Source organism: Paenibacillus sp. J2R1T-4 (genome assembly GCF_059692235.1).
In genome coordinates, this window is sequence record NZ_JCAUBA010000005.1 from 1 (window position 1) to 57671 (window position 57671).

The 57671-nt window shown below is 46.7% G+C and carries 33 protein-coding genes and 1 rRNA gene; 3 read left to right on the forward strand and 31 right to left on the reverse strand.

The genetic code is table 11. From position 1 onward, the window contains the following. From AC58QD_RS10680 to AC58QD_RS10700, 5 genes are all read right to left on the reverse strand, one after another. Positions 1-115 (reverse strand): 16S ribosomal RNA (locus tag AC58QD_RS10680); the annotation flags it as partial. A gap of 342 nt (positions 116-457) precedes the next feature. Further along, the gene (locus AC58QD_RS10685) at positions 458-1786 is read right to left on the reverse strand and encodes a GH39 family glycosyl hydrolase (RefSeq protein ID WP_497332906.1); all 1329 of its coding nucleotides are present in this window, start codon (positions 1784-1786) and stop codon (positions 458-460) included. A gap of 30 nt (positions 1787-1816) precedes the next feature. Continuing rightward, positions 1817-3442, reverse strand: coding sequence for a response regulator (locus tag AC58QD_RS10690; RefSeq protein ID WP_497332908.1), 1626 nt, complete (start codon positions 3440-3442; stop codon positions 1817-1819). Further along, the gene (locus AC58QD_RS10695; RefSeq protein WP_497332910.1) at positions 3417-5192 is read right to left on the reverse strand and encodes a sensor histidine kinase; all 1776 of its coding nucleotides are present in this window, start codon (positions 5190-5192) and stop codon (positions 3417-3419) included. Before AC58QD_RS10695 ends, AC58QD_RS10690 begins: the two co-directional genes overlap by 26 nt. A 143-nt stretch (positions 5193-5335) precedes the next feature. Next, positions 5336-7003 carry a type 2 periplasmic-binding domain-containing protein gene (locus AC58QD_RS10700; RefSeq protein ID WP_497332912.1) on the reverse strand — a complete coding sequence of 556 codons (1668 nt, stop codon included), beginning with the start codon at positions 7001-7003 and terminating at the stop codon, positions 5336-5338. A 234-nt stretch (positions 7004-7237) separates the two neighbouring features. Between AC58QD_RS10700 and AC58QD_RS10705 the strand changes: the two genes are divergently transcribed. Further along, positions 7238-8191 (forward strand): ABC transporter permease, encoded by a 954-nt coding sequence (locus AC58QD_RS10705; protein ID WP_497332914.1) that lies wholly within the window; start codon positions 7238-7240, stop codon positions 8189-8191. Between the two features lie 17 nt (positions 8192-8208). Beyond that, positions 8209-9087 (forward strand): carbohydrate ABC transporter permease, encoded by an 879-nt coding sequence (locus AC58QD_RS10710; RefSeq protein ID WP_497332916.1) that lies wholly within the window; start codon positions 8209-8211, stop codon positions 9085-9087. A 52-nt stretch (positions 9088-9139) separates the two neighbouring features. On the opposite strand, the gene AC58QD_RS10715 is transcribed toward AC58QD_RS10710, so the two are convergent. The 7 genes from AC58QD_RS10715 to AC58QD_RS10745 form a co-directional block, all read right to left on the reverse strand. Then, on the reverse strand, positions 9140-11329 hold the full coding sequence (locus AC58QD_RS10715) for a transglycosylase domain-containing protein (protein WP_497332918.1): 2190 nt from the start codon (positions 11327-11329) through the stop codon (positions 9140-9142). A 189-nt stretch (positions 11330-11518) separates the two neighbouring features. Next, positions 11519-12817, reverse strand: a complete 1299-nt coding sequence (locus tag AC58QD_RS10720) for a neutral/alkaline non-lysosomal ceramidase N-terminal domain-containing protein (protein ID WP_497332920.1) — start codon at positions 12815-12817, stop codon at positions 11519-11521. Positions 12818-12964: 147 nt separating this feature from the next. Further along, positions 12965-13843, reverse strand: coding sequence for a carbohydrate ABC transporter permease (locus AC58QD_RS10725; protein ID WP_497332922.1), 879 nt, complete (start codon positions 13841-13843; stop codon positions 12965-12967). Between the two features lie 16 nt (positions 13844-13859). Next, positions 13860-14789, reverse strand: coding sequence for an ABC transporter permease (locus AC58QD_RS10730; RefSeq protein WP_497332924.1), 930 nt, complete (start codon positions 14787-14789; stop codon positions 13860-13862). Positions 14790-14800: 11 nt separating this feature from the next. Beyond that, positions 14801-16450 (reverse strand): type 2 periplasmic-binding domain-containing protein, encoded by a 1650-nt coding sequence (locus AC58QD_RS10735; RefSeq protein ID WP_497332926.1) that lies wholly within the window; start codon positions 16448-16450, stop codon positions 14801-14803. Positions 16451-16617: 167 nt separating this feature from the next. Next, positions 16618-18897: a helix-turn-helix domain-containing protein gene (locus tag AC58QD_RS10740; protein WP_497332928.1), complete on the reverse strand. Its 2280-nt coding sequence runs from the start codon at positions 18895-18897 to the stop codon at positions 16618-16620. Continuing rightward, the gene (locus AC58QD_RS10745) at positions 18894-19883 is read right to left on the reverse strand and encodes an aldo/keto reductase (RefSeq protein WP_497332930.1); all 990 of its coding nucleotides are present in this window, start codon (positions 19881-19883) and stop codon (positions 18894-18896) included. The genes AC58QD_RS10740 and AC58QD_RS10745 overlap by 4 nt, the downstream gene beginning before the upstream one ends. 336 nt (positions 19884-20219) lie before the next feature. Here AC58QD_RS10745 and AC58QD_RS10750 point away from each other — a divergent pair, with 336 nt between their 5' ends. Then, positions 20220-25598, forward strand: coding sequence for a hypothetical protein (locus AC58QD_RS10750; protein WP_497332932.1), 5379 nt, complete (start codon positions 20220-20222; stop codon positions 25596-25598). Between the two features lie 105 nt (positions 25599-25703). Here the strand turns inward: AC58QD_RS10750 and AC58QD_RS10755 are convergent, their stop codons facing one another. From AC58QD_RS10755 to AC58QD_RS10845, 19 genes are all read right to left on the reverse strand, one after another. Then, positions 25704-26567, reverse strand: a complete 864-nt coding sequence (locus tag AC58QD_RS10755; RefSeq protein WP_497332934.1) for a sugar phosphate isomerase/epimerase family protein — start codon at positions 26565-26567, stop codon at positions 25704-25706. Positions 26568-26793: 226 nt separating this feature from the next. After that, positions 26794-33330 carry an Ig-like domain-containing protein gene (locus tag AC58QD_RS10760; RefSeq protein ID WP_497332936.1) on the reverse strand — a complete coding sequence of 2179 codons (6537 nt, stop codon included), beginning with the start codon at positions 33328-33330 and terminating at the stop codon, positions 26794-26796. A 38-nt stretch (positions 33331-33368) separates the two neighbouring features. Then, a complete protein-coding gene (locus AC58QD_RS10765; protein WP_497332938.1) occupies positions 33369-34376 on the reverse strand; it encodes a Gfo/Idh/MocA family protein in 1008 nt (335 codons plus the stop codon). Positions 34377-34387: 11 nt separating this feature from the next. Next, the gene (locus tag AC58QD_RS10770) at positions 34388-35383 is read right to left on the reverse strand and encodes a Gfo/Idh/MocA family protein (RefSeq protein ID WP_497332940.1); all 996 of its coding nucleotides are present in this window, start codon (positions 35381-35383) and stop codon (positions 34388-34390) included. 145 nt (positions 35384-35528) lie between these two features. Further along, complete coding sequence (locus AC58QD_RS10775; protein ID WP_497332942.1) at positions 35529-37202, reverse strand: extracellular solute-binding protein; 1674 nt, start codon at positions 37200-37202, stop codon at positions 35529-35531. Between the two features lie 118 nt (positions 37203-37320). Further along, positions 37321-38196 carry a carbohydrate ABC transporter permease gene (locus tag AC58QD_RS10780; RefSeq protein WP_497332944.1) on the reverse strand — a complete coding sequence of 292 codons (876 nt, stop codon included), beginning with the start codon at positions 38194-38196 and terminating at the stop codon, positions 37321-37323. Between the two features lie 27 nt (positions 38197-38223). Then, positions 38224-39117 (reverse strand): ABC transporter permease, encoded by an 894-nt coding sequence (locus tag AC58QD_RS10785; protein WP_497332945.1) that lies wholly within the window; start codon positions 39115-39117, stop codon positions 38224-38226. Between the two features lie 275 nt (positions 39118-39392). After that, on the reverse strand, positions 39393-41618 hold the full coding sequence (locus tag AC58QD_RS10790) for a helix-turn-helix domain-containing protein (RefSeq protein WP_497332946.1): 2226 nt from the start codon (positions 41616-41618) through the stop codon (positions 39393-39395). A 273-nt stretch (positions 41619-41891) separates the two neighbouring features. Next, positions 41892-42566, reverse strand: a complete 675-nt coding sequence (locus AC58QD_RS10795; RefSeq protein WP_497332948.1) for a FadR/GntR family transcriptional regulator — start codon at positions 42564-42566, stop codon at positions 41892-41894. 79 nt (positions 42567-42645) lie between these two features. After that, on the reverse strand, positions 42646-43380 hold the full coding sequence (locus AC58QD_RS10800) for an MBL fold metallo-hydrolase (RefSeq protein ID WP_497332950.1): 735 nt from the start codon (positions 43378-43380) through the stop codon (positions 42646-42648). After that, on the reverse strand, positions 43377-44381 hold the full coding sequence (locus AC58QD_RS10805) for a Gfo/Idh/MocA family protein (protein WP_497332952.1): 1005 nt from the start codon (positions 44379-44381) through the stop codon (positions 43377-43379). The genes AC58QD_RS10800 and AC58QD_RS10805 overlap by 4 nt, the downstream gene beginning before the upstream one ends. A 35-nt stretch (positions 44382-44416) precedes the next feature. Beyond that, positions 44417-45499: a pyridoxal-phosphate dependent enzyme gene (locus tag AC58QD_RS10810; protein WP_497332954.1), complete on the reverse strand. Its 1083-nt coding sequence runs from the start codon at positions 45497-45499 to the stop codon at positions 44417-44419. Positions 45500-45529: 30 nt separating this feature from the next. Next, positions 45530-46423 (reverse strand): dihydrodipicolinate synthase family protein, encoded by an 894-nt coding sequence (locus AC58QD_RS10815; RefSeq protein ID WP_497332956.1) that lies wholly within the window; start codon positions 46421-46423, stop codon positions 45530-45532. A gap of 27 nt (positions 46424-46450) precedes the next feature. After that, positions 46451-47455, reverse strand: a complete 1005-nt coding sequence (locus AC58QD_RS10820) for a succinylglutamate desuccinylase/aspartoacylase family protein (RefSeq protein WP_497332958.1) — start codon at positions 47453-47455, stop codon at positions 46451-46453. Between the two features lie 100 nt (positions 47456-47555). Then, entirely contained in the window at positions 47556-48293 is a 738-nt protein-coding gene (locus AC58QD_RS10825) for a FadR/GntR family transcriptional regulator (protein ID WP_497332960.1), read from the reverse strand. 222 nt (positions 48294-48515) lie between these two features. Continuing rightward, positions 48516-54218, reverse strand: coding sequence for a HAMP domain-containing protein (locus AC58QD_RS10830; RefSeq protein ID WP_497332962.1), 5703 nt, complete (start codon positions 54216-54218; stop codon positions 48516-48518). Between the two features lie 23 nt (positions 54219-54241). Next, positions 54242-55426 carry an ATP-binding response regulator gene (locus tag AC58QD_RS10835; protein ID WP_497332964.1) on the reverse strand — a complete coding sequence of 395 codons (1185 nt, stop codon included), beginning with the start codon at positions 55424-55426 and terminating at the stop codon, positions 54242-54244. 92 nt (positions 55427-55518) lie between these two features. Then, positions 55519-56052, reverse strand: a complete 534-nt coding sequence (locus AC58QD_RS10840) for a DUF2238 domain-containing protein (protein ID WP_497332966.1) — start codon at positions 56050-56052, stop codon at positions 55519-55521. 384 nt (positions 56053-56436) lie between these two features. Beyond that, positions 56437-57663 (reverse strand): hypothetical protein, encoded by a 1227-nt coding sequence (locus AC58QD_RS10845; protein ID WP_497332968.1) that lies wholly within the window; start codon positions 57661-57663, stop codon positions 56437-56439. Between the last annotated feature and the right edge of the window lie 8 nt (positions 57664-57671).

Consider the following 57671-nt stretch of genomic DNA (forward strand, 5'->3'; position numbering starts at 1 on the left):
ACGTGTTACTCACCCGTCCGCCGCTAACCATTCCCGAAGGAATGATCCGCTCGACTTGCATGTATTAGGCACGCCGCCAGCGTTCGTCCTGAGCCAGGATCAAACTCTCCATAAAGGTAGAAATTTGACTTGCTCTTAAAACGAGTCTAGCTTGTTTTTGGCCATATGGCCGTTAAAACTTGCACGTTCGTTGTTCAGTTTTCAAGGAACAATCTCGTTCCCGGCGTGTATCTCTCTCGGCCGGAATACAAATGTAACACGGACAACCTATGGTTTGCAAGTGGAAAAATATTACTATGAAAGTAGAGTCATATACTTAATAGAAAAACCCTGCGCAGTTCCTTGTCAAAGCAACCATTCAGAGCCCTATCAATCAAATCTATTCAAATTACTATGCTCAAACACATAAGGAGCAGATGCATACGACTATGCTCTGCTCCTTCGCTCTTACTTGATCCTACTCTTTCACTTCCGACCACTCGAGCAGAGTCACACTGTGGGAGGGTAGAAAATAGCTTGTATCCTGCCCCACTGCAACTATGCGCTTCTCCCGCAGATCAAGACGGTGATCATCATCTACCGTGTAGATGCGAAGCTCGATAGAGGTTTCCTGTCCATCGAAGGCAATCGAGTGCAGACGCGCATTGCCGCCGTAGCTGCTGATCAGCGCAGCACCGCCGCCGGCATCGTTCAAGCCGGCCAGGCACGTAACCTTGGACGCTTTCTCGTCCACGATCGTTTTTACTCGCGACGCATGCTTCGTCATCCGTTGGAATGCTTTGAAGGTGTAGTACGTCTTCTGCGGAACACCATGATAATCGAAGAGACCGCAGAACAAGGCAGTTGGCTGCCCGTCGTAATAGTTGGCCGCGTCGACCGGACAATCCTGAAGCAAGGTCAGCACGGTAGCGGTGTACGCCGCACCGACTGCATTCTTTTGCCGATCGAAGTTGCTCTTGCGTACATATTCATTGCCTCTCGCCCATATCTTCGTGAAATCAGACTCGAGGTAATTCCACTCGTTCAGATGGCTCTCGGTAGCCGTATAACCGTGTCGATCTAGCTCAGATCTGACGTGGTGCGCATGCTCGACAATTTTATACGGATCGGCTGTATATGTGTGCCAGGTGAAGAAATCAATCGGCAAGCTTCTCTCTTGGCAATAATCCAGAAAGCCAGTCAAGAAGGGCAGCTTTGGCCTCGCCGCCGCATAGCCGCCTACTTTGAGATTTGAATTGTATGCTTTGATGGCAGTAACCGTTGCTTCATACAATTCGTAGAGCTGTAATGGAGTACCCGACCACATCCGCTCATCCAGATCCGGTTCATTCCACACTTCCCAATAGTCAATATTATAGTTGAAGCCGTCCGCCCAGCCATCATTATAATGACGTATAATATTCACGCAAATTTGCGTCCATTTCTCATAGTCCTCAGGAGGGTGCACATAATATTTCTTCTTCGTATGTTCAATGCTTTCGCCGAGACGGTATACGATCTTCGCGCCAGTTTCCAATATAGTCTGGAGATACTCATCGGTTCGCGAGAAATCATAGTTGGCCGGATCCGCCGCATCCTTACTGAAATCCGGAAATATGGTGTGGATGTCTACCTCCCAAGCATGAGGCCAATTCGGATCATGAATACGAACGAGTGGAATTTCCGCTTCACGGAAGTAATCCGACACATCGATAAGGGAACCGTAACAGACCGGCCCGTTGTTCACGCCGTGAAGTGCTTTTATAGTTCCAGCGGGTTCACCAAGCTTTATTTGTATATCAACCATTAACATTGCCTCCTGTTCTTTTGAAAAAAATTATCCTTTATGAGCAGCTTGATTGTCGCGGAATTCCTGTGGTGTCATGGTAAATTCCTTCTTGAACACCTTAATGAAATAAGGAGTGTTCAGATAGCCGACCTCTGTTGTGATTTCATAAATTCTAAGCTCGCTGTTCTTGAGCAAATGAACGGCTTTCTCCATCCTTACTCGGTGCAAATAATCCTTAATCCCTTCCTTGGTCTCCAGCTTGAATACTTTGGACAAATAAACGGGATGAAGATTCACTTGATCGGCAAGAATATGAAGGGATACGTCTTCCGATAGATGATCGTGAATATAATCTTTGACCTGATTCACCACGAATGTCCTGGAATGGCGAATTTCCTCTGTGTTCCCGCTAGCAAGCTTCACGCATAAACCAACTGCCCATTCCTTCATCCGCTTGACAGAAAGCAGCGTACCGAGCTCCGGAATCCCGTCTTTCTCTCCAATTCGTTCAAACAACTGGGCCAGTGTCTCTCCATTAACATGTGCGTACCGATAGCAGGCAGATGCGAGCGTGTGGTACATCTCCGCTAACAGCTCCGGGGAATCATTCCATGCGTGATCGAGCTCATCCGACACGGAGGCAAGCTTCAGACCTGCTTCCTCCCATCGACCCGCTTCAAACAAATGAATAATCGATGGGGGCTCGTGCAGCGTCTTTAAAGTTGGGATATATTGCTCCTCAACGGGATCATTCACGTTCATGAGCAGACCGACATCTTTGCCGATTCGGCGGCGCATCGTTTTGACGGTGGATTGATAACCCGCTGATAACTCATCAGGGAAGGCAAGTCTATTCCCAATAACAATGGAGATGTCCCCCTGCAAGTACCGCAGAACATTATATTGAAGCTGGCTGCATAACCGGGGCAGCAGCTCATTGCCATCCTCTGCCGCTTCACTTTCCTTCAACATCAATGCCAGAAACAAATAATCATATCGATCCCTGCAGGACCAAAGCTCAAAGTACAGACCAAGTGTTTCTTCAGCCATATTCAGAATCGAATATTCCATAAGCAGACGATCACGGTGATTGTATTGGGAGAAATGACCTTCCAACCGAATCAGTACAGGAACGACCGGATCTCCAATTGTGAAAGGGGCATCGATAAGCGGTAAACTATCTTTGGCATCCAACCTGCCCCCTTCCAGAAGATTAGCCAGGTATTCTGCTTTCAGTGCAGGCTGATGCTCCTTCAACAGCTGAGTTGTTCTTTGAAAGGAGGCTGCTTCCTCCCATTCCACTTTCAGCTTCCGAATCACCTTTGCGATGGATTCGGTCAAGCTCTCATCGCTTACCGGCTTCAATAAATAGTCAGATGCGTTCAGTTGGAGCGCACGTTTGGCATAGTCGAACTCTGCATAACCTGTCAACAGGATAATCTCTGTCTGCCTTGAGAATTTACGAATTTGTTCGATCAATTGAATCCCATCCATACCAGGCATTCGGATATCGGTAATCACAATGTCGATTACATGTCGTTTGACTAACTCCAGCGCTTCCCGCCCCGAATAGGCGCATAATACCTCTTCGATGTCATAGTCAGACCAAGGGAAAGTATGTGCAAGGGCATCTACAACAGAAGGCTCATCATCCACGATTAACAGTTGAAACATTGGACTTCTCCTCCTCTCCGGTACGCATTACGATCATTGCCCGAACGCCGCCTTCCTTCCCATGTGAGAAGAAAAGACCCGTCCCATTTCCAAAAGTCAATTTAATTCGTTGGTTCACATTCCACAGTCCGAATCCGAAACCGCCTTCCCCCTCGTTCTCATTCCGGTTTACTGCAAGCTGTACCGAAGCGAGTCTCTCAGGATCCATACCTAAACCATTATCCTCAACATAGAGACGGTACTCTCCGTTCTCGATTTCCCCATAAATCCGTACATGGCCCTTCCCGTCTTTAGGCTCAATTCCATGCAAGATAGCATTCTCTACCAGCGGCTGCAATAACAGACGGGGGATACTAATCCTTTTCATCTCTTCAGGAACATCAATATCATAGGTGATTCTGCGCATGCGCAAGTTCTGAATTTCAAGATAATTGACGATGACCGAGAGCTCTTCGGCCAGGGTTGCGGTCTGATTCCCCAGCCTGGTCGTATAGCGGAAATACTCACCCAAATTCAGAGACATCGCAACAACGGCTTCTTCGTCTCCCATACGGGCCATATTTTTAATAAAGAACAGACAATTGTACAGAAAATGGGGATTGATCTGCGATTGCAGCTGTTTCAATACTGCCTCTCGGGAGCGTAGCTGTTCCACCATCACTTTTCCAAGCAAATCTTGAATTTCCTCTGTCATCTCGTTAAACCGATCGAAGAGATAAGCAAATTCTGTTCCTCCGTTCAGCTTAACTCTGGAAGCATAATCACCCCGCTTAATCCTCTGCACATGCCGGATCAAAGCAAGAATAGGCACCTGCACATTGCGATACAGCATATACGACGCCAATACGCTAAGAAGCAGCAAAAGAATCGTTGAGCCATAGAACAGATTGCGGGTTTTCGTTACAGGGGACAAAATTTCTTCCATCGGCACCGAGTCTACCAAATACCAACCGAGACTTTCCATTTGAATGTAGCTCGCTAACGATTGCCTGCCATTCATCTCTACTTCAAAATGGGTTCGGGATGACTCCATCTTCTGGTTGTTCAACTGTCTGATGAGGTCCTCTGAGCTTGTACGGTTCAATGACCGATTGGCGATAATGCCGTACTGAGGATGATAAATGAAAGGATCCCCTTGTCCATCCACTTTGTATTGATCTAACATATTTTGTAAGTAATAGGGCAGAAACGTAGTTTTAATAATCAACTTAGCGGCTGACGGATTCTCAAAGGCTGTTATCGGATGCACCGAATACCACACGAACTCCGGGTTCTTGGCCCTCCCATTCACTTGGTCGGAATAATGCCACCCCTTGGTGATCTCACTAACAAGATTCCCATCATTGAAATCGAAGGTAGAATTGGAAGTGGAGATGACTTCCTTAGTTAATCTCGAGTAGACCGTAATGTCCGTCATCCAACCATTAATGCCAGATTGCAGGGTGATATTGTCCAGAATCATCCGCATCAGCCGCTGACGATCGAAGTTCAAGCCGGATTGATACTGGAACTCCAGCTCTCGTACCGCTGCGTCATTCGACATAGCGATCGAGTTAATCGAGATTTGCTCGATCTTCTCCTCCATCTGTTGATGAAGAAACCGCAGCTGATTCACGTTGTTTTTCTTCATTTCTTCTTCAATGACCACGACCGCAGTCTGATTCGATATAGCGAAAATTAAGACGACAGGCACAAGCACGCCCATAATCATAATGACGATTTTGGTAAAGATCGTAACCTTCTTGTCCATACGCTCTCACCTTTCCTCACGATGTTCTACAACTGGATGCCCATATAGCCTTCTTCGTGAGGGGGCAGATTCCTGCCGTGACAAGAATAAAAGGCTGAACAAAGGGGGCTTCTCGTCTTGACGAAGTCCCCTTTGCCGTTATGCTATTTTTTGGTAACGCTCTTGTACCACTCGTTCACTTCCTTGGTGATGGCATCGCCGCCTTGCGCTTTCCAATCTGTTATGAACTTATCGTAAGCCTCAATCGGCTCATTCCCGAAAACAATTTTACTGAACACTTCCATCTCCAGCTTGTTCAAGTAGTCGCCTTTGTCCATCATCGTCGTTGTAGACCCGCCTGTGAAAGCATTCATGACCCGGTTCTGACGTTGGTTCCATACATTGCTCGAGGACTTGATCTCAATCGGTGGAGCCAGCTGCGACCAATATTGCTCATAAGGCGTCTGAGGCTTGCCATTCTTCGCCAGGTTAACGAGCGCCTGGATGTTCTGTGATGGAATCCTTGGTCCTTGACCCATCAGTAAGCTGTAGAAGAACACCCGAACGCCGCCGCCCGGAATTTTTTTGAGGTCTGTGGTCACCTTCCCGTCCACAATGTCCCAATCGTATCCTTTGGACCAACCGTTCTCATATTCGCTGCCTGCTTTGGGATCCGCAATGTTGTCGAACAGGAAATTTCCATATTTGAAGAAAACTTCCGGGTTCTTCATTTCTTTATTGATGAAGATGGCTCCAGCATAAGGATGTGTTGCAAAATGCATACTCTTGCCATTAGCCCCTACAGGCAGCTGGTACGTCGCAAGCTCTGCACTCGGATTGTTCTTGGTTAAGTCACCCATCGGCCAAGCCTCAGACCAATATGGACCTGTGAAACTTCCCGCTCTTCCAGCGGATACATAGGAACCTGCCTTAGCTTCATCCCAGACCGGCGCTTCCATCGGAATATAGCCTTTTGCTACCCAGCTCTTAAGCTTGGCTAACCCTTCCTTGACACCAGGCTGCACAGAACCGTAGACAAGACTTCCATCGGCGCCCTTCAACCAAGCTCCTGGTATGGAACCGTATGCTCCGAAGAGCCAGCTTACTCCAAAGTGATTGCCATACGACTTCTTAAAGCCGACTGATAGGCCAAAGGTGTTCTTCTGCCCATCTCCATCCGGATCCTGATTCGTGAACGCATCGAGTACTTTCTCGTACTCGTCGATCGTCTTCGGCTGCTGCAAGTTCAGCTTCTTCATCCAGTCATCTCGAACCCACATGACCGGATCATTGTTATAGTCATAGTCGAGAGCAGGAATACCGTAGCGTTTCCCATCCCTGGAGAACTCATACCATACCGTCGGGTCCTCATTCATAGCTTTTTTCCACGTGTCACTGGCGTACTTGTCGAACAAAGGCCCTGCTTCCTGGAAGCGGCCTGACTCGATCAAGAGCCTTGCCATTTCCCCTGTAGCATGTACGATATCGGGCATAGGCTCATTGGCAGAAAGAGCAAGCTTCAGCTTCGTGTCGTAAGCGCTGTTCGTATTGACGACTGACCATAAGCTCTTGATCTCAATCCCGAGTGTTTCTTTCGCCCACCGAGTGTGTACGTTGTCCTCGATTGTCTCACCGTTCTTGAATGTAGCTGCACTCGGCACTCCTCTTACGGTTGTAATCGTTACGGGCGGGTCGAATTTTCCGTTCACCACATTTGGAGTTGGTGATGCCTCAGTCTTCCCGTTGCCGCTGTCTGACGAGCAGCCGATCGATGTCCCTGCCAAAGCAACGGTTAGGGTTGCCACAATTAATCTCTTCGTTTTTAAACGCACGTGCTCTCCCCCTGAACTTGTATTGTTGACTTACACTCAAATCGTAAAGGATTCATCAGACCAGGGAAATAACACATTGTTAACTCTCCATGTTGCATTATTAACATTCCATACTGTTCTTCACATCGTCTTTATAAAACATCATCCCGTGTTAAGAAAACGGTATATTTCCGCACCTCTCGCTATGCTAGAATGTTGTCGTCAGCCAATGCGTCCTAGAGAGAGGTGTACCAAATGAAGTCTACAACACATACGGGGACAGCGCTCGAACCAAGAGTGAAAAAGAAGCTGCTATACAGATTGCACCGAACATGGCCCTTCCATCTGATGCTTCTGCCCGCCGTTATTCTTGCCTTATTATTCCATTATTTGCCGATGTTCGGGGTCGTCATTGCATTCCAGGATTACAAGCCTTATCTGGGAATCAGCGGATCGGATTGGGTAGGACTGAAGCATTTTCGATTGATGTTCGATCGGGCGGACAGCCTGCAAGTGATCTGGAACACTCTTCTGATTGCGTCCATGAAAATCATCTTAATGATTATCGTTCCAGTTGTCTTCGCTCTAATGCTAAATGAAGTACGTAAAATGGCATTCAAACGACTAGTGCAAACCCTTGTTTATTTGCCCCACTTTTTGTCCTGGGTTATTCTTGGAGCCATTCTGGTAGATCTGTTATCCCCTCAGGGCGGACTGGTCAATCGGGTGTTGGTGGACTGGTTCGGCATTTCTCCCGTCTTCTTCCTCGGTAACGGTGACTGGTTCCGATTCACGGTCGTCACAAGTGAGGTGTGGAAAGAATTCGGATTCAGCACGATTATTTATTTGGCTTCCCTGGCAGGTATCAATCCGGAGTTATATGAAGCTGCTGAAGTTGATGGCGCTACCCGTTGGAAACAAACGATGCATATTACGCTTCCCGGGCTCGTCCCCATCATGACTGTATGCGCCACTTTATCGCTTAGCAGCATTCTTAGTGCCGGCTTCGATCAAATCTATAATTTGTATAATCCGCTTGTCTACGATAAGGGAGACATTATAGACACATATGTGTACCGTGTAGGGATTCTCGGACAAAAGCTTAGCTTCGCTACTGCAATAGGTTTATTCAAATCAGTCGTAAGCTGTATTCTGATTCTCTCCGTGTATCGAGTCGCTCTCAAGACAGCTAATTATCGGATTTTCTAGATTAAGGAGGCGCACCTTTGTACCACAAAACGTTATCATATCGAATATTCACTTATTTCAACTATGTTGTGCTCGCGCTTATCGCCTTCCTGTGCGTGCTGCCGCTTATTCACACTTTGGCAGTCTCCTTCAGCGGGCGAGCGCCAGCCAATGCCAATCTGGTTGGACTTATTCCCATTGACTTTACTTTGGATGCTTATAAGAAAACGTTGTCCAATCAAAATTTCCTTAACTCCTTGTGGATTTCCGTACAACGGACCGTTCTTGGCACCGCCGTCGCTATGATCGTAATTTTTCTCGCGGCTTATCCGCTGTCGAAGGATTCTGGCATATTTCGCAGCCGTACATGGTACTCCTGGTTTTTCGTAGTCACACTATTGATCAGCGGCGGACTCGTCCCAACCTATATTGTAATTCAGAAGCTCGGTCTTATGAACTCCATGTGGGCTCTAATTTTGCCGGGGACAATCGATGTTTGGTTGCTGGTCCTGTTGCTGAATTTCTTCCGTAGTATACCACATGCCTTGGAAGAAGCGGCTCTGATCGATGGAGCGGGGCAACTGAAAATTCTCACTCTCATCTATCTTCCGCTATCGTTGCCTGCTATCGCTACCCTTGCTTTATTCAAAATGGTCGGGCATTGGAATTCCTGGTTCGATGGGTTGATCTATCTGAACAACATTGAGAAATATCCGCTGGCCACGTTTCTGCAGACCATTCTGATACAGCTTGATTCTACACAGTTGTCTTCCTTGGGGCGCGAGCTGGAGAACATCTCCAACAATACCGTAAAAGCCGCACAAATCTTCATCGGAGCCTTGCCGATCTTGATCGTGTACCCATTCCTGCAGAAGTATTTCGTCAAAGGCTTAGTGGTTGGGTCAGTTAAGGAGTAGTAAAAACCTCTGGAATCTTCATCTTCCAGAGGTTTCTTTTTAAGTTATAGAGTTAATCATCGTCTTTTCTCTTGCGATCGTCTTTTTTTCTTCGTTCCTCTTGCTTCTTAAGCTCTTCAATCCGCTTACGGGCTTCTTCCTTCATACGCTCTTCCAGCCTTTTACGCTCTTCGTTAAGCTCTTCGAATCTCTTTTTATCTTCCTTCTTCTGATTCTCTTCCTTCTTCTTGTTCTCTCCCTGTTTCTTACGCTCTTCCTGCTGCGCTGCATGGAGGGCTGCTTGCTGAGCCAGCATTATGCTTTCGGGAACAGTAAACGCTGATGCGGGAACATCCTTTAAGGCCAAGCTCATCATTTCTTTGAAAATGTAGGCCGGAGCTTGCCCGCCTGAAGTCGATAAATAATGCTGACTGTCTGTCTGGTCATAACCGAGCCACACCGCACCGACCAATTCCGGCGTATAACCTACAAACCACGCATCCTTGGATCCATCAATTCCTTTGAATTGCGGATCATCAGGAAGCTGCGTTGTCCCTGTCTTACCCGCCAACGGTCGGTCCATAGCTGCTCTGGTCCCGGTTCCCTCAGCGACTACCGCAGTCAGCATCTCGGTCATCTTATAAGCGTTCTCCTCAGACATAACCTTTTGAGGCTGATGCTTGGCTTCAGCTAACACCTTACCGTCCGATGTCGTAATCTTCACTATTGTGTGGGCAGGTATGACAGTTCCCCGATTCGGAAATACACTGTAGGCCTGGGCCATCTGAAGCGGCGATACGCCTTTTGACAAGCCCCCCAAGGCCATACCCAGATTGTGATCTTCTTTTTCAAGCGGGATCCCGAGTTTCTTCACAAAGGTTTTCCCCGTATTTAAGCCAATCTCATTCAATAACCACACGGGAGGAATATTCCAGGATTTAATAATGGCGTCGCGGAGCGATACCTGTCCCCGGTTCCGATGATCCCAGTTCTGAGGCTTATAGCCGTTAATGTCCAATGGACCATCGTAAAGCATCGTTTCAGGAGTGTACCCCTTTTCCAATGCAGGCGCATAGACCATGATCGGTTTAAAGGTTGACCCAGGCTGCCGCTCCAGATGGGTAGCGTAACTGAAGCCGCGAAAAACATGTTCCCCTCTTTGTCCTACAACACCGCGGATGCCGCCAGTTCTAGGATCGATCAGAACGGCTCCGCTCTGAATCAATTGATCTTGTGCGCTTGGCGGGAACAGACTTTCGTTCTTATACGCTGTCTCCATAGCCTGTTGCACTACAGGATCCAATTCCGTATAGATGCGAAGATTGCCTGCCAGCAGTTGACGCTCGGTGAAACCATACAATTTAATCGCTTCGTCTACAACGGCATCATTATAGGAAGCAAATTTACCAAGCAAGCTATTATCATCTTGCGGTTTCTCGACCAGCACCTGAATCGGTTCCATCTTGGCTTGGTTGTAATCCATTTCTGAGATGAAGTTTTCCTCACGCATAACCCCCAGCACCAGATTCCGGCGCTCCAATGCCAACTCTTTGTTCCGTAGCGGGGAGTATCGGGTGGGAGCTTTGGGCAGCGCTGCGAGTAACGCACTCTCTGCTAGTGTCAAGTCCTTCGTGTCTTTGCCAAAATAACGCCTCGATGCCTTCTGAATCCCCCATTGTCCTTCTCCGAAATAGATTTGGTTCAAGTACATTTCAAGAATCTGATCTTTATCGTACGACGACTCGATCTTGAACGCATAACCCGCTTCCGTAAGTTTTCTTGAAAAGGTCTTATCTGCCGTCAGAAACACATTCTTCGCCAGTTGTTGGGTGATCGTGCTCCCGCCCTGCGCTGTGCTGCCTTCACGGACATTGCGAACAGCGGCCCGAACAATTCCGAACGCGTCCACCCCGCTATGGTCATAGAATCGTTTGTCTTCTACTGCAACAATCGCCTGACGCATATGCAATGGAATCTGGTCAATCGTCACCCGTTCAACCTTAACGGAGGAAAGCTCAGATGATGCTTGACCGTGCAGATCCATTAATTGAGTAGGCGCTAATACCGGTACCGAGAGCTTGTTAATATCAAGGGACCGCACCCAGGAAACTCCGGCTGCTATTCCGATTGCCACTCCTATAAGCAAGACCACAATAATCCAGCGGAATAAAACTCGGAAACGGGCCAGCCTGCTAAATGCTCCGGAGAATCGGCTGCCCCAACTTGGTCTCGGTAAACTTTGAGATGACTGTTGTAGGCTCATATTTATCCCCTTTATCTTTATTAAATGTGCCGTACAAATGTATTCGAACGGCACTTTCGTTTTTTGGGGGAACTTGTCGAAACACTCCCCCTTCTTACTAATAAACACAAAAAGGCTAATCGCAACGCGATAGCCTTGTAAACAGCCCATATTCTACTCATTTTCTAAAAAAAACGATTTAGTTTCCTATTATATCTCCATTTCCTTCAGCAGCCGAGAGGCATGCTCTATGAACAAATCCCCAGCGCCTGGAGGGTTGCGATGAATGTTGCGAAGCTTGGGCTCATACCCGCCTTGCTCATAAGCTTCCCGTGTGCAAACATAACCTAATGTTGAACTATTGCACAAAGTATTAACTATAGTATAAGGAAAAGGGGAGTCTCCCTTAAGCTTAAGGCCGAATTCAACGAAGATCTCACCTGGAAGCCCGACAATGGCCAGATCTCCGATTCTGAACGCTTGCACTTCAATCTGAGCGATATCTTGCGGATTATCATTCACCCTTAGAAGCTGCTCGGCAAAAAAACGGTCACTCCAAGAATCCGTGTTGGAAGCAAGAAGCTGTCTAGCATCTTCAGATTCCTGCCGGGTCGGCCTGCGGTATTCAATAGGAAAGAAGGATTGCAGAGCCGATTGACCAAGCTCAGCCTCTACTTCTGCTGGAGTTATTTTCTCCCTTACCCTGAGCACCTCTCCTGCCAGTATGCGCCCCATTTTGTTCGTATGGCCTTTCTGGATGGAAGTCTTCGGCTTAGTGAAATCAAGATGATTAATGTTGCCGCAAGCGCCTAGTACGAATAGGCTGATAACTTGCTCGCCCAATGCGTTTTTCAGCCTCCGGCTAAGCTCACCTGGAAAGTCCCCGCTTATTCCCTTTCCCCCAACCGTGTCCGTGTGGCAGGCGAAGTTAGTAATGACACCCATCGGATTACCCGCTTCATCGTCGATTCTTACCACAAGCACCTCTGGATCGGTTGGTCCAGTTGGCCGGTCAAGGTCGGGATTCAAAAAGCCTGGATTCGTCTTAACGCTGCCGTCCTTCATGAAGAATCGGCGATTGAAGGCGATATCGTTCTCAAAGCCTCGGCCGCATCCGATTCGTGCAGGCTTCATTAATTCATATGCCTGTATTACAGCATCCGCTGTCCGTTCTACCATGTAATCGAGATACGATTGATTCAAACTGTCATCAAACCCCGGACGAACTGGAGGTCCCGTATGAGTGTGGGTAGCCGATATCATGACCCGATCCGGCGTAATGGGTACAAACTGCTGAATCCGATGACGGATTCGTTCCACCTCAATTTGTCTCAAGTACAGGGCATCGATAACCACAAGTGCCAGGGCAACTTCTCCGTTATGTATCACGATCGCTTTGGCATACAGTTCATCGATGATATGGTTCGACTTTCTCTCCTCCAGATATCCTGGGATTGAGCTTCCGAGAGGGGGAGTGACAACAACTTCGGACATGCCGCATTGCATCATATAAGTTAGCGCCTCCTTAGAATGTACAGGTCTCTGACTTGTATGATAGTGCTCATGCGGCATATTGTAAATGACCATTCTATGCGAAAGTATGCATATTTTTGTACTAACCTCATCTACAAGAGCAAAATGACTTCATGCTCTCGCCTACTCCTTAACCGCTCCAATCATAACTCCTTTGACAAAATATTTCTGCAAGAAAGGATACAAGAACAGCACCGGAACGGTCGCAACTATAATTGCCGCATATTTGATCGTTTCCGAGATGAGCGCCTTATCCATATCGCTGGCCCCAGTGGTCATCGAATCCGTGCTGTTAGTGATCAGAATCTCCCTCAACACAAGCTGAAGCGGGTACAAATCACGATCACGCAAGTAAAGAAGGGCATTGAACCAAGCATTCCAATGACTGACCCCGTAGAACAGGATCATAACCGACACAATTGGCAAGGAAAGAGGAAGAATGATACGGAACAAAATAGTAAAGTCGTTCGCTCCATCTATTTTGGCTGATTCCTCGAGGCTTGCGGGAATTCCTTGAAAGGACGTACGCATAATAATGAGGTTATAGGTGCTGATCGCTCCCGGAATAATCAGAGCCCATCTCGTATTCAACATTCCCAGCTCGCTCACTAGCAAATAATTCGGAATCAGTCCGCCGCTGAAAAACATCGTAAACACGATCAGCATCATAATTGGATTTTTCAACATGACCGTTCGTCGTGATAGGGCATAAGCTCCGAAGGCTGTCATTAATAGATTGATAGTCGTACCCACTACCACGTAGAATAAAGTATTGGCGTAGCCTACTATTATCATAGGGTTCGCAAACACGAGACGATATGCCTCTAAGCTGAAGCCTTGAGGATAAAATATCAGTCCCCTCGTTCGCATTAACTCCCCCGGCTCGCTCATGGAGGCGAACAATACATATAAGAACGGGTATATCGTCCCTATGCAGAGTAGTACTAAAAAGCTAGTATTGCCGCTATCGAAGAGACGCTCCGCGAGATTTCGTTTACTCATACAAGTGTCTCCTCTGCTACCATAATCCTGAATCGGTCCTTTTCCGGCTCCAGTAGTTGGCCATCACCAACATGGTCAGATTGATCACCGAATTGAATAGACCGATTGCTGTCGTATAACTATAATCCGATTCCAGAATCCCCTTACGGTACACGTATGTTCCAATTACATCTGCCGATTCATACACCAGAGAATTGTATAGCAGCAGGATCTTATCGGTTCCAACCACCATAAAGCTTCCAATCTGCAGGATGAGCATAATGATGATCGTAGGCATGATGCCCGGCAGCGTAATAAAGAACATTTGCTTCAATCTTCCCGCCCCGTCTACTCTGGCAGCTTCATACAGTGAAGGGTCTATATTAGCAATGGCCGCGAGAAATATTATGGAGCCCCAACCGACATTTTGCCAGATTCCTGAACCGATATAAATCGTTCTGAACCACTCCGGCATCCCCATAAACGGAATTGCCTCTACTCCGAAAAAGGCCAGCAATTGGTTAACAACGCCATCCCGGGCCAGAAAATCGATTAGCATACCAGAAATAACCACGATAGAGATGAAATGAGGCAAGTACGTGATTGTCTGGACCCATCTCTTGAACATATTGCGGCGCACTTCATTCAGGAGAAGAGCAAGCACAATTGCAGACGGAAAAGCAAAGATCAGTTCATACAAGCTGAGAAGCAGAGTATTCCGCAAAATTCTCCAGAAGTAAAAGCTGTCAAAAAAACTGGTGAAATGCTGAAATCCTATCCATGGGCTGCCCCAAAAGCCGAGAGAGGGAGAGTAGTCTTTGAAAGCGATCTGCACTCCATACATCGGACCATAATGAAAGATCAAATAATAAGCGACTACCGGAAGCAACATGAAGTAAACATATTTGTTTATTCTGAAGTCTCGAAGAAGCCTGTTCATATAGCTGTTTTTATCGCGTATCATCATAAGTGCTCCCGTTATCTTTTGTTATACCGATCTAAGGCAGCCTGTTTAAGTTTGATCACCTCTTCAATGCCCATTTTTTTGATCGTTTCTACAAATTTATCGAAATTACTTAACGGCTCTACACCCATGACAAATTTATTGAACATTTCCTGGTAATAAGTGTTGATGTCATTCAATAATGAAGCAAGTTTGGTGCTTTCCTCTGCTGTCTGTGATATTAGGGGTATAAGCTTGGCATGATCCGCTTTGGCCCACGTTGCTGCTGCTTGTTTCTGCTCAGGCATCACTATTGTATACTGTTCGGCTAGCCGCTTATCGTATACAAACGGACCTGAGAAGGTGCCATGCGTGTACTTCGTCAATGCTTGGGCCAAGGTAAGCTTTTCCGGGTTATTGGTAATGAAATCTGTGAGCTTTGGGTTGCCATTGTCCATTTTGTAGGTGACGTTCTCGGTACCAAAATTGTACAATAGGTTGCCTGCTGAACCGTAAGCGTAGTCAAGCCATTTGACGATTTGCTCAGGGTTTTTAGCTTCTCCGCTTATAGCAGCACCTCTGCCGGCGAAGGAGGGGTCCATCTGGCCAATTGATTTACCGCCTGATTCCAATGAAGGATAAGGAGCGCCCACTAGTTTGAAATTCGGATTAACTTGGGTTACCGCAGTTGTGTAAGTACCGATACCATAACCAACATTCATGGCCATAGAGCCGACCAATCCTTCGGTCATCTTCGCATCTTTTAATTTCTGGTCAATTGTAGCGTAGTCCTTATCGAACAGACCGTCTTTATACCAGCGGCTCAAAAGAGTAAGATAATCTTTGAACTTAGGGTCGATTGGTCCGTATTTGATCTTTCCTGCGTCGTTATAAAATGTGCTTGTAATGCCATAGGCACCAACGAATGCATGTCCGTAATCCGCTAATTTGGGATCGAACAAAAGGGGAATCTCATCTTTCTTCCCGTTGCCATTCGGATCCTTATCACGGAAAGCCGTTAATACTTCTTCCCATTCCTTCAGTGTTGTCGGGACTTTCAAGCCCAGCTTATCTAACCAATCTTGTCGCATAGCAGGGCCGTTAAATACTCGCACACTTTCGTCCGGGCTAAGATAGGGCATAACGAAAATGTTACCCTCATCTGTGGTGATAAGTTTTTTGTATTCAGGATTGTCCTTTAGAAGCTTGGATAAATTAGGAGCATGCTGCTCAATCAATTCATTCAGGCGCAGGATCCTTTTATCTTTGATCGCATTATCAGGACCTTTAGGCGCAATCGTCCATTGATATTCGATGACGTCCGGCATATTACCCGATGCCAGGAGCAGATTTAACTGTTCTTTGTCTTGTCCTACCGGTGGATGCTGGAATTCAACCTTTGTTCCTGTTATCTTCTCCATTTGCTTATAGACGTCCATTTCAGCAAAGGTTTTCATTGTACCCGCGACACCAGCGTTCATGGCGACCCAGTAGGTGAAGCTTGCCGGATACTTGGCCGCTTCTTTGGGTGCTGTTTCTTTCGCGGACCCCGTACTGCTTGGTGAAGGTGTTATTTCAGAAGAATTGTTACTGCTGCATCCAGCTAATGTACTGAGAGCCAGAGCGGAAGTTAGAATTACAGCGATCACCTTTTTCTCTTTGAATCTGTTGTTCTTTTGGTTCATTGAGTGAGCCTCCCTGATAATGTATAATTCGGCTGTCTTCAAGCCGCAGTTTGATCATAGCGAAGGCAACTAACCTAAGGAAGAACCTGATTGCGAGAATGGTAACTACTCTTAACATAGCGAGGTATACATTTTTAGCATCAAGCAACTGAATTCAATAACGGAGCCTATTCCTGCATCTCCCTGTATTGTCCAAGTGTTATTCCTTCGATTTTTTTGAACACCCGCCCGAATCCGATATGGTTGGAATACCCGACCTTCCGAGATATTTCACCTATCGTTAATGTGCGGTCACTGAGCATGATCTTCGCTTGTTCCACGCGATATTCTGCAATCGAATCCGAAATGTTTTTACCGGTATATTTTTTGAAAAAAACAGACAAATACTGTGGAGTGATGTGAAACTGATCGGCGATCATCGTTAGACTTAGGTTTCCGTCATGATAGTGATCCTTCACGAACTTCAGTATTCCGTTGTACATGCGATCCCCCTGGTCAGTACGCGCATCTTTGGCAGATGTACATATGTCGTTAAGCAGACGCTTCACTTGCTCGAGCATATCGGATGCGGTATGGCAGTTGGCGAAGTAAGTAACTGGATCTTCGAGCGTTATCGAGAATTGCTCTTCCGCAGCAGACGTATGAATAACTTTCAACAGAGAAGCCAATATCTCCATGAAGAGAAATCGGCCCATCTCGGGCGAAATCACGCTATTGGTAAAGTTCGCTTCATAGATCTGGGTCAAAATATTCACTGCGTTTGTGTAGTCACCCGTCTTAGCATAGTTAATCAACAACACTTCGAATTCGATCGGATAATGATACATCGTCCCCTTGCTGCTGCTGTTCGGCTCATGAAAAATGATCGTATTAGAGCCCACTACAACCCGACGTTCCAAAGCTAATAGTGCATCCAGATAACATTTCCAAATATGCTCCAGCTTGTCCTGCTGTTGGCTGACGGCAATCGTCAGATTGAATTGGAAGCGCGTTTCGCAAATTTGTTTAAGTGCGTAGATCCAGTCATCCTGCTCGGGGTGGTGCTCCTCATGCACTAACTCGAGTACCGCAAGTCGGTTCCTCTCCAGTTCTACTACGAATCCACGCCCCTGCAAAAGCTCCATGCTTACGTTGGTAAGTGTGAATCGAACAAGCGCTAACTCCTGCTCGGTTTCGGACTTCATGAACTTTTTGCCGTCTTCAATATCTAACAGCAGTACCCGAAAGGAGCGCTGCTCCAAACTCACATCCATATAATCTAATGACGCTTGGTCCAAGGTGGCGATGTCAACATTCCCCTTAATTAGCCGGGAAATGAAATTGGATTGAATGAGAGGAGCTTGTTTTTCGAGCGTTTTTTTGAGTACTTGTTCTTCCTCGAACGAATTCAACAATGTACTGTTGATAATCTCGTATTCATTCATCTTGGCAATACCCGATATTAAGCTCCGTTTCTTAATTACTCGTAACAATTCGTTGATCGGTTTATAGTTCCGATAAGCCAAATAGAAGGAAATGGCCACTCCGGCAACGATCCCAACAGCAAGCAGACCAATAAACACCAGCTTGACATGGTTGATTTGCTTCATGACTACTTCATCCGGAACAACCGTTACATATTTCCAGCCGTTATCTCCCGTTGTATAGGAAACGAGAAGGCTTTGCCCGTCCTTCTCCATCTCAAAGGATGAGTCGGCTGCGCTCAGTTTATTTGATATATCGTCCGACACATACTGCTGATTCAGTGAAGTCACAAGCCTGTTGCCGTTCTGATCCAAAATAAAAGTTGAGCTATTACCATCCCAATCCATTCGCTTCAATAAATTAACAATTTTCTGCTCGTTGATCAGAATGACCAAGGAGCCTTTCAGGTTCTTGTTCTCCTCGATCGGGAGAGACTGAATATAGGTGAGCATCCTTTGCGTGGAACCGTTTTCTGTAATGTCCATGGAAAGAAATTTTTGGTTGTTATGCTGGGTAAGCAATTTCGACATGTCGGCTTGATACTCAAAATGTTGAATTCTTCTAAAGTACAGCTCTTGATCGGTCTGCATCGTCGGAGTGACAACCATGTTGCGCTCCGAGAAATATATAAATATGGATTCCAAAAAATCATTCACAATCATAAAAGATTGCATTTCTTTCATAAGTGCCAGCAGTTTAAGCTGAACATTCCCATGCTCGCTGTCGGGATTATTCAGCAGCCACTGAACATTCGCGTTCATGGCAAACTGCAGGCTGAGTCTATCCACCTCTTTAATTCGACTGTCCACCAATTGCTGAGCATGTTCGAGCATGGCAAAATTCGATTTATTCACATTGCGCACCAAAGTATTCTCAAGAACCTGATAGCCGACTCCTCCTGCGACTGTTGGAACGATTAAGATGCAAAAATAGGAAATCAAAATAGCAACAAACACGCTTCTTCTTCTTCTCAGCAGAATCATTCCCCCCCGGCTTGACCTGTTTCAATGAAGCGCGCAACGGACGGGTCTAACCTCAGCTCTCCGGCCCTGCAGCTATCGATCAACTGCTCCGGCGTTCTTGATCCAATGATCGGGAATACGGGAAAGGGATGAGAGAACAAATAAGCAAGCGACACAAAGGCGGACGTGGAATGCAAGCTGGAAGCGACCTCTTGAGTGCGCTCCAATCTGGCGAAATTCACATCGTTGCCGTAATCACGGAGGATGCCTATTGCTTTGCCGCTAACCCCAGGTTCATTCTTATGATATCGGCCGCTGAAGAAACCTCCCGCCTGCGAGGAGAATGGCACAGCCGCCATATTCGTATGCGTATGGTACTCCTTCGTCCGTTCATCCATGACAACAATCGTAGGATCAACCAGTGACTCCACATTGGGGCTTGCCAAGCTCCACATCATTTGGTTTGCGGAGAAGCTTTTTTTGCCTTTGCGTGCTGCGTACTGCTCAGCTTCGGCAATTCGGGAGACTGTCCAATTGGAACAGGCAAAATACCGAATGTTGCCTGCCTCAACCTGCTCATGCAGCACGTCGATGATAGACTCCACTGATTGTGCGGGATCGTCGCGGTGAAGCCAGTACAGGTCGATACAATCCGTCTGCAGATTTCGCAAGCTATTGTGCAAATCATGCAGGATGTCCTCGCGAGTAAGACGAAAAAAACGTCCAGGCTTTGGCGCCGGACAAGCTCCTTTGGTGCCAATAATAACTTTCCCCCAGTTTTTGCGCTGTTTGGACCATTCCCCTATCGTTTTCTCGCTTATGCTCTTGATGTCGCTTTGCCAATCGGCATAGTTCAGGGACGTATCGAGGAAGTTGCCCCCAAGCTCTATGAACTGGTCCAACAAGCGGAACGAATCCCCCTTGTTAATTGTACTTCCAATAGGCGCCGTACCTAAGCATATGGAAGACACGTGCAAATTCGTTTGTGGAATCTCTTGATATTTCATCTAAGCACCCCTTGTCTATATAGGAAGAAATGATGTTATTTTTAATAACTATATCAGGTGTTTCTTGCAGTGCAAAGAGTGGCTAGTGGCTTCTGCCAGCATTCCTATAACCAACTTTCCAGCAATGGCGCGGGTTCTCGCAGTAAGCGGCTTTCGGCTATATTAAATTTGGATACCTCACTTGTACAATAGATACCACTCATTTCGAAGATATATGTAATTCGTATATGGAATCGTAATTCTCGATACTTTTACGAGCATGTCTCCTACATTATAGTAACAATGATGCCGGTGTTAGATGTCGGTAAAAAAACCGAAAAGAAAGGAAGCGTTTACATGCAATTGAAAAAAATCAGAAAAGGTTTGGCCTGTATGTTGATCGCGTCGATGCTCGTTTGTTTGATTCCGTGGTCCATGGCTGAAGCAGCAGGAACCGTATTAATTGATGACGATGCTCACAGTTTGTCTGCAGCAGGCTGGACAAGGCAATATGCACCGAGGACCGGCAATTATATTACAGATTCACCGAATTCGCTGGGTAATCCATCCAATGTTCCCATGAAGCAGGTTTTGCGCGGACAATATTTGTTCTACAGCTCCGCGGACGATATGAGCGGGACGATCAAGAAGGAACTCACGATTGGCTCGGGAAGCTGGCATATCGAATTCGAGGCCCGCATAGCAGATTTGATCACACCATCAGAGAATCCCACCTGGAATGGATTTACGATTGATACGATTGCAGCGGGCAAACGATACCGCGTAACGTTCAACAGCAAGACAGGTGATATGGACTCGACTTTCAAGGTGTTGATTATGAAGAACAGTTCGAATGCCTATGATGAGACCATTGTCAAGCTCGGTGATTTCGCTGATATTCATAAATGGGGTATTGAATACGACGGCGGGACGACAGTGTCCATATCGCTTGACGGTAAAGTAATAGCAAGATCATCGGGTGTTAATGTAGCAACCGGATATGTCGATCAAGCGTTGCTGTATAATAGCTCCACGGGTCTGCAATCAGGGACGAACGAGGTGTATTTGTACAGCTACAAACTAATAAAAGGGGGAAATTTACAAGTAAGCGAAGAAGTTGTGAACGATAACGGCGCAAGCCTCGTAAATGCCGGATGGACAACATCTGCCCCGGTGCAGGGGCAATACATCATCGACAACAACCATTCTCATGGCAACCCGAATTCGGTGCCGCTTAAGCCTGTGTCCAAGGGACAGTACTTGTTCTATGGCGATCAAACCTCAACTGCCTCCACGCCTTCCACAATGAATAAAAATATAACAATCGGCAGCGGAGCCTGGACGCTTCAGCTCAAGGCACGTATTATCGATTTGATGAGTCCGACTGTAAATGGTGCCGACACCGGACTAATTACCGAAATTGTGGCCAATCAGAAGGTTTACAAGCTAATATTCAGCGATCACAACAAAATAACGGCGGTCAAAGAAAATAATGGCGGCTCCTACAGTCAAACTCAAGTGGATATGCCCACCGACGACCAATTCCACACGTGGACGATCTCCAATGATGGAGGCGAGAACCTCTACGTAGGTCTAGACGGCAGGAGTGTTGCTGAATTTGGCGGGATGGGGATGAGCACAAACGCAAATGACGGGATCACACTGACAAGCGCCGCTCAAAATCGTCTCTCTGGCACGACAGAAGTATATATGGATTCTATTACGCTTACGACTAACTCGATGCCCGGTTGGGTTCAAGTAAGGTCGGATGCATATTCAACTGAGAAAGCTGTCAATGTGCTTACAGATTTCGCAGAGCGGCTGCTGGATCAAAGCTGGGTTAGATCAGCTGCTCCCGTGAATGGGAATTACATCTCCGATTTCGCTAATTCACTTGGAAATCCGAACAGCATCTCACTCTTGCCTGTTCCTCAAAGTCAATTTTTGTTCTACGCTTCTGCATCCAGTACAACCAGCTCGCTCACCAAGAGCCCTTTGACAATAGGTGCCGGGCCCTGGTTCATGGAGCTGGATGCGAATATCGTGGATTTGATTACTCCTTCTGCTAATTCCATCGCCAATGGGTTATCTGTCGATATAATCGCTAACTCCAAGAAATACAAAGTGACCTTTAACAACATGGATGCGAACGGCAATCTAAAGCTGGTCGTGCTGAAAGATGCAAGCGGTACAGTGGAAGAAAAGCAAATCCTGCTTCCCTCAGACGGAACGTTCCATAAGTGGGGCATCGGTTACGACGGAGCTTCAACCTTAACCGTCATTCTCGATGGTACGGTAGTGACGCGAATCTCAGGTATCAATGTGCCGGATTCCACCCCTGACCGGGTTGTGCTTCATAATGGAGCTAACGATCTGCAGTCAGGTACGAACAAGGTTTACATCGATTATATGAAGCTGGACAAAATAAACGTCCCAGATTGGGTATTCACTGCCATAGATGACAACGGCGACAATTTGAGCCAGTCAGGATGGGCGCGCTCTCCTAGCCCAGTTAGCGGAAGTTATATTACCGACTACCCGAGCTCCCTAGGTAACCCGAATCTCGTTCAGATGCTGCCGGTAACTTCAGGCGAGTACTTGTTCTACAGCTCGCAGAACAGTCTCCATAGCAGTATTACTAAGAATACTTATATCGGATCTGGCTCTTGGTATGCACAATTGGAAGCGCGAATAGCAGATTTACCCACACCGTCTGCTTACCATGCCTGGCGAGGATTCTCCGTAGATATTGCGGCCAATTCCAAACGATACAGATTATCATTTAACAGCCTGGATTCAAATGGGAACATGAAAATCTACTTATTGAAAACAGGGAATTCGTATGAAATGAAGCAAGTGGCTCTTCCGACTAGCGGAGGTCTTCACAAATGGGGGATCGCCTTCAACGGAACGAATGGGATTACTGTAGATCTCGACGGAACGGTTGTAGCCCAATTCACATATGTAGATGTGGCTATTGCTGCTGCAGACAGCATGAAGCTGTTCGCAGATACGAATAACTTGCAGTCGGGTACAGCCGAGGTTTATGTCGACACCATCCGGTTACTGCGAAATTATAAGCCTAAAGTATTCGTACCTAACCTTGCTTTGAATACACTTCTAAATGATGATGCCACTAGTCTGAACGCTGCAGGCTGGACGTCGAGCACCCCTCCTAGAACTGGCGTCTACATGATCGATGATGCTCCGAACTCGCTCGGCAATCCGAACGGGGTAACTCTGAAGCCCGTTCCAGCCGGACAATATTTGGCTTATGCAGACGAGACCTCAACAAGCGGCCATTACAGCAGTATGAAGCGTAACGTAACGATTGGCTCCTCCGCATGGACATTGCAGTTCGATGCTAAGATTGTTGACCTTGCGAAAGCAACGAACTACTATTTGTGGAAAGGGCTCGCGTTCAATATATACGCCAATAACAAACGTTATATGGTGGCGTTGAATAGTTATGATGCTACGAAAGGAACAATCAAAGTATTCCTGATCACCAACGGATCGAACAGCTTCAAAGAAAGGGAAGTGTATCTCCCTACCGACAACGCGTTCCACAAATGGGAAATCGTCTATGATGGAGATGGCGGGTTATATCTCGGTCTGGATGAAAATCTGGTTGTCCAATCTAATGATGCCGGGATAGCAGCGGTTGCAAGTGATAATATTACGATTAATAATTTGGCCAAAGATGTGTACACGACCGGAACCAATGAAGTGTATTTCGATCAAATCAAGCTGACGCAAAATAAAATTCCGGACTGGATTAATTACTATCCAAGCATTTCCGGGGTTACAGTCAAACCCGAGGCCAGCTCAAGCTCTGTTCCAATCCTTGTTAACATAGGAGGTGCAGATCCGACCTGGTTCACGAATCCGAACGTACAGGTTAAAGCAAGTATATACGACGATAGCGGACTCCTCTCCAGCAGCACACACGTATTAGATACCGCTACAGTTAGCTTGAACGTATACGGCGGAGGCGGATCAGACGTACGCCAACTTGCAGTTGAACTGCTGAATGACGGCATCTCAGTTGATAAAATAGTCAAAGAAATAGAGCTGTTCCCTTCTGTCGCAGCTGTCACTGCAGAATCATCCGTTACGTCCTCACCCGGAGCGGTGGCTCTGTTCACAGACGTAGCTCAGATGAAAACAAGCAGCGGTCAATATGCAGCAGCCGGGGGCTGGCAGAAGGTAGACTATAAATACAAAGGCGCGGAAGATAGCGTCACGAGTCATGTTTACAGTTTGATTGAAACAACAGCAAGCGCTCAAACCTTGACCCTGCCTGTGGATTTGTATGGCTGGTTCGGCGTATATGTTGGATATGCGGCTGGAACCGAGCAATTCGATATCGCAGACGGCAGCAGCACAAAGACGATATCTTTCCCACGTATTAATACTAGCAATCTGTATAGTGAACAGACGATCAGGGAAGAGTTCATTACGGCTGCCAACTTTAATGGAAGAACACTAACCTTCACCCCTGCAGCCAACAAAAAAGCTAGAATCGCCTATGTTAAACTGCGTGGCTTTACTACTGGGGACATTGCAGAGTATACAGCGGCCGATGAAGGCAGTCTTGGCAAGAGAGCCATCTATAACAACGATGGTTATACCCACTTTTCTTCATTGAAATATAATAACGTCGCTGCACTTCAAAACAAGGCCGTGAATTTGTTTGCAGGGCAGGATGTAGGAGGCGTCGATTGGGCGCTAGGGACAACCATGCAGTTAAATTATGATAGTCAGTATGCGGGGACGCCATTCGATTCATTCACAGAGGATGACCCTACTCTCAGGGAAATCGATATGCTTGTAAAGGGCACAATTCATAATATATTTGATGAGAGCGGCAAGTGGGCACCGGAGGTGCTGGCTCAAAGCGCTTATGATCACGGAATCAAGCTGGTCGTTTCATTCCGCATGAACGCATTTTATTCCGCAACCTCGTTCCCTGCTTTAAACGGCCAATTGTATAACGATTATATAGGACCCCCTTCTCAGAATGACACGAGACAATTAGATGCGAATAATAATCCAACGTTCCGACTCAGCTTCTACTACTCGCGCTTCAGAGACTATATCAAGAATATATTGTCGGAAGTGGCGGCAATCCCTCATGTTGACGGGGTGAACCTCGACTTTGGCAGGTATCCGTATATATTCGGCAATGAGCTGACCGATGTGGCCAGCAGGAAAGCGATCGTCACGCAAATGCTGAGTGAGATAAGAACGGCTCTGCCAGGAAAAACGATTAGTGTGCGTATCCCTTATTGGAACTATGAGAGCTATGGGCTGGATCCACAAGCCTGGATCGATCAAGACTTGATTGATATGCTTATTCCATCCAACTTGTCCTATGAAGATTTCTTCGATATCTCTCCATTCGTGAGCATGGTGTCGGGTTCGAGTGTCAAGCTCTATGCCGGAATTGTCTCAGATCTATCGGGTACAGACCTGACGAAGGAGCAAGAAGCGATCATCAGAAATGGTGGAACGATTGAAAATACTAAGCGTACGCTTAGCCAAACTCAGTATCAGAAGCGGACGTACGATGTTTATGAAGCCGGTGCCGACGGGGTATACATTTTCAACGACTGGTGGAATGGCAAAGGAATTGTCGGCTTGTTAGGAGACAAAGTTAAAGTGCATAAATGGCATTATTTTGACTATTACAGTCAGTTGATCGAGAATCCTGTGTTTATTATGGAGCCGTAGGTAAGGATTAAAGAGACAGTCGATTATAGGGGAAGTGAGAGTGATCCCCGTAATAATTCGACTGTCTCTTTTTTGCCGCCATTAATCTGTTGAGGTGCTAATAATTTATACTTCATTCCAAATGCGGAGTGCATTTTCGAACGCCATTTTTGTGCCGCTGCGGCATTCTTCCAGTCCTTCAAACTCAATTGAAATATAGCCGTCATACCCTGATGATTTGATAATATGAAGCACCTCCCACATATCAATATCCCCCTGCCCCACAATAGCACCACGCAAATAATTCCCCGCAATCGTTTTAAACCAACCTTCACCAGGATTTCGATAGGAGGGTCTAACATAAAAGTCCTTTAAATGTATCATTGAAGCCATGTGCAGGTTTCGCTTTACCGCTGTTACAGAATTCTCATCGGCACACATAAAATTGCCGACATCCAACGTAGTTTTGAAATTAGAACGATTCGTCGCTTCCACTAGGCTCTGCACTCTTTCGCTCCCTTGCACATAATAGCCGTGATTCTCTACGCTAGTCGTAATACCGTATTGAGACGCGTAGTCAGCAATTATCCCGCATGCATCTGCAAGCCTGGGCAAATCCTTGTAGAATTGAACGATAGACGCTTCATTCAGCGGTCGCACAGCTACATCATGCCGCATTTTCTTCACGCCTAATCGATTGGCAATATCGACCTCTCTCATAACTCTTGTAATTTCCCTGTCAAGGCCCGCAGCATCTTCTGTAATAAAATTGGCTCCAATGAGGTAATTGGAAATTTCAATGCCCGATTGCTGTGCTTTGGAGCGAATCTCCTCTGCCAATCCAGGATTATCAATCATCACGGTTCCGTCGGGAACAATTTCGATATGTTGCGCACCTTGCTGGGCTACCCATTCCACGACATCTGGTAAAGTCATTTCCTTTGCTCTGATCAAACGCGCTAAACAATATGAGCTAATTCCAAGCTTCATCGTCATCACTCCAATACATAATAGAGGAATTGTACTGCTTTTGGATCTGTTCATAATGCTTTCTTTATAAAGTTCCGTAATATTTATTTTTTGCCTGGAGCAACCAAGTCAACGGCATCCAGATTAAAGTATCTGCGCTCTGGAATAGTCCTTTACTAACCTCCTCTGAGTAATAGAGAGGCTGCTATTTACAACAGCCCCGCCTGAATAATGCCGATCTTGCTTGTTATGGAAGCTGAAACACAATCACTTGAATTGCTGTTGTATTTTCCGATTTCTGCGTGTACGTACCCGCATAGGTCATGCCGAATGAATATGAACCAGGCAGCAATTCCTTGCTGATCTCTCCTCCGGCAGTCGTTCCGAGCGTTCGCCAGCTTCCCGCATAATATTTCACTTCGCCGCCATCGAGTGCAGTACCCTGGCTATCCTTCAACTGCACCTTCACGTTTACCGTGTTGAAAACGACTACCGGATCACTTCCCGTATTCTGCGTTTGCTGATTATACGTTCCTTCATAGGTCGTGCCGAATGAATAATTACCAGGCAGCAATTCCTTGCTGACCTCTCCTCCGGCAGTCGTCCCGAACGTTCGCCAGCTTCCCGCATAATATTTCACTTCGCCGCTATCAAGCGCATTACCCTGACTATCCTTCAGTTGCACCTTGACATTTACTGTGTTGAAAACGACAACGGGATCACTTCCCGTGTTCTGCGTTTGTTGAGTATACGTTCCTTCATAGGTCGTGCCGAATGAATATGAACCAGGCAGCAATTCCTTACTGACCTCTCCTCCGGCAGTCGTTCCGAACGTTCGCCAACCACCCGCATAATACTTCACTTCACCGCTATCTAGCGCATTACCCTGACTATCCTTCAATTGCACCTTGACGTTAATCGTTTGAAACTCTACAACGGGATTACTTCCTGTGTTCTGCGCCTGTTGACTTGTAGTGCCTGCATAAGTGATTGAGAACGTATAGGTTTTATGAGGCAGATGCTTGCTTGCTCTCCCGGAGGAATCCGTTGTTCCAAAGTCCTTCCAGCCACCGTCATAGTATTTTACGGCTCCTTCACTCAATGGATTTCCGTTGCTATCTTTCAGTTGCACTACAACACCGCTAGAAACGATCACTTTGGCCGCTGTTGTCAGCCCGCCAATTGCTGTTGTTGCTGTGACATAGGCCACCCCTTCGGAGATCGCTGTGATGTTCCCGTTGTCATCCACTGTCACCACATTCTGATCATTCGTGCTCCAAAGTACCGTTTGGCTCGGTACCGTTATTGGTGCGACCACAGCAAGCAACGTCTCCGTACCGCCTATTGGCAACAACGTTTCCGTTTTATTAAGCTCGATGCCAGTTGGCATGAGGAAACCCGTATTTCGTATCAATTGTATGGAATTGAAATATACCTCGTTTGTTCCCGACTGCCAATCCAGCGGAATGTTATAGATAAGCATTCCGTCCGTACCTGTCGGAAGCGATCTGCCCATTCCGGAATGTTCGACCAGTTTAACACCATCCAACCACAATGAAAGGGTTTGCTCGCCATCGAAATTAATTTCCCAATCATGGAAAGCTTGGTCGGCTGGCATATTAAGCTGGTCTTGGACATTCGAAGCAATCCCTTGGAACATCACCTTGTTCTGATCATTGAAGGTGATACTGAAATGCTTCTGGTTCGCTGTAATCTTGAAGATAACCCCTCGATTAATATGATTTTGGAAAGGCGTCATCAGATCAACAATGCGTGCATTCAGCTTTAAGCTCCAGGCGCCGGAGCCAATTGTAAAGCTCTTATTCATGGTGACGTAATTTGTTCCCGCTTGTTGATCCCCATAGAACAAATACTGGCCTTCATCAACCGGCTTCATGGATACTGCATTGGGATTCCCCTTGGAATTACCGGAATCCGTAATATACACACCCGCCTTCGGCGCCGAGCTTACTCCCCATGCTGCGCTTGTCAGATTGGACGCATTATCATTCAATAGTAAGCTATTAGGCGTACCGGTTGTCGTAACCAAGCCATTCACCCATGTTGCAGGGTAGGCAAATTCATGCCATTTCTCTACCTTTACTTTGTCACCCAACAACCCAAGAGCATTCGTTCCTACAATGTTGTTGAACATGTATATGCCATCATAGCCCGCCTCATAGAACTCGTTGGCACGCAGAAGATACTGCTCCTTGGAAACACTTGTCCGTGAAATATTGCTGGCCACTCCACGCTTGAGCAAATCCTCCTCCTGTTTGGACAAATCTACTCCAGCGATATTGAAATTGATGCCGCCATACAGCTTCACGTTCGTTCCGCTTACCAGATCGGCGAACTCGTCAAGATTGCTCCAAAACTTCTCACTATTCACCGAAGACGGAACAAGTATATCGATGAGGCCTTCATCAATCCAAGTTTGAATATCGAACCCATTTTTGAAATAATCATGGTCCGGTACCCGAACGGAGATTTGAACACCCGGCAATACCTGACGCAGTTCCCTCAGGAATCCGGTCATAATGTTCGCCCGATATTGCATCCACCTTTGAGCACCTGCCGGGGTATGCTCCAGTTTCGGATCGACACCATACTGGGTTATATACCCGGCCGTAATGGCAGGCTCCCAGCCCAGAACATACGGATTGCGATTGAAGTCGAGCTCGATCCCCTGCACTCCCTGAAAGGATGCCGCTTCCAACAATAAATCCTCAATAATTTCACGAAACTCTGGATAACCATAGCTCAAATTATTTCCAAGAGGCGCTCCATAGTAAGTCAAATATCGATATGCATCGTATTGCGGGTAAATGTTTCCGTTCAGCCATGGATACAGATTCATAGGATAGAACGCATTCACTCTAAGGGAAGCGAAAGTGTCGATTCCGATTTGTTGCGATCTTTGTGCCACGATTTGCAACGGATTTTTACCATCCGCTACGAACTGAAGTGTAGTATCACGAATTTTTTTGTCAACGTCTCTCATAAGCAATTCCTGCTGTGGTGTCAAGCTCGCATACGGGATTCCAGCAACCTCACTTTCGTAGAAGGTCAGGAATGTTGTACCCGTAGCGTAATAGATCGCACCGACATCCTGATTGGCGTAAATATCTACATCATTAGCTTTCAGGGTTGCTTCGTTGGTGACCTTTCCGATGGCCAGATTGGTATTGGCATCGTTATTATAGATGACTCTCTTCCCATTTGCCCCTTCATCTGCCTTGGAAGCGATAATGATTTCATTGCTTGTCAGACTTTTGAACTTGAGATAAGCGATTCTCGCTTGTTTCCCTGGTTCCGGGACAATCTGCAGCGTCTCTCCATTGAAATCAGCCGCTTTAACATATACCTCAGAAACCGCCTTGCCACCGTATGCGGTTGCAGGATCGAATTTGGCACCATCGATCACAACCGTCCGCTCATTGACTCCTTCCGTGATAGAAAACCCTTGCGTACCGGATATATACCCTACATAGACGCCAAACCATCCATTGAGATGAACAGGTACCTGCAAAGCAGTGGATTCGTTCTGATTTTCTAGGAATACACCGCCCTCACGGGAACCATCATACTGGTAATGAGATTGCTTCCACCCAGCAGCAAGCGGGTCTTGATCAAGTGCATCCTTCAAATCGTGCATTTGTGTGAAGAGAAACACTTTATCATCGGTTGCTGTAATCGTTTGGCCGGCATGCACCGATTCAACAACTGAACGGAGCTCGATATTTTGTGTTAAGCTATTAATCTCGTAATTGTCTTTCATAAGTCTCAAATCCAGCTTCATTCGACCAGATTGCCCCTCCGGGTTAATGTGGATTGGGATGATCGAATCTGCCACGACTTGATGCGTCCAAGCTATTAATTGATTTCCCTTGTAAAGTTCAGCCCGAAGCATAACGCTCTGATCAGCGATCCAGAGCGGATCGATATCGGCTGCACTGACAATAGCATCAACAGATGTGGAGTCAGAGTTAGGTAATATCGTAACCCCATTAAGAAACGGTTTATACCAGAGAGTTTGAGTATTTGTCACCATTCTGATGTTGTCCAAATATACTTCGGTTGAACCTCCCGCAGCTCCAACGGAATCCTGGATCAAGCTAATCCGTTCCGGTTCCGCAACGCTAAGACCAGCCCCTGCAAAAACACCAAGCTTCACTCCATCCAACGCCACAAATGTACGACCATTTTCATCCAGTCCGATTTTCCAATTATGGAAATTCACATCTGTTGGCAAGGTGATTGGAAGCTGTTCATAAGAATCCGGAGCATTCTTCAAAACATACAACTGGTTCTTATCATTCAAAGTGAACCTATATTTTTTGTTATTAGCCACAATTTCGAAGCTTAGTCCTTTGGTAGGACTACTGCCCGCAGATGTAATCAGACTTGCAATTCGTGCATCAAATTCCAAGGTCCATGGTTGATTGCCAATCTCGACGGATTGATATACCTGTGTCGTCACGGTTGCTTGATTGTCACCATAGATTAGATATCTCCCCTCTTCAACCGCCTTCATTCCTGCAAGTGTCCCGTTAGACTTGGAGTGGTCTGTTACATAAGCTCCTATACTTGGCGCATCAGCCTGCCAGCCACTTGTATCGAGGCTCGAAGCATCATCTTGAATAATCACATTATTCGCCGTTTTGATCAGCTTCAGATTGTCCAGATAAAACTCGTTCGTGCCTGACTCCCACTCCAGTGGAAAGTTTGTAATCGTGATCCCGTCCGCTTTGGCTGACGTTAGTCCGATTCCTTCATATTGTGCCAGTTTGATATGATCGCGCAGGAGTGACAGAGTCCCGAATCCATCGAACACGATTTCCCAGTTGTGCAGGACATTATCCGTTAGTCCGACTACCTGCTTCTCATAGTACGTACCGCCCGCATCCTTTTGGAAGATCACTTTGTCTTGTTCGTTAAAGGTTACCCGGTAAAGCTTCTTATTCGCCACAATGTCAAAGTTGATGCCCATCTGGGCTTGGGTATCGAGCGGTGTAATCAAATCCGCGATTCGTGCATCGAATTCTAATGTCCACGCACCGGGCCCTATAGGCACATTTTTCGTAATGGCAGAATAAGTGCGATTGTCATTCGCTATTTTATCGCCATAGAATAAATATTGTCCTGGCTGAACCGGCTTGAGCGGCAGCTGATGCGGATTTCCAGATGAAACACTGGAATCAATCGTGTATGCATTCGGCACTGGAAAAGCGACAGGTCCAGGAACCCATCCTGCAGTTTGCAAATTTGAAGCGTCATCCTCGAATAATATTCCAACTATGGTCTGTACTTTTATATTCGTACGGGCCAGGAATCCACCATCATAAGTTACGGCTGTGACCGTTGCATTACCAACAGAGATCGCCGTAACGGTACCATCCTGCTGCACGCTGGCGACAGTCGGATTGCTGCTGCTCCACAATACCGTTTTATCCGTGGCAAGCGCTGGAAGCACGCTAGCTATTAGAGTTTCACTACCTCCTATCGATATAGCTGTTTTGGATTTATTTAGCGTGATCTCGCTAACTGGGAGCGGCTTCACCTCTACTAATGAACTGGCTGTAAATCCGCCGTCCTCAGTCGTTACCGTTATCATCGCTATTCCTGAAGAAACGCCCGTCAGGATCCCTTGAGCATCTATTGTCACTACAGCCGTATTGCTGCTGGACCACTGGACATTCTTGTTGCTCGCATTAATCGGCTGTATAGTTGCCGTCAACGGGAGACGATCACCGACACGCAACTCCGTTTCGGTCGGGTTCAACACTACACCTGTAACCCCTATATCCCCTATAATGACCGCAATGGCAGCGGCAGCCGTATAACCACCATCTACAGTTGTAGCAGTAATCGTTGCATTACCTGCAGCTACGGCCGTAACAACGCCATTCGCATCAACAGTCGCAATATTCGTATCGGAGCAAGACCATGCTACACCTCTCTCTCCAGCATTGGCTGGTGTTACCGTTGCGTTTAATGCAACAGACGAGCCTAGCGATAGGGTCAGGGTGTCGGGATCAACCGTAATTCCATTGGCCGGTCGGTACAGCTTCATATGCTCGAAATACACTTCATTCGTTCCGGATTGCCAGTCCAGTGGAATGTTATAAAGGATCATGCCATCCGTAGTCCCAGGCAATGACCTTCCCATCCCTGCATGCTCGGCCACTTTCACGCCATCGAGCCAGAGCGACACCGTCTGGATCCCATCAAAGTTGATGCTCCACTCGTGAATAGCATTATCAGTCGGCATAGTTAACCGATCTTGATAGGTTCCCGCCGATCCCAAAAACATCACCCTGTTCTGATCGTTGAAGGTAAGGCTGTACTGCTTCTCATTCGCATGGACTCTTATAATGATTCCTCGGTTTACATGGTTCTGGTACGGTGTCATCAGATCAGCGAATCGCGCACCGAACTTCAACTTCCAGGCTCCAGATCCAATAGAAAAGTTTTTGGCCATCGTTATGTAGTTGGAGCCTGCTTCTTGATCGCCATAGAGTAAGTATTGACCGGCCTCGACCGGTTTCATCGTCACTCCATTCGGATTCCCTTTGGAATTGCCGGAGTCTGTAATATAAACACCGTTTCTGGGCACTGAACTTACGTTCCATCCTGCTGCAGTAAAGCTGGTCATGTTGTCCTCGAAAAATACACCGTTCGTTTCACCAAATACAACAGCGGAATTGTAAATGGGGATCATACTAACGATCATCAATACGACTAAGTAAATTCGAATCCTCCTGAACCATTTCCCAATCATAACTAACCCCTCCCATTGGAATCATTGTGACACATGTGTTACATTCCATTGTTTCTTACGATCACAGCGCACTCATCCGCTTCAACGGCAGCACGGCACGCTGCCAGCAAATCATGATGCGTAATCTCATGAGGTCTCCCTTCAATTCTGTGCAAGAAGTCTTCTGTAACTGTTGAAGGTACTGATCGGAGCGGAATCTTGGCAAACGGCTTGGCATGCATGACTGTGAACAAGAACTCCTCCTGTCCGACCGATGGATCACCCGTTAATCGAATCTCAGCACTGCCCAGCGTTCCTGTGACGAATATGCGAAGATCCCCATAGCTCCAGCATTTCTCAGGCGTATGCCAATCTGCATACAGCTGTGCAACCACACCACCACTTAAAACCGTTTGAACAGCAGCAACATCGTAGAAATCCGGATATTCCGGCAAAATTGACTTGGCTAATACCGCTGAAGTAGAAGCGAGCTCCTGACCAGTCAACCAACCCAGAATGTCAAAATCATGAATAAATAAATCCATTATGATGCCACCATTTTGCTGCTTGGAGAAATGCCAGGTTTGACGGCTATTCGGGTTCAGCATATGCGGCTTGCGCATCGTGATCGAGAGCAAAGTTCCGAGCTCGCCGGCATCGATCATTTGCTTCAAGGTGTAGAGAGAGCGTTTATCCCTTGAAGTTAGCATGAGCCCAATTTGAATCCGCTCCCGATTCATGACGGCTTCCAAGCGATTCAACCCGTCGCGGTTAGTAATAATCGGCTTATCGAGCATGATATGCTTGCCATACTCGCAGCAGGCTTCAATAATCGCAATTTTCTCGTCATTAATTGCTGATGACCCAATGATCGTAGCGGATGAATTCCATATCTCATCCGCATCCTGCACGAGTGGTATGTTATATTTCTCTGCAAAAGAAGCAGCTAACACATGTGGATCGCGATCATAAATCCCGACACATCTGTGTCCAGCCTTAAGCATGGCCTCAATAAACATGGAGATATGACTATGTTGACAGCCAACTATAGCGAAGTCGTGTATCAATGTTCCAGCTCCTATTCGAATCGAATTTCTTGACCATGATTGGACGAGTCATATGTGCCCCATATCAGTGCAAGTCCTGCTCTCGCATCTTCCCCAGATATAACCGGCTCTCTGTCTTCCTGAATAGCCTGTACCATATCTTCTATCTGCAGTCGATGCCCTTCTCTCCCGGACTCCACAGGAAATTCCGGTATTTCCACGGACTCTCCCACTATATCCAAAGTCGTGATTACATTGCCCTTCAGAATAACCGTGCCCTTATCTCCATGGATAATAATCTGATGCTCGGGTTGCTTGTAAGCTGTTGTTGTCATCTCGAGTACTCCAAGCGCTCCGTTCTTATAGCCCAAAACAGCAACGGCAGTATCCTCGACTTCAATATCGCGAAGCACAGTGCGGGCATAGCCATTGAGCGTTTCCACGGGTCCAGCAAGCCATTGCAAGAGGTCAATCGTATGAATGCCTTGATTCATCATCGCACCACCGCCGTCCATTTCCCATGTACCACGCCAGCCTGCACTGTCATAATAGGCTTGATCCCTATAGTAGCGACCGTAACCAGAGCATAAACTGAGCTTGCCAAGCCTTCCTTCCTCAATTAACCGTTTGACGTATTGAGCAGCAGGAGACAACCGCCTAGGGAGGACCGAAGCCAGCTTAACACCATGCTGCTGACACACCTCAATCATTCGCTCCGCGTCTTCTTTCTTAATCGCAAGCGGCTTCTCACATATTACATGTTTACCTGCCTGTGCAGCTTGAATCGTCTGTACGGCATGCAACCCGCTCGGTGTACAGATGCAAACAACGTCTACATCATTACGAGCTAATAATTTGTCATAATCGGTCTCATATGGAACCCCGTACTGCTCTCCGAACCGCTTGGCACTTGATTCATAGACATCGCAAACGGCTGTCAACTCCGCACCCGGTGAGCTTTTAATTCCTTCTACATGTGAAACGGATATGCCACCACAGCCCAGAACAGCAAATCTAATCTTTGACATCAATACTTCCCCCTTCTATTCCTTAACGATCCGATCTCTAGATTTGCATAAATTCATCCTCCGATAGGCATGACCAAGCACGCACATATGACGGAGTCCCATCTTATGCACGTACTGGTTACCTATTCGCTCATAGAACAGCTACCTATTTTGTATACCAGTCTTTAGTATGAACCACAGTTGCCTTGTTGTCGGTATACCACTTCTTATAGAATTCATCTACCTGCACGCCGCCAGCATTCTCCCATGCAGACTTCACATCTGATAACGCCTTCTCAATCGGATAAGAGGCACCACCTACAACAGCCTTTGACCATATATCAACTACAGCTTTTAACCCGTTCGTATAGCTCAAAAGTAAATTTTCAGGTAATGGCGGCAAAGAATTTTGATCGATGTCATAAAATATCGGACGATCGGCACTCAAATAGGCTTGATCAGAGGCTTTAATAATCTCAGCAAATTCTTTGTCAAGCGGTTTATTCATATCCAACTGAGAGATATACCTTGCGCAATCACCCTCTGACATCGGAGAAGCTAACATCCGGAAGTCAGCTGTCCAAGAAACCTGTGTAGTGGATATCGGCTGAATTGGTGCAGGACAACCGTTTGCACCGACTTTATAATGCGTCCCCTCAATCCCGTACTTCAACGTTTTCCCAGTCGACTCCTTCACAAGAAAGTCGATGTATTTGATTACAGCTTCCGGGTTCTTCGCTGTTGCATTCACAACAGTCGTGATGAAGAGTGGCGGATTAATGGGCGGACTGAACTGACCAAATTCTGTTTTCGGCAATGGTATAGCGATAATTTCTCCATCAGGGTTATTCTTCTTGAATGATTCAAACACTTTGTAGCCTATCACATTAGCACCACCATTGGCGCCAAACATACCGAGCTTGCCGTTTACAAAATCCTGTTGTGCCTTCTGGCCATTAGTGTCTGTCAAGAAATCTTTATCGACAAGTCCTTCGTTGTACAGTTGTTTCTTAAATGCATTGCTTGCAGCAGCACGATCAAATTGATGGACATAATTTCCGTCCTTTACGCCCCATTCACTATAACCGAACATTGCACCGATGATTTGTCCCCCTACACTGCTTAGCTGAATTCCAAAGGTGTCCTTTTTCCCGTTGCCATCCGGATCCTGCTCGGTAAAGGCTTTAATGACTTTGTACATTTCCTCAGTCGTTTTAGGAACCGCCAGATTCAGCTTTTTCAGCCAATCGTTACGGACATAGAGTACAACATTTGTATCCAAGGATGTAACATAGCCAAGTCCGTACAATTTTCCGTCGTCTTTCATACCCAGCTTCTTCAATGCCGGATATTTTGCAAGTAAATTTTTGTATTCTGTGCTGTACTTTTCAATAATTTCATCGAGCGGCATCAATTGTTTTTTCGAATATAATGTATTTTTGAATCCGGCACTATATTCAAACATGATGTCTGGAGCTCCCCCTGAAGCAAGCAAGACGTTGAATTTTTGCTCCGACTCGTTTCGTGGCACTGAAATGAACTTCACATTTGCAGGTCCATTCTGATTGAGCCATTCTGTCCATCTGTTCTTAATCGGCGTACCTTCCTCCGCAGGAATATTCCCTCTATCATAGATGGATGCTGTTATATCTCCACGCTTGGCAGGTGTTGGCGAAGGCTGCGTAGTTGCTGCCGGCTTTGCTGATTCATTCGGCTTCACAGATGTTGCAGGCGTATCCGTCGTTTTGCTACACGCTGCCAACATGGCAGCCATAGACAGTACCGTAACAATTCCTAGCCTGAATCTTTTTACATGATTACGTTTGTTTTGAACCTTCATGCGTTGGACCCCTCCAGAATAAGTTTTTTCACTTCCAGTGTATCACCATGTCTATTATCCGTCCTTCCGTCGTGAACCCGCATCACCTCCTTTAAGACTGTCTTGATACAGTAACTGATCATCCTTTGATCGCACCAATCATTACACCTTGAATAAAATATTTTTGTAGGAAAGGATAAATAATCAACATCGGAAGGACCATGACCATAATACCCGCCGATTTGATACCTTCAGGTGTCACAGCGGTCTGTTCCTGCACGGGCAAATTATTTATTTCACTAAGTAACGATTGACTTTTGATCATCTGCTGAACCAATACAGCCAAATTATATTTCTCGACATCCTGGATATACAAAAGCACACCTAAGAATGTGTTCCAGTATCCGACTGCGTAGAAAAGGGAAACGGTCGCAATAACAGGCATAGACAATGGAAGAACGATTCGCATCATGTAGCGAAACTCCCCACACCCATCCATGCGGGCTGCTTCCTCCAGCTCTCCGGGAATATTTGCGAAGAAGGTCCTCATGATTAGCATGTAATAGGTGCTGATCAACGCTGGCAACCATATGGCCCCATACGTGTTCATCAACCCCAATGCTTTGATCACGAGATAGGTGGGGATAATACCACCGCTGAACAGCATTGTAAATACGATCGCCAATGTGAAAAATCTTCTGCCGTACATATATGAGCGTGACAGAGGATATGCTGCTAATACTGTAAACGCCAAGCTTAGAGCCACACCCACAACCGTAATCAGAACACTATTCACGAACGATTGTATAATTCTGGTCCCGCTTATCAAAAGATTGTAGGAGCTGAGGCTCCATCCCCGCGGCCAGAACGAAACACCGCCAGATACGATATAGTGAGGATCACTCAAGCTTACAGCAGCCACATGAACGATAGGCAACAAGCAGCTCAGTGCAATCAGACCGAGAACCACTGCATTGATTTGATAAAACAGTTTCTCACCGAATGAAACACTCATTTTCTTCACCTTTCTCCATAAAGGACATTACCATAGACCTTCTCCGAATTTTCTAGCAGTTCTATTTGCTAGGAGAACAAGTACAAGACCGACAACTGATTCGAACAAACCAAGTGCAGCAGTAAAGCTGAACTGCGCTCCTTCAATACCAATTCGAAAAATATAGGTACTGATAACCTCCGATATACTCGAAACAACGGGATTTTGCAGGACGAAAACTTTGTCGAATCCAACTTCAAGCACGTTGCCGATCGATAGGATGAACATGATGATAATGGTCGAAGCAATGCCTGGAATCGTAATGTGGATCATTTGCTTCCACTTGTTGGCACCATCCATTCCCGCTGCCTCATAAAGACTGGTGTCGATGGAGCTAAGTGCGGCCAAATATATAATCGCTGCAAAGCCAGATTCTTTCCATATGCCTGCTCCGAGGAAAATAGCAATCCATGATCCAGATTTGTACAAAAACGGGTAGGCTTCTCCTGTTATTAGACGCAAGAAGTGATTGACGATACCTGATTCCTGCGCAAATAGCGTCAATACGATTCCGCCTACAATTACCCAGGAAAAGAAATGAGGCAAATAGACTAACGTCTGCACGAACCGCTTAAACCACATTTTCCTGAGTTCATTCAGCAGAATGGCCAGAATAATCGGGAAAGGAAACCCGATGAAAATAGATAACCCCCCTAACACAAACGTATTACGAATAATCTCCAACGATTGTGGATTGTCGAATAACATTCGAAAATGCTTCCAACCAACCCATGGGCTATGCATAATTCCCTGGATAAAGCTGTAATCCTTGAAGGCGATGACTACTCCGAGCATGGGCAAATACTTAAATAACACATAAAACAAAATGACGGGCACAAACATGATAAACAACGGAATATTTTTGCGAAATCTCAAGCCCACTCTAATGTTCTCCTCTCTCCTCGATGCGAATGCTACCGCTTACATGATACGCTCATGCCGTTCCGACCTTCGCTCTGTGTTCATCCCAAACTATATGGAAAGGGAAGACTCCGTTCAATAGATATGATTCTTGCCAATAGACCATTTTCAATTGAAAATGCAAAAAAACCGCTTCTGATCAAGCGGGTTTCGTACATTGCTCTTGATTTAAGTACCAAGTTCAACCTCAAAATAGATATAATTCTCGATAGATGATTCTCCTCCGCTGACGATCATCAGGAATCACGATTCATTTTACGGTAATCACCCGGTGTTGTACCGACCCATTTCTTAAACACACGTATAAAAGTAATGGCATGAGAATAACCGACCTTGCCGGCAATTTCCTGTATGGAATCAGACGAATCTTCATATAGTAACAGCTTCGCTTGCTCTATCCGCACTTTGGCTACATAATCCACGAAGTTTTCACCGAATTCCTCTTTAAATAATCTGCTAACGCTTTTCATATGAAGCTGGAACGTTTCACTAATATGATTGAGCGATAATTCGGGATTGTTGTAATGGGTTTCAATGTACTGCTTGATTTGCATAATGAGCTTATGGCTTTCCCTTTTGTTCTTCTTCAGCTGAAATTGTTCAGACAAGCTTTGAAGGATTGTGCTAATGGGCTGCTCTGCTTCTTCAATCTTGATGAAGCCTTTTACATTTTCTCTAATATCCGAGAGTGCTTTCTGTTCCCAAATTAACCGGAGTTCGGGCGGAAGCGTCCTGCATTCCTTGTCCAAGGCGAAGATGAGATAGTTAATAAAATCAACTGCATCTTCCCTTCTTACAGCTGCAGACTTCAGCACCACGAACAAATCGTGAAGCTGCTCCTCCCACTTGTTATCCCCTGCTCGGAACGCTTGTGCCGTCAATTTAATCTGTTCTGCATACTGCAGCACATGCCCCTGCGGAGGTGTTATAACATCCCCGTACGAAATCGTTGTGTTGCTGCCGAACATCGATATGTATTGCAGCGCTTCCAGTGCTTCCGAGTAGGATTGAGATATGTGTTGAGGGCTGTCCACAATTGACCCGATTCCACACGATATCGTAAAAGGCAGGTTCTGCTCAGTCCATAGCCTAATCTGCATACAAAACGGCTTAAGTGGGTCCTCAGACTCCATTTGCCCCTCTTCCGCCATCGCTATAATGCCCAATTGTGCCTGACTCATCCACTCGCACCATATTTGCAAGTTTTCCTGCTGTCCGGCTTCCCGCGTTGCTGCAGAAACCGCGAATTTAAGCAGGTTTTGATCCTGTGGAGAGTAAGCTTGGATAACATCGTCAATACGATCAATCTCTAATACAATCACAGCGATATGGTTAGTCCTGCCGGATAATCCAACATGGTCCATCTCCTGCTCCCACTCTTCAGCAATGAGCGGTTCTGCTGCCTCCATCATTCGTTTGAATAACAACTTCCGCCGGAAGCCCACACTCTCCTCAACCTTTTTGTCATAGTCCCGGGAATGCTCTACCAGTTCATCAATCGCTGTACGGATAAAATGAAATTCATCCTTTTGCTCCACGAATGCAGACTCTCTGGAATTCCGTTTCGTATACAACCGGATATTGGATTCGATCAGTTGAATCGGACGATAATTTTTACGTGCTGCCAAAAACAGCCACACCATCCCAGCTAACACAGACAACAGTACGGCCGCATACCACCCATTCGAAAGAGAGGAGAAATAACCGAATGCATTCGTTTGTTTGTAACCGGATCTTACCGTCCAACCCGTATAATTAGAAGTCAGCTTAGTAAGAATCTTATCCGCTCTATCACTCTCCCCCATAATTGACACATCGTTTGCATCTGAGAGAGTGAGGAAATTCAATTCTGAATCCAAAAGCTCTCTGATCGCCTCTTCTAGCTTGCTTATCTGTACATTTGCAATAATTAGACCTTGGGAGCCTGTATTAAGCGGTATTCTTTTAGACAGAGAAATGACTTGCTGTTGAGGGTTGTCGCCACCTTGGAATACTTGAAACGCACGGGGTTCAGTCCAAGTTAGGGTATCCTTAGCCGTAAGCGCCTGTTCTACAAATGCGCGATCAGCAAATTGTTCAATCTGAATCATAGTACCAGGGGTCAAGACAACCTGATCAGAGCTCCGGTATAAATAAATAGAGTCAACAGATAGTAAATAAGTCGACAGGTCGCGTATTCTCTGTGATATTTGATAATCCTTATAAGGATCGCTCGGTTCATTGCCGTCAAAAAACAACCGTATCATCTCATTAGTCAGAATTTCTTTGACAACCATCTCTTCTGAAAATTTCAGCAAAGAGTCTATCGTCTGCAGGGCATTTTGGGCAAATACCTCATTTGCTTTGACCGCCTGCTGCTTCGAGAAATTCCCCATAGCCGTGAAGAATAGAAAGATTAGTATCGAGATAATAGCCAGAAAAACAGGCAGATAAGATAAAAGCCAGCGATGGTACATTTTCATTGCTTGATCTTTGCCCCCTATTAAATGAGTTCATGGATCCCGATATTCATATTGTACATTATACAAAGGTCAATACGTCCACAAAAGATTTCTGCTAAGGGGGGAGTTACCTTATCTGGTTGCAAGTTAATAGGCGACAAAGTGAACGCTCCTTAAGATCAGGTGGAAAATGAGCAGCAAATAGAGCCCTCTTGGGCTGTATTTGCTGCTCTCATTAGGTCATCCATCCCCTAATCTTAAGGGCTCGGGATTATTCAAGATACTTTAGTAAGTTCATTCCTCAAAGTTAGCTTTCAAATGATTGAGATGCTTGGACATCGCTTCCTTAGCTTGTGTTACTGCCTTCGCTCTAATCGATTCTGTTATGAGTCTGTGATCTTCAAGGGTATGACCATAGCTCGGGAAAGCGATATTGCTGCGAATTTCGGAGAAAAACAGGTTTATTACTTCACTTAACTCATAGAACGTATCATTGCCCGTTATCTTGAATATCGTTCGATGAAATCCGATATCGGTATCGAAGATGGGCTGTTTATCGCGAATGGCCTGCTCCATCCGATCATTCCATTCATCCAATTCCTGCAGCTGCTGCGGGGTCGCCTTGGAGACAGCAAGCTCCACAGCGGCTAATTCCAGAATAATTCGGGTTTCCAGAAGCTCCCTCATTTTCTTGCGGTCTCCCAACCAGCGGAAGTAAAACTGGTCCATCAATTGCTGTAAGGAAGCAGTGCTAACGTAAATGCCATCTCCAGGCTTAAGCTTCAGAATCCCGATCGTCTCTAAGGACTTAAGCGCTTCGCGCACAACGGTCCTGCTTACCTTAAGCATATCTACGATTTCCTTCTCATTCAGGAATCGGTCTCCGGCCTTAAGATCATTCTCCACAATGTATTGTTTGACCTTATCAATAACGACATCCTTTAATGATTTGCGAATTAACGGTTCCATACTCGATTCATTCCTCTTTAACCTATTATAGTTATACCAATACTAACATCGGCAGGAAGAGGAAGCAATTCATATGGAATTACACAATGCTAGGCGGTGAACCAACTGCAGTAAACAGGTCAACAGCTTGCGTGATAACCTCATGGCCTGATCGCAGGATCGGACACAGATGCCCCGGCAGCAAAATGTCTACATCTATATCGGTCAACCTATGGATCGATTGTTCCAATTGCCGGATAGAGAAATCCGGCGTGCTGAGCGCAGCAATCTGCCCTCCGGCAAATACGGTATCCCCGCAAAAAAGGGCATTTAGCTCTGGACAGTAATAACTGATCATGTCACTGCTGTGACCGGGCGTCGACATAACCACTAACGTTAGATCACCTATCTTCAGTTGATCACCATGTTGTAACACAATCTCCACTCGGCTTGGCGTCATTCGGCAATCAGGCGGGTACACACCGCTCCTGCGTGCCTCGATCAGACCATTGCGGGTCTCGTCCGCCGCCTCCACTATTGCAGCAGTTGCAGTTGAGGCGGCCAATTGGGCCCCGGTTGCAGTCTTCCACAGGTGCGCCCCACCGCAATGGTCCATGTGGGCATGGGTAAGACAGATCGTGGTGATCCCAACGGCCGTGAACCCGTCAAGTGCAGCTTCCGCCAGCATCGATGATACCCCATAGCCTGTTCCGCAATCGATGATCGCCTGCTCACTGCCGCCATCAAGCAGATACACATTGCAATCGAGCTCATGACTGGCATTCATACCGAGCTTACCGCTGCCGATCAAGTAGATTCGCCCCTTAAGTCTCATCCTGTTAACTCCGATCCGAGCATAACAGGACGTCCCTCCCGACAGGAGCGAACGATTGCGTCCGCCACGCGGACAACATTCAGAGCGTCCTCCACTGGCAATATTGTGGATTCCACCCCATCGCGAATGCAGGCTATAAAATGAGCAAGCTCAGACATAAGTGGGCCTTGCACCTGACCGTGAATCTCTTGAAGTAGAAACGGGCTTGGAAGTTGAACCTGTTCGTTGGTGCATATTCGGATTGCTTGGTCAGGTGCTTCCATCCTCAGGACACCGGATTCACCATTCACCAGCATCATTTGATCCTGTGGCGCCGGCCATGCGTCTGGCGCAAGCCAATTGCTCTCGATGACGGCAATCGTTCCATTCCTGAACGTAAGCATGGCCCATACGAGATCTTCTCCCTCGTCGGAGGAGGAGCTCCTTGCATATACCTCTATAGGAAGCTCTCCCAAACACCACAGAATTTGATCAATATCATGGACGCCGAGCACGAAGATAGTAGGAGTGCGTTTGTAAATTTGGTAGAACCGTTTCAAATCGCTGCGTCTTGCATAGATCGATCGAATGCGCCCGAGCTTGTCATTTACGATCTGACGCTTCATCTCAAGATAACGCGGGTCGAAGCGAGTCACGTGGCCGACCATTAGCATTAATTTCTTCTCCGCTGCCAGACTAACGATTTCGGTTGCTTTACTTAAATCGATTTCCAACGGCTTTTCTACAAATATATGGCATCCTGCCTCTAGACCGGCTACAACCGCTCCATGATGAAGAGCTTCCGGAAGCAGGATATCCAGAACATCCAGCCTTTCCTTGCTCAACATTTCGTCTAGACTCGTGTAACCTGTACAGCCCAATTCCTCTGCGAGCTGATCTACTACATCCTGTCTTATATCGCAAACAGCTTGTATGCGTATTCCCGATAATTGCCGCAAGCATTGAAGATGCTGCCTGGCGAAGCTGCCCAAGCCAACGATTCCAATATGGATTGTATTCATATTTGTTCCTCCTGAGTAGCGACTGTCGTTTCTTCCTATAGCTCCTCTACATCGTGAAGGGGCAAGCCAATCCGAGGCGCAACCATAGCGGCCCCCCGTGCGGAGTCCTTATATCCCGCTCCGCTAATGATGCATACCACCCGGTCAGTCGGACGAATCTGTCCATTTTGCACCGCTTGTGCTAACCCCGCCATACTGATCGCGGCTGCTGGTTCACAGAATATACCTTCTTTGACCGCTAACTGCTCCTGCCAGCTCCAAGTAACCTCATCCTCGATGGAGAGGCCAATCCCGTTGCTCTCTTTAAGACCTGCGAATACAAGATCAGCATCAGGTGGACTCGGTACCTGTATGCCGGATATTCTCGATGTAGAATCTCCGGTAACAGGCTTGTCAATGCCCTGCTCCCAACCTTTCACCAGATTGGAACAACCTGTCGATTGACAGGCTGCCATGCGTGGAAGCTGTGTTAGCTGACCGGTCTGCAGTAGGTCTTGAAAACCTCGATGTATGCCGGCAAACAAACCACCTCCGCCAACTGGAACGAATACTGCATCGGGAGTCCCTATCTCCTCATGGAGCTCATAGGCAATCGTCTTAACAGCTTCCATCGCATACGGCGCATAGGCGAATGCTGTGATCAGCGGCTCCCAGCTATTGCTGCGGGCTCGTTCACGAACCAGCTCGAATACTTGTGCTCCGATGGCCGAGCTGAAGCCCATTCCTCTGACCTTATACACTTGTGCGCCATAGACCAGAATTTGCTCCAGCTTGGAGGTCACAATATTCTCTTGCACGTAGACATGGTATTCCAGCCCTCCCCGGGCTGCATAAGCAGCGATCGATGCCCCCGCATTACCGGATGTCGTACCGATGCAAGCAGACTTGCCCTCTTCCTTGGCAAGCGACACCCCGAGTGCCGCTATTCTGTCCTTGTAGGAGCCAGTAGGATTCGAAGATTCCAGCTTGAAATATAGCTCCTGTATGCCTAGTTCTGCCCCGATACGTACACTTTTGACAAGCGGCACTTGTCCTTCTCCCATAGTCACCCGATTACCAGGTGATACTCCCGGCAGTCGATCCGCATATTTCCATATCCCTTGACTCTCTATGTTCATAGAATGATGCCCCCGTCCTACTAATTAAGCTTAATCAAGTAATCCCACTTGCTGCATGCAGGCCTTTACCGCTTCCTTAGCACGCTCATCGACTACGCCTGAATAGTCTGGGGCGAAATTACCGCTGAAACCAAGCAGGTTCATCGCATAGGAGAATCCTGGGAACACACCTACTGCGACAAACTGATCTCTAAGCAGCAAAATATCGTTGAGACATTGAGCGGCTGTGGCACGGTCCCCGGAAGCCAGCGCTGTATACAGCTTCGCCGTAATCTTCGCCGTGCAGGCGAACATGCCGTCCAATTGCTTGGTGATTCCGTACTCATAGGCAACATCGAACACATCAAGCCCGCTGAACATGAGCTGAAAAGCGGAATTCGTTACAGAAGGAGCTTGTGTCAGTGCTTGCTGTATAATCCGTGCCGTCGTTATATCCCCCGTCTTGATTCCTACGATGTTGCTTACCTTCATAAGCTCCAATACTGTTGCGGGTTCGATCTTCACTTGAGTTACGGAAGGCAGATCGTACATATAGACGGGGTAAGGGGATGCAGCAGCAATAGCTGTGAAAAACTGCTTCACCTCGGACTGGCTTGACCTATAGTAAAAAGGAGTCGTTGCTACAACACCATCAATCTGCATTCCTTCCAAACTATTGATCCGATCCATGACCCGGCTAATAGAATTATCCATTACACCTACGAATACCGGACAAGCTCCACGTGCTGCCTCAGTTGCTTTTTGAACAACCTTAACATATTCTCCATTCTTCACTTGAGCTTGTTGACCCATTGAACCCATCACCAGCAGCCCGGATGCCCCCGAGTTTACCTGATCCTCCACATGCAATTGTAAGCTTGATGCTACTAAATCTCCGTTGCTGTCCAAAGGTGTTCCTAATGCTGTATAAAATCCTTGTCTCATGTTTACCCCAACCTTCATTTTATAGTGTCATTTCCACTCGCTTGCCAGCATATACAAATTCATTCCTTTGTGAACCTTTGGGGTTCCAGTCAAACATACTAAGATTCCCTCTACTTCTGCGTGTAGGGCTTGCAATTCCTGACCGAACCAATCGTATACAGCCCCAACCTTATCGCCTTGCTTCACATGATCTCCAAGCTGAACGGCCGGGATGAAGAATCCATCTGTATCCGCTTGCGTTGAATCCAGATCAAAGTGTCCTACTCCTCTAAGCCTGTGGCGGATTGAAGTTGCAGTTTCTTTAATCCACGCTTCGGGTTGGAGCAGGATGCTTAGGTGCTCCATAAGCCGCAATGCTCCAGCACGGTAGCTTAGCTGCTCATCCGGCTTCACACGTCTTCCCCCATAGCCTTCGGTATATAGCCACGGTATCCCCTTTTCTGTGGCAGTAGTCACCGTCCGACCAGGCAGGACTTCTTCATGCCCCCACACAGTCGCCATTCCGAACGCTTCGGCTGCCGCTTGAGATCGTCTTCCAGCTTCGCTATCGTGATGGTAGTACCCCACGAATTGCGTTAGGGCAAGATAAGCTCCTCCGCTGTGGAAGTCGAGCAGAAAGTCCGCATCGACCAGCAAATGTTCAGTAATCTGCCAGGCTAAGCGCTGGGTAACGGTCCCGTCCTTGCTGCCGGGAAACTCTCTTGCCAGATTCCGCTCATCCGCAGGTGTTGTTCGAGATACGCCGTAGTACGATAACACATTTGTAACCGGAACGAGAATAACGGTCCCTCTAATATGCTCCGGCTGGAGGTCTCTGCACAGCTCGATAACCGTATGGACCCCTTCGTACTCATCCCCGTGGACAGCTGCAAGGATGAGCAGAGTTTGACCTGGGCTGTCTCCCTTTATTACATGCACTGGGATCACAGCTTCATTCGTTTCGTCTGCCTCGAAGGTTAATAGATAGCTTTGCTTAGTACCCGGCTTTTGGAGGTTCTTATCGAATTGATCAACATGTAAGGTTTCTGACATATGCTCTCCTTGTCACTAATTCTATAAAGATATTATGGTAGTACCAATATAGCCAGAGTCAAGACGCGGATTTCAATCTGACACTGAATTATCCAGCTCGTCAAACTGGTTTGGATAAATGTTGAACGATTAGCTGAACTGCCGCAGCCTTGTCCTTTGCTTGTATCAAGTCGACAATGTGCCTGTGCTCCTGGTTGGTAACCACAGCTCTATCAGCAGCATCAGAATTTCTATCATTCCCTGCAATCATTTCAAAATATCGGTTGACTACATCCGTCAATTGGATAAACAAGGGATTTCCTGTGAGACTTAGTAGCTCTCGATGGAAATCATAATCCAGCTTCACAATCTCCTTGAAGGATCCTGTTGCCCGCTCGGATTGTTCAATTATCGCGTATAATCGATCCAGATCAGCGGAAGTAGCACTAGTGATAATCGATTCAATAGCTGCTTGCTCTAACATAATTCGAAAATTAAGGATGTTGGTAAGCTGCTGTTCGTCACCGCTCCAAAGTGAGAGCATTTCATGGAATAACGGCGATAGATCCGGCTCCTTCACAAATATGCCTTTTCCTTGCTTTTTATAAATATAACCCAACGTCTCGAGCGTACCCAGTGCTTCCCGAATCACAGTCCTGCTGACTCCAAGCATCTCCGCCAAATCTCGTTCAGTCGGCAGCTTCGCACCTGGTTGAAGCCGATTTGTTACTATATATTGTTTAATTTGTTCACAAGCCATATTTTTCAAAATCATGTACTCATCGTTCGTAATCTGCTCCAAGCTTGCACCCTCCAGCCTTAATTGCTTGATACCAAACCTGATGTTAACATCGAGCAAGCTCTCGTCCTCATTGTTCTATGTTAGTTCAAGATGGCCGGATTGTAAATGAATCAACCTTTACTCCTTTCTGTTGTAATTATACTATGGTAATACCAATTTTATCACCGGTTTTTGAAACGGTCAATCAAAAAAAAAGTCACTTATTTGCAGAAAAAAAATATTAAAGCCATCCTCTCAATCATGAAAGGATGGCTTCATTCGTAAAATTGTGTTCTGTTACTACTTGTCCAGCCACTCGCGCATCATCGCAAGCAACTGAGCGCTATTAACCGGCTTCGTGATATAGTCTGAAGCACCCGCTTCAATACACAGCTCACGGTCGCCTTTCATCGCTTTTGCTGTCAGGGCGATAATCGGGAGGTCCTGGAATTCCGGCTTCTCACGGATGGCTCGAGTCGTCTCGTATCCATCCATAACTGGCATCATAATATCCATCAATACGATATCAATATCCGAGGTTTCCTCCAGAATTTTGATCGCGTCCTGACCGTTCTCGGCCGGAACCACCTTCATATAATGACGTTCCAATATCGTTGTTAAGGCAAAGATGTTGCGAATATCGTCATCCACAATAAGCACTTTCTTATATTCAATCATTTCATCCGATTGGCGCTTCACCAGTGCTTCTCTTGCTCCAACAGGCAGGTTCTCGGCTCTCCGGTGCAGGAACAACGTCGTTTCGTCCATGATCTGGATCGCAGACTTCACATCTTTGATTACGGTTGAATACTTCAATTCATCCAGCTCATTCTCTTCCTCAGGCGACAGCTTCTGACTGCGGTTCATGACGATCGGCATGTATTTATTGTCTGGATTCTTTTGCATATCTCGTACAAAACGAATCAGATTCATGTCGGTCAAATCGTTATCTAGCAGCACGCAATCGAATGATTTGAGATTTAACTGATTAATCCCTTTACGACCGGTGTCCACTGCTGTAATTTTGACATCCTTATTATCCAGCAGTTCCACGAATTGTTTACGACGCGCTTCATCCTTCACAACGATAAGCAAGTTTTTCACGGTTTTATCCGCAAATGCATTCAGGATGTCAAGCGCATTCTCCAAATCTTCTTTATTCACCGGCTTACAGAAATAATCGTAAACACCCTTCTGCAGCAATTGAATTTCGTCTTCTTCCACTGTCATAACGCAGATCGGAATGTGGCGGCATTGGATATCATTCTTCAGATGCTCCAACACTAACCAACCGTTCGTATCTCCAAGGTGCAAGTCCAACGTGATGGCGATCGGGTTGTATTTATGAGCCAGCTCCAATGCGTCGAGTCCTTTTGTGGTAATGATTGTTTTTATCCCTTTTTTGCGCAAGACATCCAGGAGAATTTCATTAAACTTCTGATCATCCTCGATAATCAAAAACACGCGATCCCCAGGCTCAATGTGCTCACGATCATCCATAACATCAATGGCCTCGCTCTTAATGACGCTGCGTGTTCGCTTGGGCGGTGTTACATCAATAATCTCGGGAACATGCTTATGCTTAGGTTGCAAGTCTGCTAATTCCGCTTCTATCGGCAAGTACAAGTTAAATACGCTTCCGCTGTTCATTTCACTATAGAGTGTAATTTCTCCACCCAACATCTCCGCTATCTCGCGCGAAATCGCAAGGCCCAAGCCGGTACCGCCGTATTCACGGTTCGTGCTTCCGTCCGCTTGCTGGAATGCTTCAAAGATAATTTGCTGCTTTTCCTGCGGAATACCGATTCCCGTATCGCTTACCGAGAAGCAAATGACTGTTTTCGCCCGATTCAACGTTTCATTCTCTGAATTCCATCCCCCGGCTGCTCTACGGATCAACAGCATGATTTCGCCTTTTTCTGTAAATTTAAAGGCATTGGACAGAAGGTTCTTCAGAATTTGCTGCAATCGTTTTGGATCCGTCATGATTGTACCTGGAACATCTGGTTCAATCTTGATTCGGTACTCCAATTTATTGTTATCGACCATATGGCGGAACGACCGGTCCAATCCATCCGTAAGCTCAACAATAGACAGCTCGCTGTAATCCGGTGTTATCGTGCCTGACTCGATCTTGGATAAGTCCAGAATATCGTTAATCAGATCGAGCAGTTCAAAGCCAGAGTCTTGAATGGTCTTTGCGAATTTCACTTGATATTCCGTCAAGTTCGCGTCGGGATTCTCTGCAAGCTGCTCAGCGAGCAGCAATAAGGAATTGAGCGGAGTGCGGAGCTCATGCGACATATTGGCCAAGAATTCAGACTTGTACCTGGAAGTCAATGCAAGCTGCTCCGCCTTCTCTTCGATGAAGCGCTTGGCCACTTCAACCTCGTTGTTCTTGCTCTCTACCTCTGCCTTCTGAATAACAAGCAGCTTCGCTTTGTCCTCCAGCTCATCATTCGTGTTCCGCAGCTCCATCTGCTGCTTCTGCAGCTCCTCAGTGAGGGATTGGGATTGAATCAACAATTCCTCTGTCCGTTGGTTAGCTTGCATCGTATTGAGCACAATCCCGATCGATTCTGTGAGCTGATCCAGGAACGCGACATCGATCTCGCTGAAAGCCCGGAACGAAGCAAGCTCCAGGATGGCCAGCACCTGATCCTCGAATATGATCGGCAGCAGCACGATGTTGAGAGGCTTGCTCTCGCCAAGCGCTGATGAGATCACAACATAATCGCCAGGAACATTGCTGAGGAGAATACGCTGCTTCTCGATCAAGCACTGCCCAACCAATCCTTGTCCTGCCCGGAATTCATTGGATAGATTTTTACGATTCTGATAGGCGTAGCTGGCGAACAGCTTGAGCACCTGCTCTCCATTTACCGGCTCATTGATATAGAACACACCATGCTGCATCGATACGACCGGAGCCAGCTCGGAAAGGATCATACGGCTGACCGCATACAGATCTCGCTGCCCTTGCAGCAAACGCGAGAATTTGGCCAGGTTCGTCTTGAGCCAATCTTGCTCCGTATTAATCCGAGTCGTTTCCTTGAGATTCCGAATCATCTCATTGATGTTGTCCTTCAAGGTAGCAACTTCACCTGCAGCGGCAACATCGATCGCTCTGGACAAATCACCGTTCGTAACCGCTGTGGCTACGTTCGTAATGGCTCGTACCTGTGTCGTCAACGTACTCGCCATGTAGTTAACGTTATCCGTCAGGTCACGCCATGTTCCTGCAGCGCCTGGCACATTCGCTTGACCGCCCAGTTTCCCTTCGGCACCAACCTCGCGCGCCACGGTCGTAACCTGATCGGCGAAGGTGGCCAATGTTTCAATCATATTATTAATGGTGTCGGTCAGTTCTGCGATTTCACCTTTGGCTTCCACAGTGAGCTTCTGCTTGAGAGCACCATTCGCGACCGCTGTCACGACCTTGGCAATTCCCCGCACTTGGTCGGTCAGGTTCGTCGCCATGATGTTAACGTTATCGGTCAAGTCTTTCCAGATCCCGCCGACTCCCCGTACTTGAGCTTGTCCGCCTAGCTTCCCGTCTGTACCAACCTCACGGGCAACACGCGTAACCTCGGAGGCAAAAGAGTTGAGCTGATCCACCATTGTATTGATTGTGTTCTTCAGCTCCAGCAATTCACCTTTTACATCTACAGTAATTTTTTTGGACAAATCCCCGTTCGCAACCGCAGTCGTTACCCCTGCGATATTACGCATCTGGATCGTCAAGTTGCTTGCCATATAGTTCACTGTATCGGTGAGATCGAGCCATGTACCCGAAACGTCTTTTACTTCCGCCTGAGCACCCAGTTTACCCTCGGTTCCTACCTCGCGTGCCACGCGCGTAACTTCAGAGGCAAAGTTACTGAGCTGATCGACCATTGTATTCATAGTGATCTTCAGCTCTAGAATCTCACCTTTGGCATCAACGGTAATCTTCTTGGACAGATCCCCTTTGGCTACCGCTGTTGTGACATCGGCAATATTACGCACCTGGTCGGTCAAATTCCGAGCCATGTTATTAACGCCCTCGGTCAAGTCTTTCCAAGTTCCGCCTACACCTCTAACTTGCGCTTGACCGCCCAGCTTACCATCGGTACCTACCTCACGGGCTACACGGGTTACCTCGGAGGAGAACATCGAGAGTTGATCCACCATCGTATTAATCGTATTCTTAAGCTCCAGGATCTCGCCCTGTACGTCTGCGGTAATCTTCTTGGACAAGTCACCATTCGCAACAGCCGTTGTGACAACCGCAATATTACGCACTTGGTTCGTCAGGTTGGACGCCATATAGTTAACACTCTCGGTCAAATCGCGCCAAGTTCCGGCTACGCCTCTAACCTGAGCTTGTCCGCCCAGCATCCCTTCCGTTCCTACCTCTCGCGCCACCCGAGTAACCTCAGAGGCAAATGTAGAGAGCTGTTCCACCATCGTGTTGATCGTATTCTTCAATTCAAGAATTTCACCCTTGGCATTAACGGTGATTTGCTTGGACAAGTCGCCTTTGGCGACCGCTGTAGTTACTTCGGCGATGTTACGGACCTGATCGGTCAAAGTGCCCGCCATGAAGTTAACGCTATCCGTCAAATCCTTCCATGTACCCGAAACGTCCTTAACATCTGCTTGTCCACCTAGAATCCCCTCTGTGGATACTTCCTTCGCTACACGGGTTACCTCTGAGGCAAAATTGCTAAGTTGATCAACCATGATATTAATCGTACTCTTCAGTTCTAGTATTTCACCCTTGGCATCAACCGTAATGGTCTTGGACAGATCGCCCTTGGCGACCGCTGTTGTGACCTCAGCAATGTTACGGACCTGATTGGTCAAGTTGCTCGCCATGTAGTTAACGCTCTCGGTCAAGTCGCGCCATGTCCCGGCTACTCCGCTAACCTCGGCTTGGCCCCCCAGGATCCCCTCTGTACCTACCTCACGCGCCATCCGGGTTACCTCGGAAGCGAATGTGGACAATTGGTCGACCATCGTGTTAATCGTATTCTTAAGCTCCAGTATTTCACCTTGCACATCGGCTGTAATTTTCTTGGACAAATCTCCATTCGCTACTGCGGTCGTTACGACTGCAATGTTACGCACTTGATTCGTCAGGTTGGACGCCATGTAGTTAACGCTCTCGGTCAGATCTCGCCATGTTCCGGAAACCCCTTTAACGTCGGCTTGACCGCCCAGCTTTCCTTCCGTACCCACCTCGCGAGCCACACGTGTTACCTCGGACGAGAACATGGAAAGCTGATCTACCATCGTGTTAATCGTATTTTTCAATTCCTGGATTTCACCTTTGGCATTAACTGTAATCTGTTTGGACAAATCCCCATTGGCAACTGCTGTCGTCACCTGTGCAATGTTACGCACCTGATCCGTCAAATTGCTGGCCATGTTATTAACGCTGTCCGTCAAATCTTTCCATGTGCCGGAAACGCCCTTAACATCCGCTTGACCGCCTAGAATCCCTTCCGTACCTACCTCGCGGGCAACCCGCGTAACCTCGGAAGCGAATGTGCTAAGCTGATTCACCATCATATTGATATTGCTGGCTGTTCTCTGGAATTCACCTGTCAAAGGTCTGCCCTCGAACTCTAGTTCAACCTTCTGGGACAAATCCCCTTTAGCAACAGCATTAATAACACGAACCATTTCGCTAGTAGGCTGAATAAGATCAATTACGAGTCCATTCAGAGATTCGATAACCGTCTCATAGGACCCGCCTGTGTTTTTGTGGATGAATCGTCTTGAAAGCTTCCCTTCCTTACCTACAACTCTAGCAACCGTCTGAACCTCAGTTACCAAGCTTTCCTGCATTTCCATAATTTCATTGAATGTATCCGCTACTTTACCGGCAATACCAGTGTGATTGTAGGGCATTCTATATGAGAAATCGCCCTTTTTCAAGGCCATCAACGCATTTAATAACTCTCTGGTATCTACCTGCTCATGATCCAAGTTAGGATTACGCTCTTGATCCGCCACGATCTCATCCTTCCATTGTCTTATTATTTGTGCACTTTAATGGTAAATACAAACGTCGCTCCTGGTCCATCAGACTGTTGTGCACGAATCGTTCCGCCCATTAGTTCTACTAAGGATTTACTGATCGATAAACCGAGCCCCGTCCCTCCGAACTTCCGATTTATTGAAGCATCCAATTGGGAGAAAGGTTGGAACAACCCATTTATTTTATCGGCGGGAATGCCTATTCCAGTATCTTGTATCTTAAATTCTATCGTTATGGAATCCTTCTGTTCATCAAGTCTCCTTACTTCAATCTTAACGCCGCCCTGGTGCGTGAACTTCACCGCATTGCCTACCAGATTAATTAATACTTGCCGAAGACGATTCATGTCTCCGCGTATGATAGCCGGCAGAGTCGGGTCAACCTCTACGACCATGTCGAGGTTCATCGTGCGAGTCTTGGCTGTAAACAAACGGACCGTTTCTTCCAGACAAAATTTCCAGTCAAAAGGCTCGTCCTCCAACTCCATCTTCCCTGACTCAATCTTGGAGAAATCCAGAATATGATTGATCACGGAAAGGAGTGCATTGCCGCTCGTATGAATGATTTCCGCCATCTCCGCTTGTTCTTCAGGCAGCCCCGTATCTAGCAGCAAGTCTGACATTCCTATTATTCCATTAAGTGGCGTCCGGATTTCGTGACTCATCATCGTCAGGAATTCTGTTTTCACCCTTAAAGCGTTTTCAGCTGTTTCCTTGGCCACTATCAGAGCCTGGTTCGTCTTCTCCAGTTGTTTCGTTTGCTGTCGAAGCTGCTCACTCTTAATCTGCAGAGTCTTGTTCGCTTCATACATACTTACGTATCCCTCGATCTTGGATTTGAAAATCTGGGGAACAAAAGGTTTAGACATATAATCCATGGCCCCTACCGAGTAACCTGTGAAATGATGCTCAAGCCGGTTACTTGTAGCCGATAAGAAAATGATTGGTACGTACTTGGACTTCTCGCGTGTCCTGATAATACTCGCAGTCTCAAATCCGTCCATTCCCGGCATTTGCACATCCATAATGATGACGGCAAACTCATCCTCCAGCACAGCCCTTAATGCTTCCATTCCGGAATAGGCTCTGACTAGACGATACGGTTCCCCTGCCAGTACAGCTTCAATGGCAACCAGGTTCTCAGGACGATCATCAACTAGCAGAATGTTGACAGGATAATCCATGCCGCCCCTCCTTTGTCTATCTTTCGATACAACTCATTCCATTATAGCACAGTAAAATTTTCTGTGAAAAAGTCATCTCTTGTAATAAATTGTTAGCTTCTCTTAATCAGGATCAAGTACAAGCTTGTGGCGACAGCCCCAACGGTGCCGCATATAATGTCGACCATGGAGTCAACAAGACTGCCCCCTTGCGAGTTAAGTCCGAATAATTGATCTAATGAAAATTCATACATTTCCCAGCATCCAGCCATGGCAATCGCGAAGAATAGACTGAACCATAAAGCCATAGCATTTGTGGCACGAAGAGACGCCGATTCTTCCGTCTTGTCCAGCTTCCTGAACATGAGAAGCCCGACAAAGCTAAGAATGACACCTGAGAGAAGATGCTCTACATCGTCCAAATAAGGGATCACCCCATAAAATCCGAACATGTTAGCCAGAAACATCGTAATGATGATAAAGAATAGAATGCTGAATCTTAAGGCAGAGAATAACACTGTCTTCGTCTTCCAGACAACGAACCGTATGCCCAACAATACGGCAACAATCAATACCGCCTCAAGTACCTTTGGCCATTCTTTTTGAATAAAGAAGTAAATCATGCAGAAGGCAGCGAGGACATACATCCCTATCTCCAACCAATCGTTCCATTTGTCATTCCGTCTATTTACATTCTGCTGATTAGAAATAGTAATCCCTCCTCGAGTAATAGGCTCATTCTTAATAACATTATTTCCATAATATCAACCACAGCAAACTCGGCATAAATATTCGAGCGTATTCTGTCCCCTCCCCGCCATCTGCTTCATTTAAAACCCTATCTGTGCAGCTCTTTCCTTTATATACCCAAGATTATCAACTCTTCACCATGTATCGCGAATGGTTCAAGGAAATTCTGATCCTTTGGTAAAAAATAGGTTTTGCCGTCGAATAATTTAACCCCTCCGAACGTTCGAAGGGGTCTTGAGTCATGTTCTATATATCGTTTTGAACTGTAGATCATTTTTGTGCTACCAAGGAGCTTTCCTACCCTCCGGCATTTGACTTGCAAATACCTCCAAGTAGTTGGATATTTCCATCTGCAGGTCAGTCAAAGTCCTTGCGTCTTCTTCAAGGAAGTGATCGACCCAGCGTTTGCCATAGCGAACGTGGTTCTTCTCTTCCGACCAGTCGACATCCGCGAATAGCTGGGAGCGAAGATCGCCTTGATCTTCGTAATAACGGACGCGTTCCGGTTTGCGGGGCATAAAAAAGATTTCGAGACCCAGCGTCAAATGACAGAAACGATGAAGGAATGGCATCGATTGCGACTGTTCGAACAGCATCATATTCACCTTGCTAGGCTCGATCCCGTGCTCCCTTAGACGAAGAGCGCCGAATTCGGCATGGCGAACTTCATCCCAGAAATGATGAGCTATATCCAGGAAGTATTGCCGGGGAGCACTGATCTTCCATGACTCGTAAATGACGGTAGCCAGTATCGCCGCTGCATACAATTCATTGAAATACACTTCGAACTCCCCGATGCACCGTTCCCGGAGCGGAAGCGACATCTTGGATTCGTATGTGCCCAGGTCAGCATGATGCAATCGGTCATCGAATGCCATGGCAGTCGGCCACTCGAACCTTGCCTCGTCTGGACGCGGTGATAGAGGGGAGCCTTTGGGACCGAATCCGGAAATGCCTCCTGCTGCATGTATCAAACTGCTGATATAGTCGGTCCATACCTTTGTGTTTGGGCTGCTATTCCGATTGGAGTTATGTTCCAGCTTAGCAATCTCACTAAGTTCACGCTCCACATCAGGCAGTAGTCGCTGAAGCACTCTTATTTCCATCGCATTGGCTGATGAATCAGCAGCGCTCAGATGCTCGCGATAAGCTTCAGCCATATGATGCAATAGCAAAGATAACCCCGCAATGAAGCTTTCCCCGTCAGGGGCATTCACAATTTCTTCTGCAAGCCGATTCAGAGCAGGCTCGAGATTGGCATCCCGATTCCCTCCCCGGAGCTCATCCAATCGTGCATACAGTTCATTCGCCCGTTCCGCATGAGCGAATAGATGATAACCAAGCCGGATCTTGACTTCCCAGGATGGAACCTTCAGGAACCAGCCGGCCAGTGCCCGAACACAGCTATGTTCCATACAGGCGTAACGTCGAAACAAATCCACTGTCTTGCTAATCTCCAGTCCTGCCTGATTTCGGCTGTTCACATAGGAGCTAAGTTCATTTGCCATAAAAGAAC

Coding starts and splice junctions, on each gene's coding strand:
- AC58QD_RS10685 (WP_497332906.1), bottom strand. CDS start 1,786: ATGGTTGATATACAAATAAAGCTTGGTGAACCCGCTGGAACTATAAAA.
- AC58QD_RS10805 (WP_497332952.1), bottom strand. CDS start 44,381: ATGAATACAATCCATATTGGAATCGTTGGCTTGGGCAGCTTCGCCAGG.
- AC58QD_RS10705 (WP_497332914.1), top strand. CDS start 7,238: ATGAAGTCTACAACACATACGGGGACAGCGCTCGAACCAAGAGTGAAA.
- AC58QD_RS10720 (WP_497332920.1), bottom strand. CDS start 12,817: ATGATGCAATGCGGCATGTCCGAAGTTGTTGTCACTCCCCCTCTCGGA.
- AC58QD_RS10790 (WP_497332946.1), bottom strand. CDS start 41,618: ATGAAAATGTACCATCGCTGGCTTTTATCTTATCTGCCTGTTTTTCTG.
- AC58QD_RS10780 (WP_497332944.1), bottom strand. CDS start 38,196: ATGAGTGTTTCATTCGGTGAGAAACTGTTTTATCAAATCAATGCAGTG.
- AC58QD_RS10740 (WP_497332928.1), bottom strand. CDS start 18,897: ATGATTCTGCTGAGAAGAAGAAGAAGCGTGTTTGTTGCTATTTTGATT.
- AC58QD_RS10755 (WP_497332934.1), bottom strand. CDS start 26,567: ATGAAGCTTGGAATTAGCTCATATTGTTTAGCGCGTTTGATCAGAGCA.
- AC58QD_RS10715 (WP_497332918.1), bottom strand. CDS start 11,329: ATGAGCCTACAACAGTCATCTCAAAGTTTACCGAGACCAAGTTGGGGC.
- AC58QD_RS10690 (WP_497332908.1), bottom strand. CDS start 3,442: ATGTTTCAACTGTTAATCGTGGATGATGAGCCTTCTGTTGTAGATGCC.
- AC58QD_RS10730 (WP_497332924.1), bottom strand. CDS start 14,789: ATGATGATACGCGATAAAAACAGCTATATGAACAGGCTTCTTCGAGAC.
- AC58QD_RS10770 (WP_497332940.1), bottom strand. CDS start 35,383: ATGTCAAAGATTAGATTTGCTGTTCTGGGCTGTGGTGGCATATCCGTT.
- AC58QD_RS10795 (WP_497332948.1), bottom strand. CDS start 42,566: ATGGAACCGTTAATTCGCAAATCATTAAAGGATGTCGTTATTGATAAG.
- AC58QD_RS10735 (WP_497332926.1), bottom strand. CDS start 16,450: ATGAACCAAAAGAACAACAGATTCAAAGAGAAAAAGGTGATCGCTGTA.
- AC58QD_RS10750 (WP_497332932.1), top strand. CDS start 20,220: ATGCAATTGAAAAAAATCAGAAAAGGTTTGGCCTGTATGTTGATCGCG.
- AC58QD_RS10725 (WP_497332922.1), bottom strand. CDS start 13,843: ATGAGTAAACGAAATCTCGCGGAGCGTCTCTTCGATAGCGGCAATACT.
- AC58QD_RS10840 (WP_497332966.1), bottom strand. CDS start 56,052: ATGTATGTCCTCGCTGCCTTCTGCATGATTTACTTCTTTATTCAAAAA.
- AC58QD_RS10810 (WP_497332954.1), bottom strand. CDS start 45,499: ATGAACATAGAGAGTCAAGGGATATGGAAATATGCGGATCGACTGCCG.
- AC58QD_RS10760 (WP_497332936.1), bottom strand. CDS start 33,330: ATGATTGGGAAATGGTTCAGGAGGATTCGAATTTACTTAGTCGTATTG.
- AC58QD_RS10820 (WP_497332958.1), bottom strand. CDS start 47,455: ATGTCAGAAACCTTACATGTTGATCAATTCGATAAGAACCTCCAAAAG.
- AC58QD_RS10835 (WP_497332964.1), bottom strand. CDS start 55,426: ATGGATTATCCTGTCAACATTCTGCTAGTTGATGATCGTCCTGAGAAC.
- AC58QD_RS10745 (WP_497332930.1), bottom strand. CDS start 19,883: ATGAAATATCAAGAGATTCCACAAACGAATTTGCACGTGTCTTCCATA.
- AC58QD_RS10815 (WP_497332956.1), bottom strand. CDS start 46,423: ATGAGACAAGGATTTTATACAGCATTAGGAACACCTTTGGACAGCAAC.
- AC58QD_RS10800 (WP_497332950.1), bottom strand. CDS start 43,380: ATGAGACTTAAGGGGCGAATCTACTTGATCGGCAGCGGTAAGCTCGGT.
- AC58QD_RS10695 (WP_497332910.1), bottom strand. CDS start 5,192: ATGGACAAGAAGGTTACGATCTTTACCAAAATCGTCATTATGATTATG.
- AC58QD_RS10845 (WP_497332968.1), bottom strand. CDS start 57,663: ATGGCAAATGAACTTAGCTCCTATGTGAACAGCCGAAATCAGGCAGGA.
- AC58QD_RS10775 (WP_497332942.1), bottom strand. CDS start 37,202: ATGAAGGTTCAAAACAAACGTAATCATGTAAAAAGATTCAGGCTAGGA.